The sequence below is a fragment of the Nocardia sp. NPDC051052 genome (assembly GCF_044456045.1).
Lineage (GTDB): Bacteria > Actinomycetota > Actinomycetes > Mycobacteriales > Mycobacteriaceae > Nocardia.
The window spans coordinates 1-57,671 of record NZ_JBITFL010000024.1 but is presented as its reverse complement, the minus strand read 5'-3'; the positions used below and the strand labels follow the sequence as shown (position 1 = coordinate 57,671).

48 protein-coding genes and 2 pseudogenes (1 of these 50 running past the window's edge) are annotated in these 57,671 nt (G+C 66.1%); 19 read left to right on the top strand and 31 right to left on the bottom strand.

Going from position 1 to position 57,671, the window contains the following annotated elements; translation table 11 throughout:
• The 11 genes from pgsA to ACIBCN_RS43415 all read right to left on the bottom strand — a co-directional run.
• Positions 1-251 carry the beginning of a phosphatidylinositol phosphate synthase gene (gene pgsA / locus ACIBCN_RS43465; RefSeq protein WP_396998603.1) on the bottom strand. It extends 463 nt beyond the left edge of the window, so the window shows 251 of its 714 coding nt (coding positions 1-251); the start codon lies at positions 249-251; the stop codon falls past the left edge of the window.
• Between the two features lie 2 nt (positions 252-253).
• Positions 254-847 carry an HIT family protein gene (locus ACIBCN_RS43460; protein WP_396998601.1) on the bottom strand — a complete coding sequence of 198 codons (594 nt, stop codon included), beginning with the start codon at positions 845-847 and terminating at the stop codon, positions 254-256.
• The gene (thrS, locus tag ACIBCN_RS43455) at positions 844-2,895 is read right to left on the bottom strand and encodes a threonine--tRNA ligase (RefSeq protein WP_396998599.1); all 2,052 of its coding nucleotides are present in this window, start codon (positions 2,893-2,895) and stop codon (positions 844-846) included. Before thrS ends, ACIBCN_RS43460 begins: the two co-directional genes overlap by 4 nt.
• Positions 2,896-3,297: 402 nt before the next feature.
• Entirely contained in the window at positions 3,298-3,912 is a 615-nt protein-coding gene (locus tag ACIBCN_RS43450) for a (2Fe-2S)-binding protein (protein WP_396998598.1), read from the bottom strand.
• Positions 3,909-4,334, bottom strand: coding sequence for a TIGR02611 family protein (locus ACIBCN_RS43445; RefSeq protein WP_396998596.1), 426 nt, complete (start codon positions 4,332-4,334; stop codon positions 3,909-3,911). Before ACIBCN_RS43445 ends, ACIBCN_RS43450 begins: the two co-directional genes overlap by 4 nt.
• Before the next feature lie 94 nt (positions 4,335-4,428).
• A complete protein-coding gene (locus ACIBCN_RS43440; protein ID WP_396998595.1) occupies positions 4,429-6,681 on the bottom strand; it encodes a SulP family inorganic anion transporter in 2,253 nt (750 codons plus the stop codon).
• A gap of 262 nt (positions 6,682-6,943) precedes the next feature.
• Positions 6,944-9,175 carry a SulP family inorganic anion transporter gene (locus tag ACIBCN_RS43435; RefSeq protein WP_396998593.1) on the bottom strand — a complete coding sequence of 744 codons (2,232 nt, stop codon included), beginning with the start codon at positions 9,173-9,175 and terminating at the stop codon, positions 6,944-6,946.
• 356 nt (positions 9,176-9,531) lie between these two features.
• Positions 9,532-10,605 (bottom strand): SDR family oxidoreductase, encoded by a 1,074-nt coding sequence (locus ACIBCN_RS43430; protein WP_396998592.1) that lies wholly within the window; start codon positions 10,603-10,605, stop codon positions 9,532-9,534.
• Positions 10,605-11,999 (bottom strand): condensation domain-containing protein, encoded by a 1,395-nt coding sequence (locus ACIBCN_RS43425; RefSeq protein WP_396998591.1) that lies wholly within the window; start codon positions 11,997-11,999, stop codon positions 10,605-10,607. The genes ACIBCN_RS43430 and ACIBCN_RS43425 overlap by 1 nt, the downstream gene beginning before the upstream one ends.
• Positions 11,996-13,198, bottom strand: a complete 1,203-nt coding sequence (locus ACIBCN_RS43420; protein ID WP_396998590.1) for a M20 family metallopeptidase — start codon at positions 13,196-13,198, stop codon at positions 11,996-11,998. The genes ACIBCN_RS43425 and ACIBCN_RS43420 overlap by 4 nt, the downstream gene beginning before the upstream one ends.
• A 58-nt stretch (positions 13,199-13,256) precedes the next feature.
• The gene (locus tag ACIBCN_RS43415; RefSeq protein ID WP_396998589.1) at positions 13,257-14,051 is read right to left on the bottom strand and encodes a class I SAM-dependent methyltransferase; all 795 of its coding nucleotides are present in this window, start codon (positions 14,049-14,051) and stop codon (positions 13,257-13,259) included.
• A gap of 265 nt (positions 14,052-14,316) precedes the next feature.
• Between ACIBCN_RS43415 and ACIBCN_RS43410 the strand changes: the two genes are divergently transcribed.
• From ACIBCN_RS43410 to ACIBCN_RS43380, 7 genes are read left to right on the top strand one after another with little or no spacing between them, the layout of a single operon-like run.
• The gene (locus ACIBCN_RS43410; RefSeq protein ID WP_396998587.1) at positions 14,317-15,513 is read left to right on the top strand and encodes an iron-containing alcohol dehydrogenase; all 1,197 of its coding nucleotides are present in this window, start codon (positions 14,317-14,319) and stop codon (positions 15,511-15,513) included.
• Entirely contained in the window at positions 15,503-16,819 is a 1,317-nt protein-coding gene (locus tag ACIBCN_RS43405) for a histidine kinase (protein ID WP_396998586.1), read from the top strand. The genes ACIBCN_RS43410 and ACIBCN_RS43405 overlap by 11 nt, the downstream gene beginning before the upstream one ends.
• 31 nt (positions 16,820-16,850) lie before the next feature.
• Positions 16,851-17,861: a C-terminal binding protein gene (locus tag ACIBCN_RS43400; RefSeq protein ID WP_396998585.1), complete on the top strand. Its 1,011-nt coding sequence runs from the start codon at positions 16,851-16,853 to the stop codon at positions 17,859-17,861.
• A 17-nt stretch (positions 17,862-17,878) separates the two neighbouring features.
• A complete protein-coding gene (locus ACIBCN_RS43395) occupies positions 17,879-18,808 on the top strand; it encodes an isocitrate lyase/phosphoenolpyruvate mutase family protein (protein ID WP_396998584.1) in 930 nt (309 codons plus the stop codon).
• On the top strand, positions 18,805-19,968 hold the full coding sequence (gene aepY / locus ACIBCN_RS43390) for a phosphonopyruvate decarboxylase (protein ID WP_396998582.1): 1,164 nt from the start codon (positions 18,805-18,807) through the stop codon (positions 19,966-19,968). The genes ACIBCN_RS43395 and aepY overlap by 4 nt, the downstream gene beginning before the upstream one ends.
• Complete coding sequence (locus ACIBCN_RS43385; protein WP_396998580.1) at positions 19,958-21,358, top strand: aldehyde dehydrogenase family protein; 1,401 nt, start codon at positions 19,958-19,960, stop codon at positions 21,356-21,358. Before aepY ends, ACIBCN_RS43385 begins: the two co-directional genes overlap by 11 nt.
• 8 nt (positions 21,359-21,366) lie before the next feature.
• Positions 21,367-22,155: an SDR family NAD(P)-dependent oxidoreductase gene (locus ACIBCN_RS43380; RefSeq protein ID WP_396998578.1), complete on the top strand. Its 789-nt coding sequence runs from the start codon at positions 21,367-21,369 to the stop codon at positions 22,153-22,155.
• On the opposite strand, the gene ACIBCN_RS43375 is transcribed toward ACIBCN_RS43380, so the two are convergent.
• From ACIBCN_RS43375 to ACIBCN_RS43320, 12 genes and pseudogenes are all read right to left on the bottom strand, one after another.
• On the bottom strand, positions 22,137-22,379 hold the full coding sequence (locus ACIBCN_RS43375) for an acyl carrier protein (protein ID WP_396998576.1): 243 nt from the start codon (positions 22,377-22,379) through the stop codon (positions 22,137-22,139). The two genes, ACIBCN_RS43380 and ACIBCN_RS43375, sit on opposite strands and share 19 nt — an antisense overlap.
• 2 nt (positions 22,380-22,381) lie before the next feature.
• Positions 22,382-23,812 carry a class I adenylate-forming enzyme family protein gene (locus ACIBCN_RS43370; RefSeq protein ID WP_396998575.1) on the bottom strand — a complete coding sequence of 477 codons (1,431 nt, stop codon included), beginning with the start codon at positions 23,810-23,812 and terminating at the stop codon, positions 22,382-22,384.
• 5 nt (positions 23,813-23,817) lie between these two features.
• Positions 23,818-25,137, bottom strand: a complete 1,320-nt coding sequence (locus ACIBCN_RS43365) for an aminotransferase class III-fold pyridoxal phosphate-dependent enzyme (RefSeq protein ID WP_396998573.1) — start codon at positions 25,135-25,137, stop codon at positions 23,818-23,820.
• Positions 25,138-25,180: 43 nt separating this feature from the next.
• Positions 25,181-25,933 (bottom strand): ABC transporter permease, encoded by a 753-nt coding sequence (locus ACIBCN_RS43360; protein WP_396998571.1) that lies wholly within the window; start codon positions 25,931-25,933, stop codon positions 25,181-25,183.
• A complete protein-coding gene (locus ACIBCN_RS43355) occupies positions 25,930-26,835 on the bottom strand; it encodes an ABC transporter ATP-binding protein (RefSeq protein WP_396998570.1) in 906 nt (301 codons plus the stop codon). Before ACIBCN_RS43355 ends, ACIBCN_RS43360 begins: the two co-directional genes overlap by 4 nt.
• Before the next feature lie 20 nt (positions 26,836-26,855).
• A complete protein-coding gene (locus ACIBCN_RS43350; RefSeq protein ID WP_396998569.1) occupies positions 26,856-27,995 on the bottom strand; it encodes a serine hydrolase domain-containing protein in 1,140 nt (379 codons plus the stop codon).
• A gap of 51 nt (positions 27,996-28,046) precedes the next feature.
• The gene (panC, locus tag ACIBCN_RS43345; protein ID WP_396998567.1) at positions 28,047-28,886 is read right to left on the bottom strand and encodes a pantoate--beta-alanine ligase; all 840 of its coding nucleotides are present in this window, start codon (positions 28,884-28,886) and stop codon (positions 28,047-28,049) included.
• Between the two features lie 535 nt (positions 28,887-29,421).
• Entirely contained in the window at positions 29,422-29,718 is a 297-nt protein-coding gene (locus ACIBCN_RS43340) for a hypothetical protein (RefSeq protein ID WP_396998565.1), read from the bottom strand.
• Positions 29,719-30,154: 436 nt separating this feature from the next.
• The gene (locus tag ACIBCN_RS43335) at positions 30,155-32,482 is read right to left on the bottom strand and encodes an MMPL family transporter (RefSeq protein ID WP_396998564.1); all 2,328 of its coding nucleotides are present in this window, start codon (positions 32,480-32,482) and stop codon (positions 30,155-30,157) included.
• Between the two features lie 290 nt (positions 32,483-32,772).
• The gene (locus tag ACIBCN_RS43330) at positions 32,773-33,282 is read right to left on the bottom strand and encodes a hypothetical protein (RefSeq protein ID WP_396998562.1); all 510 of its coding nucleotides are present in this window, start codon (positions 33,280-33,282) and stop codon (positions 32,773-32,775) included.
• Positions 33,283-33,510: 228 nt separating this feature from the next.
• Positions 33,511-33,951, bottom strand: coding sequence for an SRPBCC family protein (locus ACIBCN_RS43325; RefSeq protein ID WP_396998560.1), 441 nt, complete (start codon positions 33,949-33,951; stop codon positions 33,511-33,513).
• A 310-nt stretch (positions 33,952-34,261) separates the two neighbouring features.
• Positions 34,262-34,411 (bottom strand): annotated as a pseudogene (locus tag ACIBCN_RS43320) (TetR family transcriptional regulator); the annotation flags it as partial.
• 76 nt (positions 34,412-34,487) lie between these two features.
• Between ACIBCN_RS43320 and ACIBCN_RS43315 the strand changes: the two are divergent.
• From ACIBCN_RS43315 to ACIBCN_RS43300, 4 genes and pseudogenes are all read left to right on the top strand, one after another.
• Positions 34,488-34,619, top strand: a pseudogene (locus tag ACIBCN_RS43315) (antibiotic biosynthesis monooxygenase); the annotation flags it as partial.
• A 12-nt stretch (positions 34,620-34,631) separates the two neighbouring features.
• Positions 34,632-34,754, top strand: a complete 123-nt coding sequence (locus ACIBCN_RS43310) for a hypothetical protein (protein ID WP_396998558.1) — start codon at positions 34,632-34,634, stop codon at positions 34,752-34,754.
• 604 nt (positions 34,755-35,358) lie between these two features.
• On the top strand, positions 35,359-35,523 hold the full coding sequence (locus tag ACIBCN_RS43305; RefSeq protein ID WP_396998556.1) for a hypothetical protein: 165 nt from the start codon (positions 35,359-35,361) through the stop codon (positions 35,521-35,523).
• Between the two features lie 184 nt (positions 35,524-35,707).
• Positions 35,708-36,094: a hypothetical protein gene (locus ACIBCN_RS43300; RefSeq protein ID WP_396998555.1), complete on the top strand. Its 387-nt coding sequence runs from the start codon at positions 35,708-35,710 to the stop codon at positions 36,092-36,094.
• A 239-nt stretch (positions 36,095-36,333) separates the two neighbouring features.
• On the opposite strand, the gene glyS is transcribed toward ACIBCN_RS43300, so the two are convergent.
• Positions 36,334-38,223 (bottom strand): glycine--tRNA ligase subunit beta, encoded by a 1,890-nt coding sequence (gene glyS, locus ACIBCN_RS43295; RefSeq protein WP_396998609.1) that lies wholly within the window; start codon positions 38,221-38,223, stop codon positions 36,334-36,336.
• A 75-nt stretch (positions 38,224-38,298) separates the two neighbouring features.
• Positions 38,299-38,676 carry a response regulator transcription factor gene (locus tag ACIBCN_RS43290; RefSeq protein WP_396998554.1) on the bottom strand — a complete coding sequence of 126 codons (378 nt, stop codon included), beginning with the start codon at positions 38,674-38,676 and terminating at the stop codon, positions 38,299-38,301.
• 698 nt (positions 38,677-39,374) lie between these two features.
• Between ACIBCN_RS43290 and ACIBCN_RS43285 the strand changes: the two genes are divergently transcribed.
• Complete coding sequence (locus ACIBCN_RS43285) at positions 39,375-40,322, top strand: LysR family transcriptional regulator (protein ID WP_396998553.1); 948 nt, start codon at positions 39,375-39,377, stop codon at positions 40,320-40,322.
• A gap of 13 nt (positions 40,323-40,335) precedes the next feature.
• Here the strand turns inward: ACIBCN_RS43285 and ACIBCN_RS43280 are convergent, their stop codons facing one another.
• Both ACIBCN_RS43280 and ACIBCN_RS43275 read right to left on the bottom strand, forming a co-directional pair.
• A complete protein-coding gene (locus ACIBCN_RS43280; RefSeq protein WP_396998552.1) occupies positions 40,336-41,262 on the bottom strand; it encodes an SDR family NAD(P)-dependent oxidoreductase in 927 nt (308 codons plus the stop codon).
• Positions 41,263-41,287: 25 nt separating this feature from the next.
• Positions 41,288-42,085, bottom strand: coding sequence for a phytanoyl-CoA dioxygenase family protein (locus ACIBCN_RS43275; protein WP_396998550.1), 798 nt, complete (start codon positions 42,083-42,085; stop codon positions 41,288-41,290).
• Between the two features lie 232 nt (positions 42,086-42,317).
• Here ACIBCN_RS43275 and ACIBCN_RS43270 point away from each other — a divergent pair, with 232 nt between their 5' ends.
• The 3 genes from ACIBCN_RS43270 to ACIBCN_RS43260 are packed head-to-tail and all read left to right on the top strand — an operon-like array spanning position 42,318 to position 44,558.
• Complete coding sequence (locus ACIBCN_RS43270) at positions 42,318-43,490, top strand: cytochrome P450 (protein WP_396998548.1); 1,173 nt, start codon at positions 42,318-42,320, stop codon at positions 43,488-43,490.
• Positions 43,491-43,495: 5 nt separating this feature from the next.
• Complete coding sequence (locus tag ACIBCN_RS43265; RefSeq protein WP_396998547.1) at positions 43,496-43,693, top strand: ferredoxin; 198 nt, start codon at positions 43,496-43,498, stop codon at positions 43,691-43,693.
• Between the two features lie 28 nt (positions 43,694-43,721).
• Positions 43,722-44,558 (top strand): SAM-dependent methyltransferase, encoded by an 837-nt coding sequence (locus ACIBCN_RS43260; RefSeq protein WP_396998546.1) that lies wholly within the window; start codon positions 43,722-43,724, stop codon positions 44,556-44,558.
• Positions 44,559-44,673: 115 nt separating this feature from the next.
• Here ACIBCN_RS43260 and ACIBCN_RS43255 read toward each other — a convergent pair whose 3' ends face one another.
• Genes ACIBCN_RS43255 through ACIBCN_RS43240 form a run of 4 tightly spaced genes read right to left on the bottom strand, consistent with a single transcriptional unit; the run spans position 44,674 to position 49,029 of the window.
• Positions 44,674-45,516: an SDR family NAD(P)-dependent oxidoreductase gene (locus ACIBCN_RS43255; protein ID WP_396998544.1), complete on the bottom strand. Its 843-nt coding sequence runs from the start codon at positions 45,514-45,516 to the stop codon at positions 44,674-44,676.
• Positions 45,517-45,553: 37 nt separating this feature from the next.
• On the bottom strand, positions 45,554-46,489 hold the full coding sequence (locus ACIBCN_RS43250; protein WP_396998542.1) for an LLM class flavin-dependent oxidoreductase: 936 nt from the start codon (positions 46,487-46,489) through the stop codon (positions 45,554-45,556).
• Complete coding sequence (locus ACIBCN_RS43245) at positions 46,486-47,748, bottom strand: LLM class flavin-dependent oxidoreductase (protein WP_396998540.1); 1,263 nt, start codon at positions 47,746-47,748, stop codon at positions 46,486-46,488. The genes ACIBCN_RS43250 and ACIBCN_RS43245 overlap by 4 nt, the downstream gene beginning before the upstream one ends.
• Positions 47,749-47,766: 18 nt before the next feature.
• Complete coding sequence (locus ACIBCN_RS43240; protein ID WP_396998538.1) at positions 47,767-49,029, bottom strand: cytochrome P450; 1,263 nt, start codon at positions 49,027-49,029, stop codon at positions 47,767-47,769.
• A 311-nt stretch (positions 49,030-49,340) separates the two neighbouring features.
• Here ACIBCN_RS43240 and ACIBCN_RS43235 point away from each other — a divergent pair, with 311 nt between their 5' ends.
• From ACIBCN_RS43235 to ACIBCN_RS43220, 4 genes are all read left to right on the top strand, one after another.
• Positions 49,341-50,576 (top strand): cytochrome P450, encoded by a 1,236-nt coding sequence (locus tag ACIBCN_RS43235; protein WP_396998536.1) that lies wholly within the window; start codon positions 49,341-49,343, stop codon positions 50,574-50,576.
• 68 nt (positions 50,577-50,644) lie between these two features.
• On the top strand, positions 50,645-51,469 hold the full coding sequence (locus ACIBCN_RS43230; protein ID WP_396998534.1) for a methyltransferase domain-containing protein: 825 nt from the start codon (positions 50,645-50,647) through the stop codon (positions 51,467-51,469).
• 168 nt (positions 51,470-51,637) lie between these two features.
• The gene (locus tag ACIBCN_RS43225; protein ID WP_396998533.1) at positions 51,638-52,684 is read left to right on the top strand and encodes an aldo/keto reductase; all 1,047 of its coding nucleotides are present in this window, start codon (positions 51,638-51,640) and stop codon (positions 52,682-52,684) included.
• Between the two features lie 316 nt (positions 52,685-53,000).
• Positions 53,001-57,671 (top strand): beta-ketoacyl synthase N-terminal-like domain-containing protein (locus tag ACIBCN_RS43220; protein ID WP_396998532.1); only part of this gene is annotated, 4,671 nt, incomplete at its 3' end.

The following is a 57,671-nucleotide window of genomic DNA, read 5'->3' as shown; positions in this document are numbered from 1 at the left end:
GCACCGTATTTCGTGCCGCCGCCGCGCGCCCTGGCCATCGCACCATCGAGCATGTCGAACATGACGAACAACCAGATCACCATGGTCCCCCAGAACAGGTGTCCGGTCGGGAACAGAGTGACCGCGGCGGCGATCGACGCGGTGGTGCCGATGACAGTAACCGCATCCGGCGTGAGCCCCGTGCTCACCAGCGCTTTGCCCAGCGGCGCAGTCGCTTTGGCAAACGTATCGCGGCCGAAGAAGCTCAGCACTTCTAGTCGACTTCCTTCCAGGCTCCCGACAGCAGTGCCCTCGTCTCCCGTAGCAACTGCGGCATCACTTTCGCGCCACCGACCACGGTGATGAAGTTCGCGTCGCCGCCCCAGCGCGGGACGATGTGCTGGTGCAGGTGGTCGGCCAGCGAACCACCCGCCACGCCACCGAGATTCAGGCCGACGTTGAAGCCGTGCGGCCGCGACACCCGCTTCATCACCCGGATGGCCTGCTGGGTGAACGCCATCAGCTCGGCGCCCTCGGCCACCGTGAGGTCTTCGAGGTTGGCCACCCTGCGGTACGGCACCACCATCAGGTGGCCGGGGTTGTACGGGTACAGGTTGAGCACCGCGTAGACCAGTTCGCCGCGCGCGACCACCAGACCGTCCTCGTCGGACATCTTCGGAATATCGGTGAACGGATGCCCGGTCGACGTGGGGTCGGTGGACGCGGCCTCGGCGATGTAGGACATCCGGTATGGCGTCCACAGCCGTTGCAGCCGATCGGGTTCGCCCGCGCCGCGGTCGACGATGCTGCCCTGTTCCGCGGCGTCGTTCAGCTCGGTAAGTCCATCCGGCGCCGCGCGCTCAGTCATTCCGCACCCTTGATCTCGAAGCCCTCCGCGGTCGGCGAAGCGTTCTCCCGATTCGCGATCCACAGCACAATGGTGGCCACCGCCTCGGCGACCGGCACGCCGTTCACCTGCGTGCCGTCGCGGAACCGGAAGCTCACCGCGTCGGCGGCCACGTCCCGCTCGCCGGCCAGCAGCATGAACGGCACCTTCTGCGCGGTGTTGTTGAAGATCTTCTTCTGCATCCGGTCGTCGCTGCGGTCCACCTGCGCGCGCACGCCCGCGTCCCGCAGCCGCTCGATCACCTGATCCAGGTGCGGCGCAAAGGCTTCCGCGACCGGGATGCCGACCACCTGCACCGGCGACAGCCAGGCCGGGAAGGCGCCCGCGTAGTGCTCGGTGAGCACACCGAAGAACCGTTCGATGGAACCGAACAGCGCGCGGTGGATCATCACCGGCCGCTGCTTGGTGCCGTCGTTGGCGGTGTATTCCAGGTTGAACCGCTCCGGCAGGTTGAAGTCCAGCTGGATGGTCGACATCTGCCAGGTGCGCCCGAGCGCGTCCTTGACCTGCACGGAGATCTTCGGCCCGTAGAACGCGGCGCCGCCCGGATCCGGCACGAGCACGAGCCCGGAGGCCGAGGCCACCTTGGACAGGGTCTCGGTCGCCTCTTCCCAGAGTTCGTCCGAGCCGACGAATTTCACCGGGTCCTTGGTCGACAGCTCCAGGTAGAAGTCGTCGAGGCCGTAGTCCTTCAGCAACGCGAGCACGAACTGCAGGGTGCTGGTGAGCTCGGCGTGCATCTGCTCTTTGGTGCAGTAGATGTGCGCGTCGTCCTGAGTCATGCCGCGCACCCGGGTCAGGCCGTGCACCACACCGGACTTCTCGTAGCGGTACACCGAGCCGAACTCGAAGAGCCGCAACGGCAGTTCCCGGTACGACCGGCCGCGGGCGCGGAAGATCAAGTTGTGCATCGGGCAGTTCATCGGCTTGACGTAGTAGTCCTGGCCGGGCTTGCGGACGGTGCCGTCCTCGTTCAGCTCCGCGTCCAGGTGCATCGCCGGGAACATGCCGTCCTGGTACCAGTCCAGGTGGCCGGAGACCTCGAACAGGTGTCCCTTGGTGATGTGCGGGGTGTTGACGAACTCGTAGCCCGCGGACACATGCCTGCGCCGCGAGTACTCCTCCATCTCCTTGCGGATGATGCCGCCCTTGGGGTGGAACACCGGCAGGCCGGAGCCGAGCTCGTCGGGGAAGCTGAAGAGGTCCAGTTCCAGACCGAGCTTGCGGTGGTCGCGGCGTTCGGCCTCGGCGAGCAGGTGCATGTGCTCTGCCAGGGCCTCCTGGGATTCCCAGGCGGTGCCGTAGATGCGCTGCAGGTCTTCGCGGTTCTGATCGCCGCGCCAGTAGGCGGCCGAGCTGCGGGTCAGCTTGAACGCGGGGATGAACTTGGTGGTCGGGATGTGCGGGCCGCGACACAGATCGCCCCAGAGGCGTTCGCCGGTGCGGGGATCGAGGTTGTCGTAGATGGTCAGCTCCTTGCCGCCGACCTCCATCACCTCCGGATCGTCGATGCCGGACTTGTCGCTGATCAGCTCCAGCTTGAACGGCTCCTTGGCCAGTTCGACGCGGGCGTCCTCGACCTCGATCACCCTGCGCGAAAAGCGTTGCGCGCCTTTGACGATCTTCTTCATCCTGGATTCCAGCTTGGCCAGATCCTCCGGGGTGAACGGCTTGTCGACCTGGAAGTCGTAGTAGAAGCCGTCCTTGATCGGCGGGCCGATGCCGAGCTTGGCCTCCGGGAACTCCTGCTGCACCGCCTGGGCCAGCACGTGCGCGGCGGAATGCCGGATGACACTGCGGCCGTCCTCGGTGTCGGCGGCGACCGCCTCTACCTCGACGTCGGTGTCCGGGGTCCAGGACAGGTCCTTGAGGCCCTCGGCGTCACGCACGACGACGATGGTGTCCGGCCCCTTGGTCGGCAGTCCGGCCTCGCGCACCGCGGCACCCGCCGTCGTCCCGGCCGGCACCCGGACGAGGACGGCAGGGGTGGTGCGGGCTGAGGTGGTCACGGCGGTGCTCTCCTTGGAGTTTCTCGGGTGCGGGGCGTACCCGCGGATAATGGCAGAGACACGCACGTGCCCCGGCGCGACCATGCTATCGGCATGCCCACCCCAACGCGCACACGCTCTCCCGCCTCGCCGCGTATTCAGGGGTCCCCAGCGCCCAATTCGCTAAACCACCGGAGGGCGCGAGCAGACCCGCAAGCCCCAGCAGCGGGCCTTCGCGCACCTGCTCGCTCCCGCACACCACCCCTCAACCTGCGGATAGGTGTGCGAGGAAAGCAGCGGGTCAGCAAACCCGCCCATCGAGGCGAGTGAAATGGTAGTTGGCGCCATCGAGGTGAGTCACAAGGTCGCTAGCTGATCTTGAACAGCGACCATATGACTCACGTCGATGCACCAAGTTCCGGTTCAGCTGTCTGCTGCCAGGTTTTCCAGCATGGCCTCGCGTTCGGCGGCGGGGCGTTTGGGGCAGCTGGTGCACATTTCGCAGTTGGGGACCTCGTAGACGAGGCAGCAGGAGATGCGTTTGACGAAGGTGCGGCCGCCGATTTCGACGAAGCGCGGGACGGGGAGCTTGCCGCCGATCTGGGTCGCCAGTCGGGTGCCCGCGTCTGGGGAGCCCACGTCGAGGGCTCGGTTGCCGATGGCGTCGGCGACGATCGCCCACAGCGCAGGCACGCCCGCACCGGAGACCTCGGCGACCGGACCGATCACGGCCGCAAGGGTTTCCCGCAGTGCCGCGCCTGGCTCGGTGGACGCGTCGGGCTCGGCGAGCACATGGATGCGTTCCACGCCGCCGTCGGGACGGACCTCGCAGTCGAAGCGGTCGAGCACCGGCTCGACCGCCCGCTCGTCGCGCGCGTACGCCCGCGCGATCTGCTCGACCAGCGCGGAGGCGACCATGCACCACCACAGCGTGCCCGCGATGCGCGGTGTGGTGGTGCCCCACGAGTGGCCCATCTCGGCGATCCGCGCCGCCAGCCAGTCCGGCTGCGTCAACGTTCGCCCGGGAACGGTGTTCACCACTTCAGGGGACTGCGTAACCATTGCCACTCGACTCCGATCCAGCTGCCGACCATCCCGAAAGTGCCCAATATCCATAGTGTCGCGACAACCAGCGCAAAGGTAGCGCCCGCCGCGAACACGCGCATGGCGGTGCCCCGAGCGGAGTACCACGCCATACCCTGCCGGTACTTGTCCCGCAGCCAGCCGAGTGCCCGTTGTGCCCAGGCGAATTCGGTGGCCAGGATGCCCAGTCCGGTGAATACGATCGCCCAGCCGGGTCCGGGGTAGGGAATCGCGACGATTCCGACGGCGAGCACCGCGGTGCCGACCAACGCGACCCCGACCCGATAGGCGAGGTTCAGCGTAGGTCGCGCGGCAATGCGGGCCCGGAAGGCGCGCCAGCCCGTCGGCGTCGAGCTTGTCTCCAGGTCGGCCGTCATCTTTCCCAGCGTACGAGACCGACCGGTCCGGGCCAGGTCACCGACGTCGAGCCCACCAGAACTGGACAGTTCGGGTGGGCTCGGCGGTCGTTGCTCAGACGAGCTCGGGGACGACCCGATGGCCCGCCTCGTCCTCGATGTGGGCCAGTCCGTCCTCGGTGATCTCGATGACGCGCGCGCTGGCGATATCGAAGAACAGGCCCGACACCGTCACCCCGCGTTCGGCGACGGCCGCGCGCACCGCGGGGTGGCGCTGCAGGTTTTCCAGCTGCACGGCCACGTTCACCATGCTCAGCTGGTCCACCTCGCCGAAACCGACCCGTGCCGCGGCCACCGCGACCGGGTGCCCGCGCCGGATCCGGTCCAGGCTCGGCCTGGCGTGCGCGAGCCATTTGTCGATCTCCGGGCCGGCCTTGGCCCCGGAGTGCAGTGCCTTCATCGCGCCGCAGGACGAATGCCCGCAGACCACGATGGACCGGACGTTCAGCTCTTCCAGGGCGAAGACGAGCGCCGCGTCCACCGACGGGTCGCCGACCGCGGGCACCAGGTTGCCCACGTTGCGCACCGTGAACAGATCACCCGGCCCGCTGTTGGTGATCATGTTCGGCACGATCCGCGAGTCCGCACAGGTCAGGAAGAACGAATCCGGATCCTGGCTGTCGCGCAGCTCGTCCAGGTGCGGCCGGACGACGTGCGCGTGACTGCGGTGGTAGGCGGCGACGCCTGCCGCGATCGGGTCCGCGTGTTCGTCGCGGCGCCACGGGCCGAGGATGTCGGTCCACACCGCGCGCCCGAAGCTGCGCGACGGCGGGCCCGCCGTCGCGTACGCCATCCGCGCACTGCCGATTTCCACGAAATCGACACTGCCGCCGTTGCTTTCCTGCTGACGCACCCAGTCCTCGATGGCCTCGAAGGCGGCGTGGTCGAGGAAGTCGACGGTCATCTCGACGGTGACGTCGGCGTCGGCGGGCACCTTCGCGAATTCCGTGGACAGCTTCGGCAGCGCGAGGAAGGTGCAGGAGCCGTCGATGGTGATCATCCACCGCTGTGAACCCGGAATCTGCCTGGCGCTGATGGCGACTCGCACCACTCGCCACAGCAGCAGACCGAAGGCCATCGCGAGGCCGATCAGCACGCCCTCCAGCAGATTCAAGAACACCACCGACGCCACGGTAACCGCGTAGACGAGCAGATCGCCGGTGCGCCTTGCCATCCGGATGTGCGCCAGCTTGACCAGCTGGATGCCGATCACGATCAACAGCCCCGCCAGGGCCGCCTTCGGAATCTGTTGCACCACAGCGGCCAGCGCCACCGAGAACACCAGGATCCAGACGCCGTGCAGCACCGCCGATGCCCGGCTGCGGGCACCGGCCTGCACGTTGGTGGCGCTGCGCACGATCACGCCGGTGACCGGCAGCCCGCCGAGCAGGCCGGACAGCACGTTGGCCGAGCCCTGGCCGATCAGCTCGCGATCGAAATTGGTGCGCCGACCGGAGTGCATCTTGTCCACGGCCACCGCGGAGAGCAGGCTCTCCACGCTGGCGATCAACGCGATGGTGATGACCATGAGCACCACCGCCGACCAGTCACCGCGCGGCAGTTCCGGCAGGCCGATCGCGTCGAACAGCGAGCCGTTCAACACAATTCGCTCGGCACCGGTGGGCAGCACCATGGCGAGCACGGTGCCCGCGAACACCGCGACCAACGGCCCCGGGACCACCCGCAGTTTGCCGGGCGCGTACTTCCACCCCAGCATGATGGCGATCACCACCGCGCCGATGAAGACGTCGCCGCCGTGCAGCGACATCAGCTGATCGGGTAACTGAGTGAGGTTCTTCCATGCCGAGCTGTGCGACGAACCCCCGAGCAGCACGTGAATCTGTTGCAGCGCAATAGTGATACCGATGCCGGCAAGCATCGCATGCACGACCACCGGCGCGACGGCCAGCGCGGCCCGCGCAATCCTGCTCAGCCCGAACAGAATCTGCAGCACGCCGGCCGCGGCGGCGATGAAACAGGTTGTTTTCCAGCCGAATTGGTTGATGGACTCGGCAACGACGACGGTGAGGCCCGCGGCGGGGCCACTCACCTGAAGAATGGAGCCGCCCAGCAAACCGGCGACGACGCCGCCGATCACGGCGGCGATCAGGCCGGCGGCGACGGGCGCGCCGGAGGCGACGGCGATGCCGAGGGACAGCGGCAACGCGACTAGGAAAACCACGATGGAAGCGGGCACATCGTGACGAATGATCGATTGCAGACGATCGGACAGGGGCCCAGAACCGCGACCCGAGTCCGCTGGGACATCCTGTGTTATCGGTGGGGCCACATCGTTCTCGACGGCCATAACTATCTCCTTCGCCGAACCCGGCACAACGGCCGAGGTCGGTTGACGATCTACATGTCCAGCAGGGCATACGACCGCGAACCGGCATCTCGCGGTGAAGCAGTTCTCGACACACCAACGGGTCGAGAGGTAAACCGAAGCAAGGCTATTAGTAAAGGCTAAGCAAAGCCTGAGAATGATGCTAAGAGCGCGTTAACACCGCGTGCAAAGCCTCATGACTGCTGCCCAGGGGCGCCGGGCGGCGCCGGGACCGTCGCGACGATTAAACCGGCTCGGCGGCGACACGGCGGCCTTCGTCATCGAATTCCGCGATACCGTCCACGGTCACCTCGATCACCCTGGCGGTGGCGATATCGAAGAACAGCCCCGACACCACGACGCCGCGCTCCTCGATACCTCGTCGCACGGCCGGGTGCGCGTGCAGCGTCTCCAGTTGCAGCGCCACATTCACCATGCCCAGCTGATCGACCTCGCCGAACCCCGCCAGCGCGGCGGCCTCGGCGACCGGGTGCCCGAGGCGGAAGCGGTCGAGGCTGGGGCGGGCATGGGCCAGCCAGTCGCCGAGGCCCGAGCCGGTTCGCACCTCGCGATACAGCGCCTCCATCGCGCCGCAGCCGGAATGGCCGCACACGACGACCGCGCGCACGTCCAGCTTTTCCAGCGCGTAGATCAGCGCGGCCTCGACCGACACGTCGCTGCCCGCGGTGGGGACCAGATTGCCCACGTTGCGGACGGTGAACAGGTCGCCGGGGCCGCTGTTGGTGATGACGTTCGGCACGATGCGGGCGTCGGCGCAGGTGAGGAAGAACGAGTGGGCGTCGGGGCGGTGCCGCAGGCCATCCAGGTGCGGGCGCATCAGGTGCGCGTGCCCGCGGTGGTAGGCCGCGATGCCCGCCACGATCGGATCCTCGTGAATGCCGGTGCGCCGCCACGGACTGATCGCCTGGTCGATGACCTGACGCGAATTGCCGCGCTCGGGTGGGCCCGCCAGCGCGCGCGCCATCCGAGCGCTGCCGATCTCCACGAATTCGACCGTGCCGCCGTCGGATTCGTGCTGGGCGGCCCATTCGGTGATCCGCTCATACGAGGCGTGATCGAGGAAGTCGACCGTCATCTCCACGGTGACCTCCACGCCCGCAGGCACTTTGGCGAGTTCCGCGGACAGCTTCGGCAGCGCGAGGAAGGTGCAGGTGCCGTCGATGGTGACCACCCAGCGCCGCGCGCTCGCCACCGGTTCGGCGACGATGGTCACCCTGACCACCCGCCACAGCAGCAGTGCGAACGACAGCGCGAGCCCGATCAGCATGCCCACCAACAGGTTCAGGAACACCACACTCAGTACCGTCGCGACATACACATACAGATCACCGGTGCGGCGCGCGAGCCGGATGTGCGCCAGCTTCACCAGCTGCACGCCGATCAGAATGAGCAGCCCGGCCAGCGCCGCCTTCGGGATCTGCTGCACCAGACCGGCCAGCGCCACCGCGAACAGCAGCACCCAGATGCCGTGCAGCACCGTCGCCGCCCTGCTCTGCGCGCCCGCCTGCGCGTTGGTGATGCTGCGCACGATCACCGCCGCCACCGGCAGGCCGCCGAGCAGGCCGGACACCATGTTGGCCGAGCCCTGCCCGATCAATTCGCGGTCGAGGTCGGTCGAGGTTTCCGGGCGCAGCTTGTCCACCGCCACCGCCGAGAGCAGCGTCTCGACGCTGCCGATGAGCGCAATGGTCACCACGGTGATCGCGATCGCGGTCCAGCTGCCGGACGGGATGGTGGGCAGTCCGATCGCGTCGAGCAGCGAGCCGTTCAGCACCAGCCGCTCGACGTGGGTCGGCAGCACCAGCGACAACAGCGTCGCGAGCACCACGGCGACCAACGGCCCCGGCACCACCCGCACCTGGCGCGGCACGAACTTCCAGGCGATCAGGATGACGATCACCACAACGCCGATCAGCAGGTCCCCGCGATGCACCGACATCAGCTGATGTGGCAGCTGGACGAGGCTGGCGAACGACGAGCTCAGCGATGTGCCGCCGAGCAGCACGTGCACCTGCTGCAGCGCGATGATCACCCCGATGCCGGCCAGCATCGCGTGCACCACCACCGGCGCGATCGCCAGCGCACCCCGCGCGATCCGGCTCAGGCCGAACAGAATCTGCAGCGCCCCGGCCCCGGCGGTGATGAAACACGTTGCGGCCCAGCCGAATTGGTGCACGCTCGCGGCGACGACCACGGTGAGGCTCGCGGTCGGCCCGGTCACCTGCACCGCCGACCCGCCGACCAGCCCCGCGACCACCCCGCCGACCACCGCCGCGATCAACCCCGCGGCGACGGGTGCACCGGAGGCGACCGCGACGCCGAGGGAAAGCGGTAGTGCGACAAGGAAAACCACGATGGAGGCGGGTAGGTCGTGGCGACCGATACTGGCCAGACGTTCCGGAAAAGCAAGGGTGCGCAGCGACGTCCGTGGTGCGGAATCGGTGTCGGTGGACATATTTCTCCTTCGCCGGGCGGACGTGGACCGTCCCGGTTCATCGGTGGAACATGTACTGGCATCGAAAACGAGCGGCGGGCGTGACTCAACCGCTCGAGAGCGGCGACCCGGGTGACGCGAAGGTCTGGCTAATAGTAAAGACTTCGCAAAGCATTTGGAAAGGTTTCAGGTGAAATCGGCCCCATCGTCATCGAATTGTGATCCAGATCACTGCTCGATCTCCCAGGCCAGCCTGCGCAGATCGAGATGCGGCGAGGATCGAAGCCGCTCGATCAACGGCTCGGGCGGAGGACGCCCTTTCCGCTTGTCCCGGGCACAGGATGCACGAGCCGCGAATCGCGCAACAACCCGACGGTCTACTTCAGATACCAGGTGACCAATCGTTCGACGAGCCCCAGATCGCAGACCGTGTCCGGCACAGGTATCGCCGATTCGAGGTTGCGGCGGTCGAACTCGATGCGTTCCAAGAGGTACTTTCCGGTGTATGCCATGCGGGTGGCGACCGCTCGGTCTAGGACGGTGAGGGTGCCGTCGTCCCACTCCGGCGGGGAAACGGGGCGCAGGGTCATGCCGAGGCCGGTGCCGATCAGTTCGATCGTGGCCGCCGCCGAGACGCCGACGCGGTCGGTCAGGTTGACGATCTGCGGTAGGTCATCGACTGCGGCCAAGGCCAGCAGCCACTCCACGCACGTATCGATCGGGACGAGGTTGAGTGTTGCGTCGTCGCCCACTTGAACCGCGGCCTCACCGCCGGGGAAACGTCGCGCCACGCGCTTCATATTCGACATGAAGTTGTAGATGCCGAAATCCGAGGTGGTGTGCGCGGTTTTGGATGAGCCGACCACCTGACCGAGCCGGAATACCGCGCCGGTGACACCGTGCTCCCGCACGAAATCACGGAAGACGAGCTCACCGCCGCACTTGGTTGCCTCGTATACCGTCCGGAACTGGGTGTCATCGGTAACCGGCAGCCAGGTCTCCTCGGTGGGCGCGTCCGTGACGCCGCCGACGTAGGCGGTGCTGATCAGAAAGAATCGGGAACCCGGCCGGGAATGTTTAACGAATAGTCGTAGCGCCCGTTCGGTGCCGTTGGTATTCACGTCCTGGAGTAAGGCGGGCCGGTTCGGCGAGAGGTCGACCGCGGCCGCGAAATGCCAGAAATCGCAGGGCTCCGAGAAGATCGTGGCTGCTTCGAATTCATCGATGCCCAGGTACTCCTGGGTCAGTTCGCAGTCGTAGGTTTCGAGGCCGGTGATGTCGGATGGCATCTCCCCCTCGTTGACGGTGGCCGACTCGAGCGCCTCGGTAACGCGGGTCCGTGCCCCTCTGGCAAGGGCTTTCACGCGGACGCCACGTTTGAGCAGCTCGCAGATCGTGTTGCTGGCAACGTATCCGTTGGCGCCGTCGACGACGGCTACTCGCGCATCCATCAGACGCTCCACAGGGTGCTGCCGAAGCGGCGGTCGACGGTGCCGACGAGCTGCCGCAGTGGGACACCGGGATGCTGCGCGGCGTCGAGGCATAGGTCGACGATGGTCGCGCACATGGCGGCGGCTAATTCGTCGTTCCATAACCGCTGCGCCGCGTTGAAAGTCATCGCCATCGCCTCCTGGGTTGCCTTGATCGTGAGCAGGCCGTCGATCGGGAGCACGTTTCCTACCGACGTCCGGTGCAGTGCGTAATCCGCTGCGACGCAATCGGGACCGAACAGTGCCGCACCGACCTGAGTCTTCGGGACATTCAGCATCTGTACCGGGAAAAGCGCGCTGTTCGGGTCGATCATCGCGACGGACAGTTCCGGACAGACCTCGAGCACCTCGATGAAGGGGTACCACTGGAATTGGTAGGCCTTCAGGCAGCTCTGCTTGAACGTCGCGACGAGATCGGCGAACGACATCTCCGGCGACCAGCGGAATTCAAGCATGAAGGGATTGAAAAGCATGGCCACCGATTGATGGAACCGCGGATCCCGGCGGCCATGGCTGAAGGTCGGCATGAGGTATGCGTCGCACCCACCGAGGTGGCCCAGGGTAAGGCCGTAAGCCGCGGCGATCACCATGAACGGGGTCGCGCGGAGCTGGCCCGACAATCCGCGCACCGCGGCGATTTCCGGTGCCGCCAATCGATGGTCACCGCGGGAGGTGATCGCCTGATCCTCCTGCGGCTGCACCGACCCGGGTATCTGCAATATCTCCAGGGAGCCAACGTATTCCGGCCAAAAGGCGCGGGCCGCATCCGCCTCGGGCGTTTCCAGTGCGGCCAGTTCGTCGACGACGATCTGCCGATAGGGCACCTCCGGTGGCGCGGGCTGCGATTCCAGCCCCGCGGCCGCCCGATAGCACCGCCCGATATCGCGTTTCAGCACCTCCAGCGACCACGCGTCGGACACGCTGTGGTGCACCGTCACCTGGAGCAGACGACGCTTCTCCGGTTCGTTCTCTAGCAGGAGCACGCGGACCAACGGCGGACGCGTGAGGTCGAACGGCGCGTTGTTGTACTCGACCAGTAGCTCTTCGATCTCCGGCTCGTCCCAGGTCCGCGATGCGGTTGGTGTCACGGTCATCTCGGGTTCGGTGGCGGAACCGATGACCTGCTCGGCCATCCCGCGGCCGCGAACCACGGCGGTGCGCAGCGCCTCATGCCGGTCGACGCACTGAATGATGGCGCCGAACAGTCGATTCCGGTCGAGCGGCCCGTCGATGGTGAGCCGGAACGAGATATTGAACGCCGCCGCCGCCCCGCCGGGCCGGATCGATTCCAGGAAGTCCAGCAGATGCTGCCCCGGCGTCAAGGGCAGCCTGGTCTCCCCCGGCGGGCTCGTCATCGCGCACCCTCGTGCAGGAAGTCTTGTGCCGCAACGGCATACGTCAGCGCATAACGCTTCAGGTCACGCACCGCCACCCACTCGTCGGCCATGTGCGCGATCCACTTTCCGCCCGGCCCGTACACCACGCTCGGGACCTTCCCGTAATGGGTCAGGATGGTGCCGTCGGTGGTGCCCGGCACCCCGCCGAGGCTGGGCCGGACACCGTTGACCGTCTCGTGCGCCCGCATCAGCGCGGTGACAAGTGTTGTGTCCGAGCCGGTTTCGACCCACGGCCGATCATCGATCACCGTGACGGCCGAGCCGATCGCGCAGTCGCGGGCGGCGGTGTCGACGCACTCGCCGATCCGCTTCAGCAGCGTCTCGTGGTCGATTCCCGGGACGGTGCGCACATCCAGGTACAGCGCGCTCGTCCCGGTGATCGTGTTCATCTGATCCGCGGTCCCCGCCCGCACCACCGTCGGCGTGATCGAGGGCGCGCCGAGCGGCGGCCGGGAGCCCACCTCCTGTATCAACGCGCCTTCTAGGGTCTCCACGCCGAGCAGCACCCGGGCCAACGCGGGCAACGTGTTCCGGCCCTGCCACGGCATCGCCCCGTGACTCATCACGCCGGTGAAATCCACCCGGAGCCGGATCGCGCCCTTCGATATCGGGCACACCTCGTCACCTTCGGGCTCGCAGCAGATCACCCCGTCGACGTCGCGGACGAATCCGTTGGCCACCGCCGCCTTGGCCCCGGTCATCATTCCCTCTTCGTCGGCGAGCAGGAACAGCCTGACCCGGCCGGGAAACGGGCCCGCCAGCTGCAATGCCCTTGTCCCGTAAAGCATTGCCGCGACACCGGATTTCATGTCGGCGGAGCCACGTCCGTAGAGCTTCCCGTCGCGAATCTCACCGCCGAACGGGTCGACGGTCCACTGATCGAGATCGCCCTCGGCCACCACGTCCAGATGGCCCTCGAACGCCAGTGTGGGGCCGTCGCCACCGCCACCGGCAAGGGTCACCACGATATTCGGGCGGCCTCCGGCGTCGAAAACCTCGGCGCGCCAGCCCCAGTCCTTGATCTTGTTGAGCAGGAAGGCCGCGACGACGCGCTCGCCTCTGCCCTCCTCGTGCGGGGTGTGGGTCCGCACGAGCTGCTGCGTGAACTCGATGAGTTCCTGCTCGTTTAGACCGGCATCCAGTGCGGAGATGTCCACGATGTGACCCCCAGGGCGTCAAGTCTGTCCATGCTACGACGCCCGCTGATGTCCCGTGCTATATCGCGCTGCTTCGTTCCGCCCTGATCCACGACATCGCCTGCCGGAGCCCGGTGACCGCGCCCGCCTCCGTCACCACGCTCGTGCCGAACGTGCCGTTGTCGCCAATCTGCCCGAGTGCCAACAACTGTCGGCGGATCTCGACCGACTCCGCCGCGCCCGCACCGCCGTCGTCGAGCCATTCTTCCAAAGGCCGGAAGCTGGTGGTTCGGTGGCCTTCGACCACCGTCAAGGCGTTGTCGTGCAACAACTCGACGAGCTGGCGCTCGGTGAGTGTCGTGGCGTGCCCCGGATCTCGGACCCGCTGGATCGCCTCGAGTCGATCGTGCGCCGCACCGGAAAGCCCGGTGACGTTGTCCGCGACGATGACCTGACCGCCGGGTCGGACCACCCGCGCCATTTCGGCGACGACGATGTCCGGGCGTTGGACATGATGCAGCGCACGCGTGCACATGACGAGATCGAAGGCACCGTCCGGGAACGGCAGCTCCTCGATCATGGCGACGACCAGATTCGGCTGGCTCCCACCGTCATCGGCGCGTGCCTGTCGAAGCATCTGTACCGAGGAGTCGACGCCGACGATCGTCGCGCGCACACCGGCTTTCGCGGCCACGGCGGCCGCGGCTCCCGTTCCGGTGGCCACGTCGAGGACGCGCTCGAAGGCCAACGGGCGGATCATCCCGGCCAGCAGTTCCACATCGAGGCGGCGCGCCTGCCCGCCCGCGTACGACTGCGCAATTGTCGCGAACCTCAACTGGTTTCGGGAAACCTGCGCGCGGTAGCCATCAGTCATCTGTTACACCTTCGGCGCCGTGCGGGTACCTGCGACCCCAGGCAACCGGGGAGATGACGAACTCTGATATTCGCCGATATTCACCGGGCCTACGGTACCGTGTATTCACGCAAAACACCGCGTCCGAGCTCCGGGGGGAGATCATCGGGACCGCCTGTTTCGTGGTCGGCACGTCGGCCAGCGCAGGGTGCCCGACGTGCTGCCGGCGTCCGTATCGAGGTGCCTAGCGGTAGTCACTGAGATCTCGATGGAGGCAGGTGGTTCGATGGACGCCGCCGATGTTCGGTGCGGCACCGTGCTGCTGGACTCGCCTCACACGATGGTCGGGGTGCGGGCCGCCGACGTCGCCGAAGAGGTGGTGACCGCCGCGGCGGGGACCATGGCGCCACGCGTAATCGTGATAGCGGGCAGTGGTTTCGCACTCCGTAGCTGGTCCGAACCGCTGCTAGCGGCACTGCGGGCGTTTCCGCTGTGCCTGACGATCCAATCAGGTTTGCCGACACCGGAATCCGTGGCGTTGCTGGCCCGCCAGGTGCGAGCGCATCGAGCCGACGTGGTCGTCACGGTCGGCGGTGGCAGCGTCATGGACGCGGGCAAAGCCGCTGCGGCGCTGTCGATCACCCATGATCCCACGCCAGAGTCGGTGGTGCGCGCGTGCGAAGAAGGCGCACGCGCCGAGGGTGTTCCGCCGGTCATCGCGCTGCCGACCACCCCGGGCACCGGTGCCGAGGCGACACCGTTCGCCACCATCTGGCACCGGGACCAGGGCCGCAAGCTGTCGCTGCGTGGATCCGCCCTGCTACCGGTGACGGCGGTGCTCGACCCGGATCTCCTCATCGGCCTTCCCCCAGCGCATTTCGTCAGTTGCCTGCTGGACACCCTTGCGCAGGGCTTGGAGGGCGCGTGGTCGATTCGCGCCGACAAGCAATCCGAATGGCTGGGAGCCACCGCGTGGGAGCTGTCGGCCGATCTGCTCGACCGGCCGCACGACCGCCTGGGATCGGCACAGCGCCAGGCCGCGCTGCTCGCCGGACACCTCGCCGGACGAGCGATCGCTATCGCGGGAACCACTGTGTGCCACGCGATGTCGTACTCATTGACGCTGCGCCACGGGCTCAGCCACGGCCACGCGTGCGGGCTCACGCTCGGGTCGGTGCTGCGGTACAACGCGCTCGTCGACGACGACTGCACCGACCCGCGCGGCGCTGCGCGAGTCCGCGGCGCTATCACCGGGGTCGTGCGGGCGGCGGGTCTGGACAGCGTCGAGGCATTGGCCCGAAAGGTCGAGGAGCTGGTGCGATCACCCGCGCTGCCACCCGCCCCCGACATTCGCCACGACGCGACTCGGATCGCCACCGAAGCACTCGCCTACGACCGCGCGGGCAATAACCCCCGCCGCGTGGATGTGGCGGCACTGACGTGTTTATTGGCCGCGACCGCGGAGAGGGATTATGCGCGTTGACAATTACAAGGTCGTGCACTGGCTGAACACCAGGAAAGTAACGACCGGCCAGATAGCGGAAACCATCGGCATGGACCACGCGCAATTGGAGAAGTTGCTGGCCAGCGACGACGAGTGGCCCGACGAGGTCGCCGCCGCGCTGGCCCGCGCGCTACAGATCACGCCCGAGCAGTTCGTGGCCAGCGGCCGCTCCGACGCGACTGTGCTGGTCCGCACCGCCCAGGAACTGCGCGACACCCGCCGTGCCATTCAGCGCGACGGCATTCATTTCTACAACTACTACACAATGGCAGCACCCCAAGGCGCGGTCGCGCCGGTCATTCTCGACATTCTGTGCCCCGCCGACCGTGTGCCCCAGCTGAACAATGGACATCTGGAACCCGCGATCACCATCAACCTCGGCCCCGGCGATATTTACGGACGATGGGGCGAGGAGCTCGGCGAGGCGACCTGGCAGGTGATCAAGGCCAACGCCGAGGCCGACGATTGGATCGTCGGCGACTCCTACGTCGAGCCATCGTACTGTCCGCACAGCTACTCGCTCGCCTCGGATGCTCCGGCCCGAATCGTCTCCTACACAGGCCAATCCGCGCTTGCCGGGCTCATGGAAGCCGTCAACGAATGGTCGGATCCCGCCGCGCACGCGATGCTCGGCCTGCTCGACGAAAGCCTGACCCCGCAGCAGGTCGCCGTCCTGCTACTGGCCCGCCGCGGGCACACGCTCGAGTCGGCCGCGGCACAGCTCGGCGTCCGCGAAACCGATCTCGTCGCGGCGCTCGACCAGGGCACTGTCGAACTGTTGCGTGAGCTGGGGACGACGCTCGGGTTCGACTACCGGCTGCTGATCCGCCCCGCGACCAGGCACGACGCGGTGGGCAAGACATTCAAGGACATCGCGGAATGTCGTGCGGAGACGCGGGACTTCCAGGGCTACCAGGTCACTTCGATGGCCTCCGCCCCACACCTGCCCGACCTCACCGGATTGTTCCTGCGGGTAGCCGGAGACAGCGGTGCCAATCTGTGTGAACCGGCCGAGTCCCACTACCTCGTGTCCGCCGGGTCACTCACGCTGCACTGGACCGGTGCCGACGGAAGCGACGAACAGGCGGAGCTGGGTGTCGACGCGTCAGCCTGGGTGGCCCCCTTCGTGACGCATCGATGGTCCGGCGACGGTGCGCTGATCAAGCTGGGTTCCGGCCGCCATCTCGGCTACCTCGACCTGTACGAACTGACCAATACCTATGCCGCGGTGTCGACTTTGCGGCGCGGCCGCCGGGACAACCGCGGCTGGGGTTACGACTCTTGAGATCCATTGCGCCGCACCAGGGGAGAGAATATTGCGCGTCGTCTACACCGATCCCGCCTGGGCCCTGGATGATTCGGGACAGCCGGACCTCGCCAGGGCCGACATCGAACGCACGGCATTCGGCAGCGACATCGAACTGCGCCTAGGGCTGTTCGACGGCCGATACCTGGTGGCGGGCCAGGACTTTCACGATCATGTGCGCGGCGCCGACGCACTGGTGATCTATCGCTGCCAGGTCACCCCCGAGCTGCTCGCGGCGGTCGAGCCGACCTGCCGGGTCATCGCCCGCAGCGGCGTCGGCATCGACAACCTGAACGCGCCGCTGCTGGCCGGCACCGGCATCGTGTCGTTCAACGTTCCCGACTACTGCGTGGACGAGGTCAGCACCCATACCCTCGCCCTGCTGCTGGCGCTGGAACGCGGCGTTTGTACGCAGAACCGCCTCGTCAAGTCCGGCCAGTGGAACATCCACGCGGGCGGCGTACCACGGCGGGCGGGGACGCGGACCGCGGGCATCATCGGATTCGGCCGCATCGGCCGGGCGACCGCTAGAAAACTACAGGCGTTCTACACCACGATCATCGCCTACGACCCCTACGTGTCGGCCGACCTGATGGCCGGATACGGCGTCACCGCCGCCCCCGATCTGGCCGAATTGTTCACTGCCGCAGACGCTGTCGTGATCCACGCGGCATTGACCGACGAGACCGATCGGCTCGTCGATGCCGCGGCACTGGCCGACGTCCGGCCGGGAGCCTTCCTCGTCAACACCGCCAGGGGTCGCCTGGTCGACCCGGCCGCCGTGCTCGACGCACTCGACGCGGGGCGGCTCGGCGGTTTCGCCTCGGACGTTTTCACGCCCGAGGACCCCAATGACGATCCGACCGCGCGCAAGCTGCTCACCCGGGATGACGTGGTGGTGTCGTCGCACCGCGCGTTTCTGTCGGTGGAATCCGAGCGCAGCTGCCGACGCCGGATCGCCGAGGGAGTCGCCAACGTTCTGGCAGGCGGGCCACCACCAGCCGCAGGCAGAGTGACCTGATCCGAGAGGCAGTGCGCGTGATAGAGAACTTCCCTGTTCAGACAGGATCACCACCGGCCGAGTTCGCGGCCGGTCTGCGGTTGCGCAAGCTTCTTGCCGAACCCCAGCCGTGTTACCTCATGGGAGCGCACGACGGGCTGAGTGCCCGCATCGCGGCCGAGGCCGGGTTCACCGGGATATGGGCGTCCGGCCTGTGCATGTCGACCGCGCTGGGCGCTCGGGACAGCGACGAGGTGTCCTGGGGCGAACTCCTCGATCTCACCGCGCGGGTGGTCGAGGGCGGCGGTTTACCGGTGCTCGTCGATGCCGACACCGGCTACGGCAATTTCAACACCGCACGGCGGGTCGCCGCCCGCGCCCAGCGGCTCGGCGCGGCGGGAATCTGCATGGAGGACAAGGTCTTTCCCAAGATGACCTCCTACTTCGGGGACAGCCATCCGCTGGCACCGATCGGCGAGATGTGCACCAAGATCGCGGCCTGCCGGGACAGGGTGGACGCCGAATTCGTGCTCGTGGCACGGACTGAGGCATTGATCGCGGGCGCCGGTTTGGCCGAGGCGCTACGGCGTGCCGAGGCATATCGGCAGGCCGGTGCCGACGCCATCTTCATTCACTCGCGGCAACGCACCATCGACGAGATCGCCGAGTTCACCAAGGAGTGGGCGGGGCGGCTGCCATTGGTGATCGCGCCGACCACCTATCACACGGTCGCCAAGGCGACGTTCGCCGAACTCGGGATCGCCGCGGTGATCTGGGCCAACCAGGCCATGCGGGCGTCGGTGGCCGCGATGCGACAGGTGTGCCGGACGCTGCTCACCGACGGGGCGTCGGCCGTGGAACCCAGCATCGCCTCGCTGTCGGAAGTGTTCGCGCTCATGGGCTATCAGGATCTGGCAGTCGACGAGGCGCACTACAGCGCATTGGCGAAGAAGTGGGTGGACTCGTGATCGACGCCGGCGAACTGGTCGGCGGGCTCGTCAGCCGCGGGGTGGTCGATGTTGTCGGCGTGCCGTGCTCCTATCTGACCCCGCTGATCAACAGGGTGGCGTCCGGATCGGCCGCGGGCTATCTGCCGGTGACGCAGGAGGGTGAGGCGGTGGCGATCGCCGCGGGCTGCTGGCTGGCCGGTGCCACCGCGGGTGTCATCGCGCAGAATTCGGGCCTCGGCAATATGGTCAACCCGCTGACCTCGCTCACCTACCCCAGCCGCATTCCGGTTCCGCTGATCGTCAGCTGGCGCGGGGAGCCGGGGCGCCCGGACGAGCCGCAGCACGAGCTGATGGGGGCGATCACGCCTGGGCTGTTGGATCTCATGCGCGTCGGCCATGCGGTGGTGCCCGCCGACACCGCGGGACTCGATGCGTGCCTGGATGCCGGTTGGGCCGAAATGCACCGGGAGCAACAGCCTTTCGCGTTCGTTCTGCGCGACGGCGTGCTGAGTTCCGAGCAGCTCGCGGAGCCGCCGCTTGCTGGGCCGGTGATTCCGGCAGTCACCCGGTCGCACAAGGCCCGGGATGCGCCCGCGCGAATGGCGGCGCTGGAGTGCCTGATCGGCTCCCTCGACGATTCGGCGGCCGTGCTGTCCACCACCGGTAAGACCAGCCGTGAGCTGTACGTGTTGGCCGACCGGCCGCAGCACTTCTATCTGGTCGGCGCGATGGGATCGGCGAGCGCGGTAGGGCTCGGCGTAGCGCGCCATACGCCACGGCCGGTCGTCGTGATCGACGGAGACGGCGCGGCGCTCATGCGGCTCGGCACGCTGGCAACCGTCGGTGCGCACGGTGCCGCCAACCTGGTACATGTCTTGCTGGACAACAGGGTTCACGACTCCACGGGCGGGCAGCAGAGCCTGGCCGGACAGGTCGACTTCCCGGCTGTGGCGCGGGCGTGCGGATATGCCCGCGTGTACGACTGCGCCGACCTTGCCGAATTCGCCGACGCCGTCAAAGCCGCGCAGGTCGAGCGTGGGCCGACGTTCATCTATCTGATGATCCGGCCGGGCTCGATCGCCGGGCTGGGTCGGCCGACGGTTGGTCCGTCGGAGGTAGCAAGGCGGTTCCGGGATTTCGTGAGCACGAAGGTCGAGGACGTGAATCATGTTTCGTGACGGCGCATTACAGCCTTCGTTCGATCAACTCGCCGTGCGCAATCCCTGGACCGGGGAGAGCGTCGGCGAGGTGGCCCGCGACACCGTTACCCAAATGGACGAGGCGGTGCGAGGATTGCGCGCCGCGTGGCGACCGCTGCGGCCGGACCGGCGGGCGACGATCCTGAATGCGGCCGCCACCCTGATCCGGGAACGCTCCGGGGAGCTGGCCGAATTGATCTCCCGCGAGTCCGGCGTGTGTATTGCCGAGACGCGCAAGGAGACCGAACGGGCCGCGGCGAATCTCGTTGTCGCCGCGACGGAGACCGAGCGACTGCGGGGTGAGAGCATTCCGGTGCCCGGCCAGGATCGGTTGGCGCTCACCCTCTTCGAGCCGATCGGGATCGTCGCGGCGATCACGCCGTTCAATCGGCCGCTCAACCAGGTGGTCGTGAAGGTGGCACCGGCCGTGGCCGCCGGTTGCGCGGTCGTGCTGAAACCGTCGGAGAAGACACCGCTCACCGCGCTGGCCTTCGCCGAGATCCTGCTCGAGGCAGGGTTTCCGCCCGAAAACCTGGTTGTCACCACGGGTGAGCCCGGCGTCATCGGTTCGGCGCTCGCCAGCCACCCGGACGTCGACATGGTCACCTTCACCGGTTCGGCGAGCACGGGGGTGGCGGTCTCGAGGGCGGCCGCCGGCAAGAAGGTCCTGCTGGAGTTGGGCGGAAACGATCCCCTGATCGTCCTGCCCGATGCCGATCTCGGGCTCGCGGTGCAGTTGGCGAGCCAGGGCGCCTTCGCCACCGCCGGGCAGTCCTGCCGAGGGATCAAGCGGGTGATCGTCGTGGGCGAGGTGGCCGACGATCTCGTTGCCGGGCTGGTCGAGCAGGCCCGTCGCAAACAGGCGGGAGATCCACTGGATCCGGCGACCGACGTCGGGCCGCTCATCAGCGAGGAGGCGGCGGTCACCGTGCAGCGGCGAATCGCCGACGCGGTCGCCGCGAACGCGAAACTGCTGCACGGCGGGGATCGGCACGGTTCGCTCATCACGCCCGCTGTGCTCGATCACGTGCCCGCCGACGCCGAGTTGGTGGTCGAGGAGACATTCGGCCCGGTGGCGCCGGTGATCCGGGTCGCCGACACGGCCGAGGCGATCAGGGTCGCCAACGGGACGCGGTACGGGTTGCAGGCCGGTGTGGTCACCTCCGACGTCGCCGCGTTCACCGAGATCGCGCACGCATTGCGGGTCGGTGCCGTAAACCTCAATGCCGGACCGCATTTCGATTCGCCGCACATCCCGTTCGGCGGCGTGAAGTCCAGCGGTATCGGCCGCGAGGGCATCCCGTATTCGATCCGGGAGATGTGCACCATCAAGACCGTCACGCTCCCCTACCCACTCCAGCAAGGTTAGGACGACCGATGACTGCGGAACCCGCTTCTCCCGACTATCAGACACTCTTTCGGCTCGATGGGAAACGCGCCCTCGTGATCGGCGCCGGTAGCGGCATCGGACGCGAATCGGCGCTCGCGCTCGGCGCGCTCGGCGCGGAGGTGGTGTGCGCCGATATCGACCTCGAGCGGGCCGAGGAGACCGCGAAGCTGGGCGGTCTTGCCACTGCCATCCAGTTGGATGTGCGGGATGCGGACGCCGTCGAGGCGGCGGCTGCCGCATCGCCGGAGCTGGATGTTCTGGTGTTCACCACCGGACGCAATGTCCGCAAGCGTCTGCTCGACTACACGGTGGCGGAATTCGACACCGTCGTCGATCTGAATCTTCGCGGCGCCTTCCACATTCTTCGTGCGTTCGGTCGGGGAATGGTCGCGCGCGGGGGCGGTTCGATCATCGGCATGTCATCGATCCGGGCGATCACCGTGGAACCCGGGCAGGCGGTTTACGCGGCGACGAAAGCGGCGCTGCTCCAACTGATTCGCGGGGCTGCCGCGGAGTTCGGTCCGGCAGGCGTTCGGGTGAACGCGGTCGCGCCCGGGGTGGTGCGGACTCCGCTGACCGATCCGATCTTCGCGGTGCCGGAGTGGCAGGAGGCGTACGCGTCGAAGAGTGCGCTCGGCCGGTGGGCTCAGCCCAGCGAAATCGCCGGGGCCGTCGCATTTTTGGCCGCTGATGCGTCCAGCTTCGTCACCGGGACGATGTTGTATGTCGACGGCGGATGGACGGCCATCGACGGCCGCTACGATCCGCCGCGCTGAGTTGACGAATCGACGAGCGCTACCGCGTCTTTGACGAAAGTGCCCATGTCGGGTGCCTCGAAGAGGAGGTTCATCGGCAGCTCGGTGCCGAATTCGGCTCGCAGAGCCGACATCAGCTCGCCGGCGAGGAGCGAGTCGCCGCCGAGTTCGTAGAAGTTCGCGGTGGGCTCGGTATAGCCGGTACCGCATACCCGGTCGACGACGGCCCATAGTCGTTCCCGCACGATCAGTCCTTTCGCCGCAGCTTGCCGGAAGGGGTCCGGTGCACGTCGTCGACGATCTCGATCGCCCTGGGTGTCTGGGCTCTGGTCAGTTCGGCTCGGCAGCTGTGCCACAGCTCGGCCGAGACCTGCTCTGTGTCACCACCGTTCAAGCTGACCTCGGCGTGCACCACCTCGCCCAGCGCGGGATCGGGTATTGCTCGGACACGGACATCGCGCACCGCGGCGTTGCGTTCCAGGACTCGCTCGATGTCACGAGGAAAGACCTTGACGCCGCCGACATTGATGGCGTCGTCCTTGCGTCCCACCAAGGTGACGTAGCCTTCGGCATCCATCCAGGCGAGGTCGCCGACACTGAAATGGCCCGCCACCTCCGCCAGTTTCGGTCCGGTGCCGAGATAGGTTGGCTGTCCGGCATTCTCGTCGGTCATGAACAGCTCACCGGTCGTGCCTACTGGGACCTCATGTTGGAACTCGTCGAGGATCCGAATCGAACAGTGCATCGGACGTCCGACGGAGCCGGGATGCTGGAGCCATTCGTCGCCGCGGATGCTGAGGACGCCGATCCGTTCCACGCTGCCGTATTCCTCGTGCACCTTGGTCGGCTCGATCAATTCCAGCCAGCGACGTTTCACCGACTCGGGACACCGGGCGGCGGTGTGCACGACCAGCCTGAGCGAAGAGAACCAGCCACCGTCCATGCCGGACGCCTCGATAAGCGTGCCCATCTGCGCCGGCACGGTCCGAAAAACCGCTACGCGTTCGGATTTGAGCAGTTCCAGGAACAGCTTGGGCGAGGCATTGCCGGGGATGACGATGCGATGGCCCAGGGCGAGGCCGTGGTAGAGCGCGCCGAAACCCGCGTGGTACAGCGGAAGTCCGACGATTTGGGTCTGTCCGTACGCCATCCCCCGCTCGCTTTCCTTGCTACTGAGCGGTTTCGAGTCGGCGTACGCCCACGGGCGGTTTCTGATGATGAGCTTGGGAACGCCGGTCGTGCCGCCGGAGAGCGACACCGATCTCGGTAATCCGTCGGCCGGTAGGCCCGAAATCGGCTCCGCCCGTTGATGATGGGAAATCAAGTCGAGGTCGTTTCCTTCGACAACCCAGCCTCGCGGATACCGGTCGACGATGTCACGCTTAGCCGCATCCGACCATCGATGATCCACCGGGAGAACGGTCGCGCCGACCTCCCAGAGCGCCAGGGTCGCCACGACGTGGCCGATACCCGGTGGAAGTGCCACCGCGGCAACGTCTCCCGCGCGTAGGCCGCTCTGCCGGTATTTGTCGGCCCGGTCGAGCATTCTGGTGACGAGTGCGCGCCAAGTGATCTCGTCGCTGGTGGCGTCGGTGAAGCCGCGGACCTTCACCGCGCATGCCCGCGGCCGGTCCGTCGCTGTTTTCGCGACGAGCTCACAGATCGAGACGTTGTCCATCCGGATCATCCGTTGCTGACGACGTATTCGTCGGCGATGCGCAAGGTTTCGTCCAGCAAGGTCATGCCCTCCCGGATCTCCGCCTCGTCGATGATCAGCGGCGGGCACACCAGGATCATGTTCCAGTGGGTGAGCAGGTACAGGCCCTTACGGAAGGCTTCGGCGGTCAGCCTCGTCATCGGCTCGGCGGCCGCGCTGTCCGGATTGAACGGGACGAGTGGTTCCTTGGTCTCGCGGTTGATGACCAGTTCGAGGCCCCAGAAACACCCGATGCCTCGGATGTCACCGATGGATGGATGCCGTTCGGCCAGCCGGTGCAGTTCTGCTTCGATCAGCGGACCCAGACGGTCCGCGCGTTCGATGAGCCGTTCCTTCTGATAAACGCCCAACGCGGCTACGGCCGCCGCGCAGGCGACGGGGTGGGCGCTGTAGGTCAATCCGTAGGGGAATACCGAGTCTTGCAGCCAGCTGGACAACCGGTCACTCACGGCGACGGCCGCCAGGGGCAGATATCCGGCGGTCAGGCCCTTCGCGCAGGTGATCAGATCGGGGACGACGCCCCAGCGGTCGCAGGCGAACCAGCTTCCGGTGCGGCCGAATCCGGTCATCACCTCATCGAAGATCAGCAGGATGCCGTGTTCGGTGCAGACCTCGCGGATCGCCTCCAGGTAACCGTCGGGTGGGACGATCACCCCGTTGATGCCGGTGATGGGCTCGATGAACACCGCGGCCACGTTCTCGGCCCCCTCGTACTGGAGCAGTTCCCGGAGATGGGGCGCGCCCGAGCAGACCGGGCATGGCGTGGGATGACCGGCCGGGCAGCGGTAGGTGTACGGGTCGAGCATCCGTACCACGCCCGGCATTCCGGGTTCACCGACCCACCGGCGTGGCTCACCGGTCAGCGTGAGGGCACCTGCGGTGCTGCCGTGGTACGAGCGATAGCGGGCGATGATTTTGCTTCGGCCGGTGTATGCCCGGGCTAGCCGGATCGCGGCCTCGTTCGCCTCGGTTCCGCTGCAGGCGAAGAAGAATGAGTTCAGGTCGCCCGGCGTGATCTCGGCGAGTCGATCCGCCAACTCGTCGACGACCTCGATGTCCCACGGCCGGCCCAGCGTCGCTGCGGTGGCGACCTGCTTCTGCACCGCCTCCTGGACCTCGGTGCGGCTGTGTCCCAGGTTGGCATTGACGAGTTGGGAGCTGAAGTCGAGATAGGACCGTCCGGCGGCGTCGAAGAACCGGCATCCGTCGCCGCCGACGATTCTCGGTGGCGGTTCCACCCCCTGTCTCGACCATGACTGGATGACCCGTCCCCTTGACTCTCCCATGTGAGACACCTCCGATTACGTTGGCACTGCGGCGATTCCGGCCTCAGCGAATGGCGACGCGACGCTGGCTTCCCGGATCGAAGGCGAACGTCGCGATGATCGATAGGACGCTGGCCCAGCCGGTGAGCACGAGCAGGTTCGGCACGATGCTCACAAAGCCGCCATGCTGCGAGAGCACACTTTTCATCCCGTCCACCGCCCAGTACTGCGGGGTCAGCGGGGCAAGCGGACGATTCCAGGCGGGCATCAGCCGCACCGGTACGACAGCACCGCCCACCGCGCCCATGCCGAGTACCACCAGCTGGCACAGGTTTTGCATCGCCGAGACATTGCGAGTGAGCGAGATCAGCACCAACCCAAGGGCAATGGCGGTCCAGGCGATGGTCAGGATGAGCACCACCAGAGCGAGCAGTGATCCATTGACGCTGCCGCCGAACAGCACCCGTCCGGTGACGATCAACAGCGCCATCTGCGCCGACGAGAGAAGGAAGTACGGGATCGCGAGCTGGATCGCCATCATCCCCCTGGACAGGCCGCTGGTTTTCACCAAACTCCATGCCCCCGAGGCGTGTTCGCGGTAGTGCGAGGTACCCATGAACATCATCACGTAGAAGCCGAACATGATGGTGAAGCCTGGGACGGTCTGGTTTGCCCCAGCGCCGCCGGTGATTCCGGAGAAGGCGTCGCTGAGCAGGGCCTGCATCAGTAGTGGGGCGGCGAAGAGGAAGACGAACAGGGTGGGGTCCTGGCGCCAGGTTGCCAGTTCTTTTCGGATGAAGGCCCAGGTGATCGTCATAGCGCCTGCCCGATCACCTGTAGGAACGCGTTTTCCAGGGAGACCGGAACCGCTCGCACGTCCTTGATGGGGAGGTTGCTCTCATCGAGTAGCCGGACGATCGTGGGGAGGAGTTCCGCGTTGTGGGTGCCCACCCTAATTCGCCTGCCGTGCACGGTAATACCGTTCTCGGGCAGTGCGTCCTGCAGTAACGCCGCCACGGCCGCCGCTTCGTCGCTGACGATCTCGCAGTAGGGGCTGGCATGTTCCGCGACAAAGCTTTTCACGTCGGCGGTGACCAGGATCGAACCCGCGTCGAGTACACCGATTCGGTCGCAAAGGATTTCGGCTTCGTCCAGGTGATGGGTCGTGTAGAGAATCGTCGAGCCTTCGCCGCGTAGTTCTCTGAGTAGGTGGTGGATGGCGTGGCGGGAGTCGATGTCGACGCCGGTGCTCGGTTCATCGAGGACCATCAGCGGCGGCGAATGCACGATTCCCATGCCGATCGTCAGCCGGCGACGCTCACCGCCGGACAGGTTCGCGCCGCCGCGGTTCGCGATCCCGCTGAGACCCAGGCGCTCCATCACCTCAGCTGCCCTGCGTTGCGCGATGGCGCGAGGCATCCCGCGCACGATCGCGGCGAAGTGCAGGTTCTGCCATACCGTCATCGCCAGGTAGACCGTATTGTCTTGCGGCACATAGCCGATGCGGCGACGCAGGCGGCGGCCGTGCCTGCGCACGTCGGTGGCGAATACCTCCACCCGGCCCGCGGTCGGCTTGACGAGCCCGCAGATGATGTCGAGAGCCGTGGATTTTCCCGCGCCGTTGCGGCCGAGCAGACCGAAGATCTCGCCGCGACCGATCGCCAGGTCTACCCCGTTCAGGGCGATGACCGAGCCGTACGTCTTTCGTAAGCTCGCCACTCGGACAACCGGCTCATCGGCTAGATCCATGACGTGGCCTGGTGTCGCGCCACTATCGAGCGAACCTGATCTCGATAGTGGACCGCTCGCCCGTAGCACTGGGTCATCAGGATTACGCCCACGCCGCTGGGAATGTGGTGGAGGAAGCTGGTCGCGGCGCGTCCCAGCCACCCCACGGTCTGCGCGTGCGGATCCAACGCCGCCCAGGTCGGATCGCTACTCGGTACGTGGAGGCCGTAGGAGAAGCCGTAGCCAGGCCCGGGAATATAGTCGGGGCCGCCGCCGGCCAGCGGTCCGATCTGGTCGATGAAGAGTTGCCGAGTGATGGGGCCCAGCGCCGGGATGGCCAGTTGACCGTCGGGGTCGGGAGCTATCGCGCACAACAGCTTTGCGAAGTCGACGGCGGTGGAGTAGCCGCCTGATCCGGCCGACAACCAGGGCGGCCGCTGCCGGTGTGTCACCAGTCCGGGTGGGGTGACGAACGGTTCCGCGACACGATCCAGATCCGCGGTCCGAACACTGAATCCGGTGTCGCGCAAGCCAAGTGGGTGGCAGACCCGCTGATCGATGATCTCGTCGAGTGGCCGGTTGTCCGCTAGTTCGAGGATGCGGCCGAGGACGTCCATGGCCATGCCGTATTCCCACACGGTCCCCGGATCGATGGCGAGGGGCTGCCTCGCCATTTTCCGCACGACGTCGTCGAGGGTCGGCAGCTCGGCTTTGTGGTCGTACTTCTGCAGCTCAGCTCGCTCGTAGTACGGCTTGATGTTCCCCGAGGTGTGGTAGCCGCCGCCGATGCCCGCGGTCTGTCGCATCAAGTCCTCGACCAGAAGCGGACGGGTCGGTGGTCGCAGCGCGCCGCTGTCCTCGACACGGGTGTCGGTGAAGTACGGCAGCCAGCTGGTGACGGGATCCGCCAGTCGAAGCCGATTGTCGGCCACCATCAGCAACGTTGCCAGCGCGGTGAAGACCTTCGTCATGGAGTAGACGCGGAAGATGGCGTCGCCGGGCATCGGACGCGCGCTGTGCGGGTCGAGGGTGCCGACGGCCTGGAAGTCGATCAGCGACCCGTTGTCCGTGATCGCGAGGACCGCTCCCGGTATTCGGCGCGCTGCTACGTCGGCCGAGACCGCCTCCAGCAGTTCGGTCATCATGTCCATCGTCGCCTCCCGCGCCCCCCGACGCTGCACTTACCATCCAGCTCCCTGGAGCTAGACCTCCACGTTGTCGATCAGACGGGTACTCCCGACCCGGATGGCGGCCACCAGCCGGTTGCCCGCGGTAACTGCGGCGACCGGGTCCAGCGACTCGCTGTCGACCAGTGCCAAGTAATCGATCCGCTGCACACCTGCCTGGGTCAACGCCGCACGGCCCGCGTCGAGCACAGTGGCGACCGACCCGGTTTCCGCCCGCAGCTTCGTGGCGAGCTCCGACAAGATGCGGAACAGCGCTGCCGCGATCGGCCGCTCAGCCACGGCAAGGTAGGCATTTCTGGACGAGAGAGCCAGGCCGTCCACCTCCCGCACCGTCGGCACCGACCGGACCTCGAGCGGCAACCCGAGGTCGCGGACGACGGCCCGCAGCACCACCAACTGCTGAAAGTCCTTCTCCCCGAGATACACCGCGGTCGGCGCCAGCAGAATCAAGATCTTCGACATCTCGGTGGTGACTCCGGCGAAGTGAGTAGGCCTTCCCTCCCCACACAGCACGGCCGAAAGCCGCGGCACCGCTACGGTCAGCCCGAAACTCGGCGGGAACAACTCCGCCGCCGTCGGCAACCACGCGATATCCGCCTCCGCTTTCTCGCACAGGCCCAGATCGCGCTCCTCGTCCCGCGGGTAGGTGTCGAAGTCCTCATCCGGCCCGAACTGCAACGGATTCACAAAGATCGACGCCACCACCACGTCATCGCGCACCTTCGCCTCGCGAACCAGCGCAAGGTGCCCTTCATGCAGGGCACCCATCGTCGGCACATAGCCGATGCTCTTACCCTCCGCACGAGGTTCCGCCAGCGCGCGCTGTAACTCCGCGGTACTTCTGACAACGATCATCGCGTCGATTCCCTCAGCAGTACGACTCGCGGAAGCCGCCGTGGACGCAGGAAACCCGCCACGCTCGATTCATCCGCCGATCCTAACAAGGAGACTCGACCCGCATTCTCGAATTCGACCTACTCCGAACGGTTTTCGGGAAATTTCAGCAGTCACTACCCGGCCGATACCCGCCTCTATTGCGCACCCGTCGCCCACACCGCACGACCCGCGATCAGCCCTCCGTCACGACCGCGCCTAATCGCCCAACCTTCGCCGGGCGGTCGGCGGTCCCTCACTCCCCTATGCTCCCACGGAAGACACGCCGAAAAATCCCCCCGACCGGGTGTTACATCGAGAAGATTTCCATGGTCAGTGGTCGAATCGGTCCTAGGCGGCGCCGTCCCGACAGCACTACGTTGCCCACGTACTCCTGCACTATCCGACTCCGCTGGGCAAGCCGCTCCGCGATGTCGGATCCAAGCTGCCCGCCGAGCCAGCCGCGGATCCACGCTGGCGCTTCACTATTGGGCCGATTCGCCTTGTCGCTGCGGGGTTACCGTGCGCGAGTGCCATTCGGTGGAGCCGTGTGCAGGTCGCAGGCGCGGCAGCCCCAGCGTTTCCACTCGCCGAGCAGCAGATCGCGCGCCGCGGAATCCGTCGATATCCCGAAATACCAGAGCTGTTGTGGCACAGGAAAATCAGCCGATGCAGACAACCGAGTGGCGACCCGATTGCCGACACCCAGACAATCAGCCACCAGGTTGTTCAGATAGTCCGCAAACCCGCTGTGGCCCTTCGTACCCGCGCATCCGCCGATCCTCAGCAATCCGGCATCCACGAAGGTCCCCACGCACCCGACGCCTCCCAGCACTGCCGCGAACCGAAAACGCCGCACCGCCACCCTTACCGTTTGTCATGACGCTCCGGCCAGTCGACATCACTACGGCTCCGCTGTGGTCCATCACCGCGGTCGAGTTGCGACCCACATCGAGGAGCACCCGACAACCGGCGGCGTGACATCTTCTCTTCCGTCATACCAACTTCGACGCCACCAACCACGCGGCGGTTCCCACCGAACCGGTGACACCCCCGGACACTCCCCCCGCCTCCTCATCGCCGAAGGCTCATTGCGCAAGGCCGCACACCCACCGTCTAAGCCGGACACTGCGTGTACTGGATGTGCGGCTTAAACGATGGGTGTGCGGCTAGGTTCCGCCCCGATGCTCGGGCTTCGGCTGCCTTCGGGCGCACCGTGAAACCTGGTGGTATACGGGCGTATTCACAGATCAGCGATACCTCTCAAAGGCGCCTGGGGCCTTGTGTGAGGTATGGGGAGTTTGTGAGATCGGTGTATTCGTTGTTGATCGGGCGTCGCTGACCGCGGTGAGCTGTTCGGTGACCGGGTCGGTGATGGGGGTGGTTTTCACCAGGTCGACGACCTCGCCGCCGGGATGTTCGTGTTCGAGGATGGGTTCGCCGAGGCCGATCTTCTGCTGGATCTTGGTCATCCAGGCCGGTGCCCACCAGCAGTCGTCGCCGAGCAGTTTCATCGTGGCCGGCACGAGCAGCATGCGCAGAACGGTGGCGTCGATGAACAGTGCGGCGATCATGCCGTAAGCCATGTACTGCATCATCACCAGATCCGAGAACGCGAACGCGCCGGTCACCACGAGCAGGATCAGCGCGGCCGCGGTGATGATGCGTCCGGTGTGCGCGGTACCGACGCGCACCGCCTCGGTGGTCGAGGCGCCTTGGGCTCGTGCCTCGACAATCCTCGACAGCAGCAAGACCTCGTAGTCGATGGACAGGCCGTAGATGATCGCGATGATCAGCACCAATACCGGTGCCATAATCGGTTGCGGGGTGAAGTTGAGCAGGTCCGCGCCGTGCCCGTCGATGAAGATCCAGGTCAAAATCCCTAGCGTCGAACCCAATCCGAGCGCGCTCATCAAGGCAGCCTTGACCGGCAAGACCACGGAGCCGAAGGTCAGGAACATCAGCACGGCGGTGACGAACAGGACCAGGACAACCATCAACGGGATACGCACCAGCAGTGCGTCGATGCTGTCTTTCTGCATCGCGGGCAGCCCACCGACCAGCATGCTCACCCCCGCCGGCAACTCCAGGGACCGCAGGTAGTCGATCGTCTTGCCCGCGTCGTTGATGTCGACCACGCTCGCCTTGGTTCGGTAGACCTCTGGGCGATCGCTGGCGCGCGAGGGCACTTCGAAAGCAGTGGTCAGCCCGGGAGCCTGGTTGGCCTGTTTCCACACCGCCCCGACCGCGGTGCTGTCGCCTGCGACGAAAACCAGCTCGAGCGGGTCGGATCTGCGCAGCGGGAAGTAGGTGTCGATCTGTTCCTTGGCCTGGCGGACCTCGTCGCCCGGGGGCAAGTACTTCTCGCTGAGTCCACCGAAGAGCAGATGCTGCATCGGCAGGATCAGCACGACCAACCCGAGACAGAGAGAGACAGCGATCTTTATCGGGTGCTTCATTACCCAGACCGTCGTCCGGCCCCAGAACCCGTTCTCGATCTCCTGGGCGGTCTTGGTTTTGCGGAACCGTTTGAGCCCCAACGCATCCACTCGTTTACCGAGGACGGCCAGCAGCGCGGGCAGCACGGTGATCGAGGTGAGCGCGGCCAGCGCCGCCGTGGTGATCGCGCCGTAGGCCATGGTTTTGAGGAAGCCCTGCGGGAACAGCAGCATGCCGCCGAGGCTGGCGATGATCATCGTCGCGGAGAACACCACGGTGCGGCCCGCGGTCATCACCGAGCGACGGACCGCGGCGCGCGTGTCATAACCTTCGGCGATCTCTTCGCGGAACCTGCTCACGATGAACAGCCCGTAGTCGATCGCCAGACCCAGGCCGATCATCGTCACCACCGGGGAAACGAACGAGTTCACCTCGGTGAAGTTGGTAAAGATCCGCATGATGCCCAACGAACCGATCATCGTCAGGCCACCGACAGCCAAGGGCAATGCCGCGGCGACTACCCCACCGAAGATGAAGAACAGCAACAAACCCACCGCGGGCAGCGCGATGACTTCCATCCGGCGGATGTCGTCAGACATCCGATCGTTCAAAGTGCCCGCGATCGCTTGCACCCCGCTGACCTGCACATCCACCCCGGGAATGGCGAAAACATCTTTCACCTTGCGGTAATTGCGCACCATCTCGGTGTCGCTGTCACCACGAATGGCGACCAACGCGATCGCATGCTTGCGGTCCTTGGTCGCCGCGACCGAGCCGCTGGCCTTGCCGGTCTCGGTCCGCCAATACGCGGCGTTGATCCCGGCGATCTGGTCGGGATAGTCGCGCGGCAGGCTGTTGAGGTGATCGGTGACCTTGCGGGAGAACTCCGGATCATCGACGGTCTGGCCTTCTGGCGCGGTATAGAGCAGTGCTACGTCGACGTCATGGTTGCGGCCGAACGCCTCATCCGCCAGGCGCCCGGCTTGGGACGACTCCGATCCCGGATCGAACAGGCCACCGGAGCTGAGATGATCCTCCAACCCGAATCCATAAGCGCCCAAAGCCAACAGGCCGGCCACCGCGACACCGATGACCCCGAATCGCAGTCGATAAACTAGGTCGCCCCACCACGTAAACATCTAGGCCACCTCTGATCTGGACTCGCCCTCAGTCACCGGAGTGTGGAACACGCACGCACGCAACAGAAGTGAATCGGCGAGCAGTGTGGACGGGTCTGCCGTGCGCCGGACCGATCCCTTCGCTTGTCCAGCACCCGGTGCCATCATGGACCCTCCCGCTCGATGTGACTACGAATCAAACGTACCGACTCGTAACGACCTGCCTCCCCAGACAGTTCTTCAGGGCTAGCCGAGCCCTCGACGCGTACTTCCGCGCTAACGATCATCTCGAGCTAGGTTGTCTGCCAGCATCAGACGGACATCACCCGGCGACGGCGAAAACAGTAGGGGGAGAAGACCACAATGACGGCACCGCCTACACCTCCAGCGGACGACGACGAGCGTCGCATCTTCGGACACACCCGAGCGGAATTCTGGACGGTCGTCGGCAGCATCGCCGGTGTCCTGGGAGTGCTGGTCACCTTGATCTTCGGAATCGCGCAATGCTCGCCGGGTTCGAACACGACGGGCCAGACAACGCCGCCGCTGACGACGATCCCGAACGCGACACCGGCCGCTACCCAGTCCAGCACCGCCTCCTCGACCACCACGTCCGCGCCCACAACGCCGCCCGCGGAGAACGAACCGCCACCATATAGCGGCGGCAGCGTCGTGATACCCGACCTGAGCAGCCCGTGGGGCGTCTCGATTTTCGACTGGGGCGGGGGTTGGATCGACAACCCCGTGAGCGCAGCCACGATCGTCATCGATCCCGACGTCGGAATCTCCGCATCGAAAGGCGCGATCTTCGCGACGGTCACGACCCCGGGCTATTCAGCATGCGCCGCCGCGAACTACAACATCACGTCGCGAGCATGGACAGAGCTACCGACCGGGACAACCCTGTGCATCAGAACGGAGGACACGCGCGTTGGCCGAGTGCAGTTCTTCTGGAAGAAGGGCCGCGACACCGCCGCCGCCGCGATCCGCGTGATCGGCGTCATCTGGGAGCCCAAGCATCCGTAGCTCGGGTGGGTAAATTCGATCCGCTATTCCTCGATCCTTGCCTTCAACGCGCGGGCCATTCCGTCGCAGGCTTCTTTGACATCCTCGACAACCTGGCCGGAGAGAGGCACGAGCAATCCGCTGAAGGTTTCGTGCTGTGTCAGGAGAGTGCCGCCGTTCTCGTCCTCGGTCAGGAGGAAGCTGTGCGTGGCGTCCATCAGTCGCGGAAGACCGAACGACGAGATCCAGGCCAGTTCTCGTTCAGTCTGCACCGACGTCACGGTGCACCTGCTCGTCGCGGATCGACCACTGGGCAGACTCGCTTTGAGGACAACCTTGCTACCGAGTTCCACGGTGCCGTCCGCCTCGCGGTAATAGGGGTTCCAATCGCGGTAGCCGCGCAGATCGGTCAGTTCGTCCCACACCCGCCGGGCGGGACTGTTGATGACGACGGAAGTCGATAAAGACACGGTGAACACGCTCACGCCTGCAGATTACCTAGGTAGCCGTTGCGAAGCCTGGCCGTCAAACGCAAGCAGTTCCCGTCAGCCCGAGTTACCGCCACGACGAGTTCACCCCATCGACGAGCAACCACGCGGCACCGAGCCGACGACCAGCGCGTTTACGAGCCATTTCGGTACCAAGCTTCACCGGCTCAGCGGAGCACCACTGGAGGCGGGGCCGTCTGTGTCAGCAGGGGCATCGTGATGTCGTCGACGATCTGTTCGATGGTCTTGCCGGACACGGTTTCAGCGTCATCAGAACTTCATGACGAAACAGGTCGAAGGGCAGCGAGATCAGGTGGGGTTTCAGCATGGAGGCGTCGATTTCGCCTCGATCGCCGACCCGTTCGATGATGGATTCGGCGGCCGAGCGACGGCCGGCAAGTAGCCGCGCACGGAGCTGTTCGGGGTTCGACCCCCGTTCGGCGAAGCATCCGTCCAAAGTTGAGGCGGAGCACCGCCGAGCCAACCCGGCAGGAGAGAGCTAGGACCAGCCAGGACACCGTGGCCGTCCCCTCATCGAGATTCATGCGAACCCCGGACAGGAGCAGCAAGCCCGCGATTCGCTGCTGCACGCGATCCAGACCTCCGAGAAGCTGGGCCTCGTCAGCTCCACAGAGTACGAGGATCTCAACGACTCGGGTGCGTTCTACGCTGTCCAGGTGTGGCAGAACGAAGACGCTTTTCACGCCCACATGAAGGACGCCGCCGCAAGCGGGATGAACGAGGCGATCGACGTGCTGCGTGAGCACCCCAAGACCACGGTGCTGCGCACCATCGGCTGATCCGAGAATCGGACCTGACCTCAGCCTGCGCCGCACCGACGTATCCGTTGTCTCGCGTAGGCCGGCCCCCGACCGAATCCCTCCCCGCCCGACCGCCCCGCTGAGTATGAGCAAGTTGCTGACGCTTCGGTCCAACCTCGGCCCAGCAGGCGCCGCGGACCTGGAGGAAGCAGGGAGAGGAGTAGACGGCCGTGCGACATACGTGCAATAGATACCGGGCAACGAGGTCAATCATGAACCCATGCCCGTAGGAGGTACGAACGGAAAAATCCCCCCGACCAGTCGATATGTCGAGGGGCATTCTGTGGACCTGGCTGGACGGTATTCGAAACGGGCTGACCTGCGGAAACTCGAAGCTGCGCGTGCCAAGATCAACGCCGAACGGCTACCGGGAGCGTCAGGAGGACGGAAACGATCACGCAAGCCCCGGCCTCACACGCCACGGAACGTCGAGCGGCGACTCACCAGCACGACAATCGCAGAACTGATCGAGGCCTACCGCGACGGCGCCTCCACCGCACAACTCGCCACCCGATACCAGATATCCAAAACCGCGGTCCTCGCACTTCTCACCAAACGCAGCATCCCCCGACGACACCAGTCCATGACCACAACCGACACCGACCACGCCGAACGCCTCTACCTCGCCGGCCACTCACTCACCAGCTGCGCCACGCATACCGGCTTCCCCGCCAGCACCATCAAAGACGCCTTCCACAAGCGCGGCACACCCATGCGACCGGCAGGAGGACGCCACCACGGCCCGTGATGTCGCCTACTCCGGCGTGTCGACACGCCGGAGGATCAGCGAGTTACGCCGCGCAAGCAATCGGGCAGCAATCAGCGTGCCGTTGCTCCGCCCCGGGACAGGTTCAGTAGTGCGCTGTGGTGCACTGCGAACCTGCGTGTGTTCCACCGTCAGAGCAGCGGCAACGGCGATTCGGGGTATCCCCATGCTGCGGTTGCTGGCGGTGGTGGCTTGCGGCACCCGCACTGTGATCGACGCGATGTTCGGCACCTACGGTATCTCCGAACTTGCTTATACCCCAAAGCTTCTGGAGTGCTTGGGCGAGGGCATGCTGTTGTTGGCCGACCATAACTTCGCCGCCGCGGCGCTGATCGGGCAAATCGCCGAAACCAAGACCGAGCTGCTGATCCGCGACAAATCCAACCGGGTGATGCCGATGATCGAAGACTTGCCCGACGGGTCGTGGCTGGCGCTGAAGGGCCCGGTGGTGATACGGGTGATCGACGCCGAGATCGAAATCGCTCCAGCAGGCGGGCCTGCCCGCCGCGAACGTTACCCCGGTGATGGCCGCATCCCCTCTGGATCGTACTGATCGAGCGTATCGACGGGGCGGGGATCGGACGTGCGCCATGCGATCTCGAATTCGCCGACAACTTTGTACCACCGCTACGAATCTCCACGCGCGCGGGGAGCACCGCCGTTGATCTGGGGTTTGGGTCATGTCTAGCCGGATCATCCCCGCACAAACGGGAGCACGCTTCTTGACCTTGCTGTTCTCGTCGCACTCCGTGATTTTCGTTCGGTTTGCTTCCTCGAAGCCGTCGAACATGCTCAGGGCTTCGACGCCGTCGTGCCCAACAGGATATCGGTGCGGTCGGACCGCATGAGGTGCAAGGCTTTCCAATCAATTCTCGATGGTGCCACAGCCAGCACGGTCGCGAGCAGGCCAAGCCTGGGGGAGCGTATATCTGGCTCGTCGACCATGACGAGTACGTCGTCGAAGAAGACTCGCAGGGCTTCTGCCAGCGGTGTGGCAGTTTCGACCCATTCCGGCAGTGGTTGGTCTTGGGCCTGGTCGAGGCGGGCGATCACCTCGGTCAGCTGCTGCTCGGGTAGTTCGCTGAGTCGGGTCGTGTCGTAGTCGGCTGGTGTGTCTGATGGCAGGATCCGCACGATGCGCTGCAGCCTTCTACGAGCTCGGCGAACTGCGGGCCGTGGATGCTGCGAGCTTTGCTCGATCTCGTCTCTCAATCGGTCGGCATGCCGGGGGTTGTCCGCAGCGAGCCGGACTGCGTCGATGAGGGGGCTGGGTGTGTTCTCGTCGCGGAGACGCTGCTGGTAGCGGGTGGTCAGAAGTTCCTCGGCGGTGTCGAGGACTCTGTCGGGGACCTCGATTCCCTGATCTCGCAGTGCCTGGGCTGCGGCATTCAATCCGTCTCGGTAGGTGATTGTTTCGAGTTCGGGGTGTGCACGCAGGATTCGAACGATGCCGAGGGCGGCGCGACGCAGGCCGTAGGGATCTGAGGTTCCGGTGAGTTTGGCGCCGACGGCGAGCATTGCCACGAGGAGGTCGAACCGGTCGGCCAGTGCAAGCAGCGCCCCCGGCAGCGTCACCGGAATTTGGTCGGTGTGGTGTCGAGGCAGCTCGGTTTCGAGGAGTGCTTCGGCGACCGGGGTGGGCTCGCCTGCCTTGCGGGCGTATTCGCGTGCCATGGTGCCGGCGAGTGAGGTCATCTCGACGACCATTTGGGTGGCCAGGTCGAATTTCACCAACTCCCCCGCCCGTGCCAGCGTCGCGGAGTCTTTGGCGGACAAAGTGATTCGGTCCGTCAACTCACGACTACCGGTGGCGATACGGTTGGCGCGGTCGGCCATGGAGCCCAGGCGTTGCTCGAAGGTGAGTGTGGTGAGGCGTGCTCGGAATTCTTCGGGTGCGGTGTTTAGGTCGGTGTTCCAGAAGAAGGCGGCGTCTTCGAAGCGAGCGCGCAGCACCTTTTCGTTGCCGTCACGGACCACGTCGGGGTCGCAGGCACCGTTGGCGACCGTGGCGAACAGCGGCAGCAGTGTGCCGGTGTTGGTGCGGACGGGCAGGTAGCGCTGGTGCTTGCGCATGACGGTGGTGAGGATCTGTTCGGGCAGGTCGAGGTATTTCTGGTCGAACCGGCCCAGGATCGCGAACGGTATCTCGACCAGGTTGGTGATCTCGTCGATTAGTCCGGACTCGTTTTCGACGTCGATCACGCCTGCGTCCTCGCGCGCCAGTTCGGCCACGGCTTGGACAACTGTCTCGCGGCGCTCCGTGTGGTCGATGAGGATCCCTTCTACACGCAATTCCCGGTTGTAGTCGGCAGCGTGATCGATGGTGATCTCGGGGCGGTCGGATTGGCGATGGTTTCGGGTGATGCGTCCGGCTGTCAACGCTCCGGCGGTGACGGGCAGGACTGTGTCCTCGAGCAGGGCGAGCAACCATCGGATGGGTCGACTGAAGCTGAGACTCGGGTCGTTCCAGCGCATGTCCTTGTCCGAGCGCAGCCCGGCTACCAATTGCGAGAGCACGGCAGTCAGGATTTCCGGGGCATCCTCAACTCGGTGAACACGATGGAGCAGATCAGCTTCATCCGTACCGAATTCGGCTGCATCGTACTGCAATCCAGCGTCAATGTGTGAAACTTCCGCAACGCGAACTGTATTGCCGCGCTGATCGCCGAAATCAGCGAACAGTCGGCGTGAGGTTGCGCTGGCGGCGCGATGCCGGACCCGGTCGACGGGCCACCATCGTGCCGCGGCATCTCGCGTTCAGCAGACAGCTGATTCGAGGTGGCTCGCCATAGTCGACGGGTAAGTGCACCCACATCGCCTCCCCACGGTGTGGGTCGCGCCTCGCGCTTGTTGCGCGAGCTGATAGGCGTAGGAGACCAGGCCCGCCTGCAGTCTCGATTCGACGCCCACCTTTGCCATGATGCGCGCTACATGCGCCTTCACCGTGCGTTCGGTGATCTGTAGCTGACCGGCGATAGCTCGGTTGGAGCTACCATTTCCCAACAGCCGGAATACTTGAATTTCCCGAGATGACAGCAATGCCGCACGCGCGGTCTCATCGTCCCATGTCGGAGGAGCGATCTCGATCGAGCAATCGTCTCGATCCGGCTTCCCCTGCTCGAGCTGTTCAGACATCAAATTTCTCCCCTGGCTGCCGCGGGTTCAACTACCCGCCCCGACTTCCGCGTTATCCAAGAGAAACGCGCTATCATTTCTCCTGCGGCAGCTGCCGCCACATAGGCGCTTCGATTTGCTCGAAGGCAGCGGAAAATCATTGTGCCCGCAGAAATATACAATTACGCCTTCTCAGCTCCCGAGTCGTGAACCCCCTTGCCCTCTGCCGATCAACCAGAAACATCCTACCTATCTGCGATAGTAATCGAGCCGGGGAGTTTGTTCCAACTGGAAGTGCGGATCGCCGACAACTCTTCTGCCACAATGAGTTTCACGTTCATCGCCCATCTTCCTTGATGTCTACGACCTGGATACGTTGCGCCACAGGATCATTGCCCCCCCCGGGGAACTAGCGGCATCCATGACTCCGAAGTTGTTATCCACCAACGCCCCTCGCGCACAAGCGACCTCCAAGCAGGACGAACCGCGTCCGATCGAAGGTGACCACCCAGGCGGCGATTGCCGACCGCAGTGGCACTCCTTTGAAGCTGAATGTAGGATTCGCACCTCCTAGGAATGACCGGCCACGACCAGGTTTCGGCCACGACCACGCCTTCTTGTACTGTCGTCCAGGTTCAAACCATTTGACCCGATTGGACGGCCCAAGTCCAACAACCGACAAGTCCGGCCGACACCAGGCTGTTGTGAAAGGAGCGGGGTTGGAACTAGACCTCGGCGCGGTCCGAGCCTTCGTCGTCATCGCCGACCATCAACACTTCGGTGCGGCCGCAGACCAACTGGGACTCACACAGCAGGCGGTCTCCAAACGAATCGCGAAACTGGAAGCCGCGCTTGGCACGACACTGTTCCACCGCTCCCGGCACGGCAGCGGCCTGACCGAGGACGGCGCCGCCTTCCTCCTGTCTGCCCGGTCCCTCATCGCACTAGCCGATCAGGCCACCGCGTCGCTGCGGGGACGCAGCAGGCCGCTGCGGGTCGACGTGCTCGGCACCCGCCTCGCGGCCACCGAGCTGGTCCGGACGTTCCACGAGACCCATCACGACGTGGAGATCGACATCGTGACGTCCCGTGGGCTACGCAGCGGTCGCTCCGCCCTCACCGACGGCACGATCGACGTCGCCTTCGCGCGGATGGTCGGCGCGCTGGACCCCGTCATCGACCACATGCCCGCCTATCTCGAACCCCTGCACATCTTGGTCGGCCCCAAGCACCGCCTCGCCGAGCGGCGCCAGGTCCGCCTCGTCGATCTCGTGGATTCGATCGCCCGGATGCCGGGCAACGAGCCGGGCAGCGAATGGGCGCAGTACTACGACGATCTCACTACGGACTTCGGGCTGACGATCGATACCGGAGGCCCGAACTTCGGCCTGGATCACATGCTCGACGAAATCGCCGAATCATCGGACCGCTACATGTTCTCCGGCGAACGATTGCGCGTGCCTTGGCATCCCGACATCTGCCGGATCCCGATCGTCGAGCCGACACCCGGCTATCCGCACTCCATGCTGTGGCACCGCCGCAATCGGCACCCGGCCCTGCCGCGTCTCATCGAGCACATCACCGCCGACTTCGAACCGTTCGACCCCGATCGGCACTGGCTCCCCCCGGCCGAGATCCGCGCGGGGCGGTGGTCCCGATCCGCTTGACGAACGGCCTGTTTCACGGGGCGAGACCGACCAGTGCCGCGCTCTCCCGCCACAGTCGCTCACAGCGTTCAAGATCGGTTGTATGCAATGCGGTCTCGACTGGGGTGCGGTCCACGTAGAAGCGGCCGGACACGCCTGCCAGCTCGGTCGAGGTGGCCAGCCATACCGGGGTCCGCGCACCGACGTCGGGGCCGGGCAAGGCCGCAGGATCGGACCGGCCGTGCTCCCACTGCCCGACACCGGGTTGCGGGCCGGGCTGGGGCAGAATTCCGGCGCTGTAGGCCTGCATGATGATCGGGCCGAGCCCGGGTGCTTCGCCGCCGAGCCCCGTACCGGCGATCGTGCCGGGGTGACAGACGTTGACGGTGACGTCGGTCCCGGCCAAGCGCCGGGCCAGCGCGTAGGCGAACATCGTGTTCATATTTTTGCTGCGCGCATAGACGTAGTACGGCCACAGACCGGTGTGCGCGCCGAGGCGCTCGGTGTCGAGGCAGGCTATGTCGTCCAGATCGACCGGCTCGTGCGCGAGCAGGACCGGGTCGGAACCGACGACGATCATCCTGGTGCGCTCGACCGCAGCGGCCAACGTGCGCAACAGCAGATACGGTGCCAGATAGTTGATGGTCAGCATCCTCGGCAGACCGCCGGAGGTCATTCGGTCCACGGGCGCCACCACGGCGGCGTTGCTGACCACGACATCCGGCGGCGGCCCGGCCGACAACCGGTCCGCGAGATCGCGTACCTGGTCGAGCTCCGCCAGATCGGCTCGCTCCAGCACGAGTTCGGCGCCGGGAACGGCCGCGCGGATCCGTTGCCGCGCCGCCACGAGCCGAGAAGCGCTGCGACCAACCAGCGTTACCCTCCGATCCGGACCGGCGAGCAGACGCGCGATCGCCTCGCCGATCCCATTCGTCGCCCCGGTCACGACCGCGTGCTGCACTGTGCTCCCTCGAAAATCGATGTGCTCAAGCGAAGTCGGCGACCCGCGGATAGATCTCGTCGGGCGGCAGCTGGCCTGCCTCCAGATCCGCCCACTGGTGCCCCGGGTGCGGCCGGTAGGTCGCCTCGGCATCGGTGTAGGTGGTGATGAATGCGACGCGGTCCGCCGCGGAGGTGTTGCCGCCTGCGGTGTGCCCGGTCCGCCACTGGTGGAACGTGGCGTCGCCCGCGCGCAGCGGGACGGTGACTCGCCGGTCCCAATTCAGCTCGGGATACGTATCGAACAAGTAGGTTTCGGGATTCTCCTGCGCCGCGGTCAGCGGGGCACGGAACGGTTCCGGGCGCCGGTGCGAGCCGGGGATGAACGTCATGCAGCCGCGCTCGACCGGGACGTCGACCAGCGCGATCCAGGCGTTCAGCAACAGTCGTCCCGCCAACGGTGCGAGCGTCAGATCGTCGTGCCAGGTGGTCGGCGCCGCGTCGCCTGGAGACTTGACCAGTGTCTCACCACCCCATACCCGCAACGAGATGCCGGACAGTTGCTCGGCGATCGCGCCGATTCGGGGGTGGCGGGACAGGCCGCGGAGTTCCTCGTTGTTGCGGAACGCGTCCTTGGTGATCCGGACCGCCGTCACCCCGACCTTCATGCCCATGCCAGCCACTACGCCGCTGCGCTCGATTTCCGCCAGCGCCGCCTCCCGGTACCGTGCTACTTCCGCCGGACTGAGCACATTCGGGATATGCGTGAAACCGTCTTCCCGGAACTGCGTGACGTATCGCTCGTCCACCACGCTCGGTCGCGCCTGGCTACTCGTCTCGGTCACGCTAATTCTCCCGTCAATCCTGGGTATCAACAGAATATTTCTAAACGCTCCCGAGGCCCGACGTAAAGTGAACCTTCGTGCATCGCACAAAGGTTTAATGTACGAAGGTTCACTTCAAACGCAGGATCGATGTGCGCGAGACTGCGAATATGTCGACAGCGGTTGCAGAGTTACCAGAGACAGCGCAGTGACGACGCTCGGCGAGAATCAGGCTGCGGTACGCGGCTTTCCGATGCGACGTCAATGTCCGTTCGCCCCGGCAGCGGAATACGCCGAGCTGCGGGACGCGGGGCCACTCGCCCGCGTGCGGCTGCCCAACGGGCGACCGGCCTGGGTGGTGACGCGATACTCCGAGGTGCAGCAGGTACTGGCCAGTCCACACATCAGTACGGACATCACCCGACCCGGGTTTCCCGAGCTGACCTCGGACCCGGATGCCGAGCGCTATCAATTGTTCGAGGGCGAGTTCTTCAACATGGATTCGCCCGAGCACGACATCTACCGGCGAATGCTGATCCCCGAGTTCAGCTTCAAGCGCATCAAGGCGCTGCGTACGGGTGTGCAAACGATGATCGACGAGCTGCTGGACGTCATGCTCGCGAGCGGTCCCCCGGCCGACCTGGCCGAGGCGTTCGCGCTGCCGGTCGCGTCGCTCGGCATCTGCCAACTCCTCGGCGTGCCCTACGAGGACCACAGTTTCTTCCAGTCTCGGGTGCGGACCCGCAAGATCGAGGCGTCCGAGGACATGTTGGCCCCGGTCGCGGAGCTGCGCGCCTACGTCGACGCCGCGATCACCCGGGCCGAGCGCGAGCCAGGGGACAACCTCATCGGCCGACTGGTCGCCCAGCGGGTCGCGACGGGTGAGATCACCCACAACGCGGCCGTCGGCATGGTCCTGCAACTACTGATCGCCGCACACGAGACGACGTCGAACATGATCATGCTCGGCACCCTCACCCTGCTCCGGCACCCCGCGCAGCTCGCCGAGCTGCGCGCCGACCCCACGCTGTGGCCCGCCGCGGTGGACGAACTGCTGCGATACCACTCGGTCGCGGACGGGCCGACCTTCGGCCGTATCGCCGTCGGCGACATTGCGGTCGGTGACCAGGTCATCCGGGCGGGTGACGCCGTCTTCGCGCTGTGCGCCTCGGCCAACCACGACGAGCGGGCCTTCGACCGGGCCGGCGAGTTCGACATCCACCGCGGCTCCGGCCATCACCTGGCTTTCGGGTACGGCGTCCACCAGTGCATCGGCCAGAATCTGGCCAGAGCCTGGCTGGAGACCGCCTACGAGACGCTGTTCCGACGAGTCGGCGCGCTGCGGCTGAACGCGGAGGTCGACGACCTCTCGTTCAAATACGACGCCGCGATCTTCGGCCTAGACGAGTTCCCGGTGACCTGGTAGCACGCATGCGCATCATCGCGGACCAGGACCGCTGCATCGGCGCGGGGCACTGCCTGCGCGCGGCCCCCGACATCTTCGACTCCGGCGACGACGGCCGCGTCGTCGTCGCGAATCCCGAGCCCGATTCCGCGCGCATCGAAACTGTGCGCAGGGTCGTCCGGCTCTGCCCCAACGCCGCCTTGGCACTCCGAGAAGACCTCTGAAAATCCGCAACCGAACGGGAAGACATAAATGACAGTCAGCACCGACGATGTGGCCAGCTTCTACGACGGAACCGACAAGTTCAGTCTGGAAGGCAAGATCGACGAGCTGTGGGGCGCCAATCTGCACTACGGCTACTGGGACAGTCCCAGCGACGAGGACGGCCCCCTCGAGGCGGCAACGGATCGGCTCACCGACCTGATGATCGCGGGCCTGAATGCGCAGCCTGGTCAGCGCGTGCTCGATATCGGTTGCGGCAACGGCAATCCGACGCTGCGCCTGGCACGCGTCCGGGACGTGTCCGTCGTCGGCATCACGATCAGCCGGGTGCAGGCCGAGCAGGGACAGGCTCGGGTCGCCGAGCTCGGCCTCGCCGACCACGCCGAATTCCGATTGGCCGACGCGATGGACATGCCGTTCCCCGACGGCTCCTTCGACGCCGCATGGGCGCTGGAATCGATGCTGCACATGCCCGACCGCGGTCGGGTGCTTGCCGAGGCCGCCCGCGTATTGCGTCCCGGCGGACGACTGGCGATCGCCGACGTTGCCGAGCGCGGACCCGTCAGCCCGGAGGGAGAGGTCGTCCTCGACCACATCCGCACCACCTATAAGATCCACTCGCTCGGCACCGCCGAGGAATACCGCGAGCAGCTGGCTGCGAACAATTTCGTCGATGTCGAGATCACCGATATCACTGACAAGGTCAATCGCACGGGAATCGTGCTCGCAGACGCCGTCGAAAAGAAGCGTGCCGAATTCTTGGTGCATGCGACGGAGCAGGAACTCGACGAGTTCACCGGTTTCATGCGGCGCGCGGCGGCCACACCGGAGAACGGTTATCTGTTCATCACCGCCACTCGCCGCTGACGGTCTACGATCACCGGGTCGCGATATCGACTGCGACCCGGTGATTTCGGTTCGAAACAGTAGGAGGGCGCGGCTTCCGATGGAAGCCGCGCCCTCCTGCTATCTATTCAGCTATCTATTCAGCCGAGTCGACCTTCGGGCCGTACGCGGCGGCTTGAGCGAAGGCGGCGGCGATATCCCGGTGCCGTTGCTCGATCGGGGTGTACCACTCCGAGTGGGTGACGGCGTACAGGTCACCACGCTTTACCGCGCCGACCACGATCGCGCCGACCTCCTCGGGGTCGAGCCAGCGCTGCGACCGGTACTCCTCCTCGGTCATCTCGAAGTCACTCAATCCCCCGCCGGAGTACCGCTCCGGCCGGTTGCGGGTGCTCGAAGCGACGTTCGTTTGCACGGTGGCCGAACACAATACGGTCGTCCCGACCTTCGATCCGTCCTGCTCGAGCTCGCCGGCCAGCGCCTCGGTGAGCGCGACCACCCCGTACTTGCTGACGGCGTACGCCGCCAACGGCGGCTGGGCGAACAGACCGAATATCGACGCGGTGTTCACGATGTGCCCGCCGTCCTCGTTGGCCCGCAAGATCGGCAGAAAAGTCTGCACGCCGTGGATGACGCCGAAGAGATTGACTCCGAGCATCCACTGCCAATCCTCGATCGTGAGGTCAGCGATCCGCCCGATCGGTCCGACCCCGGCGTTGTTGCAGACGACGTGCACGGTGCCGAACCGATCGGTCGCGGCCTTGGCGAGCGCCTGCACGCTGGCCAGATCACTGACGTCGGTAGGGATGCCGACCGCACCGATCTCGGCCGCGGTCCGCGCCAGCACGTCGCGCTCGATATCGGCGATGATCACTTCCATCCCCTCGGCGATGAGTTGCCTGGCGATGCCCTTGCCGATACCGGAGGCGCCGCCGGTGACCACGGCGACCTTCCCGCGGAGATTCGGATATGCGCTCACTGCTGATTCACTCCTGTCCGAGGTGGTCGAGCGGTCGTCATGCCGCGGTCCAGCCGCCGAGGGGACGGCGCAGACCGAGCCGCGCCCGCAAGGTCCCATCCGACGCCCCCGGTGACCGGCGGCGAACGGCGATGGCGATCTCCAACATGTCCGAATACGCCTTCCCCCCCGAATCATGCTGCGCCGCAACCAAACTGAACCCGTTGACGACACCGGACCCGGCCAACCGGATCAGGTGCTCGACGGGTGTTGCCGTGGACCGTTCCAGCAGGATCAGGACGTCGCCGCGCCGTCGACCGGCCGCATGCGCCGATTCGGTCACCGCGTCGGCGATCTCGCGCACCTCGTCGGCCCGGTCGATCGGCACGATGGCGACGTCGGCGACCCGGCCCGCGAGTGCGGCGGCCTCGGCGCTGTCGGCGCGGCGCACCAGCACCGGATGTCCCTGCGGCGGGCGGGCGATGTTGAGTGGCCCCGCCACGTCGAAGTGCTCGCCCTTGTGATCGAGCGTGTGCAGCCGCTCCGGCCGGAAGTAGACACCGGATTCGCGGTCGCGCAGGAACGCGTCGTCGGCGAAGCTGTCCCACAGCCCGCAGACGACCTCGGCGAATTCCTCGGCGCGGGCGAACTGTGCGCCGGACGCGTTCATTTCCCACCCCGCGCGGCCGCCGCTGAGGTAGTCGATCGTCGCCAGCAGCCTGGCCACGTGATAGGGCGCGAGATGGTCGGTCGAGATCGACGGCACCAGGCCGATGCCGTCGGTCGCGGCAGCCAGTGCGGCCGCGAGAGTGCCTGCCTCGAACGCCCCGGGCCCCGCGGGCTGGACGTCTTGGCTGTCATCGAACAACAAGGCATCGATGCCCGCGCGCTGCGCGGCACGAGCCCACTCACCGACGTGGACGAAGGTCGCCCGGCCGTCGCCGCCGCCGCCGCTGCCCGCGGTGGTCAACTGCGCGAAGAGCACCAGGGTCATCGCGCACCGGCCAGCGCCGACTCGGTGAGGCCGAGATTGTCTCGCAGCGTGCCCTCGACATAGGACGTGCGCAGCAGGTTCCGCCGTCGCAGCTCCGGCACGACGTGCTCGACGAAATCGTCCAATGATCCTGGCAGCGAAGGAAAGTCGACCAGGAATCCGTCCGCGGCGCCCTGGGTGAACATGATCTCCATATGATCGGCAAGTTGTTCGGGGGTACCCGCGACGATGTCTCCGGCCGTGCGCACGGACAACTCACGCAGGGTCAGGTTCTCTCTGCGGGCGAGGTCGATCCAACGCTGGGCGGTGCTGCGGGAGTTGTTCGTGACGGGCAGATCCGGCACGGGACCGTCCAGCGGGTACTCGGTCAGGTCCACCTCACCCAATTGGGCCTGCAGCGCACGCAGTGCGACGATGTCCGGCATCAGTTCCTGCAGCTGCCGAAGCCGATCCTTCGCCTCGGCCTCGGTGCTCGCCACGATCGGCTGCAATCCGGGCCAGATCTGGATCGTGTTGGGGCCGCGGCCGTTTCCGGCAGCGCGCGCCTTCAGGTCGGCGTAGAACTCCTGGGCGTCGGACAGTTGGGTATGTCGAGTGAAGATCACCTCGCCGTGCCGGGCCGCGAACGCGCGGCCGACCGGGGACGCGCCTGCCTGAAAGATCACCGGCCGCCCCTGCGGCGAGGGCGCCACGTTGAGCGGACCGGGGACGTCGAAGAACTGTCCGCTATGCCCGATCGGCTGACCGCCCGAGGTCCACAGCAGGTTCGTCACCGAGATGAATTCGTCGGCGCGCGCGTAGCGCAGGTCGTGCTCCATGTGCTCCGGGAAGCCGAAGTTGCGGGATTCCCACGGCGCGGCGGAGGTCACCACGTTCCAGCCCACCCGGCCACCGCTGAGGTGATCGAGGGAAGCGAATTTCCTTGCGAGATCGTAAGGTTCGTTGTAGGTGGTGGTCGCGGTCGCGACGAGCCCGATGTGGTCGGTCGTCGCGGCGTAGGCCGAGAGCAGGGCCAGCGGCTCGAAGTGCTCGTTGCGGGCGGTCCTGCTCAGGTGCTGCACATCGGTGCCCCACAGCGCGACGACATCCGCGACGAAGATGGCGTCGAACACCGCGCGTTCGAGCGCCTGGGCGTTGCGCCGATGGAACGCGAAATCGAGTTGCGCGGCGGCGGGGGTCTGCGGATGGCGCCAAGCCGCGATGTGGCCGCCTGGGCCATCGATACACGCGCCGAGGCGCAGCGTTCTTTGCTGTTTCATGGTTCTCCTCGTCTCGGGTCAGTGCGACAGGATCGGCAGTGCGGCGACGGAGGCCGCTTCCGCGCCGATCCGGGGTCCGGGGGTGAAACGTGCCGGCATCCGCACGAATCCGTTGATCTGTCCGACGGTCGGATACTTCTCGGCCGTGGTGATCCGGTAGTCGGGCATGCGCCGCAACACCTCGCCGATGACGACCTCGAAATCCATTCGGGCGATGTGCCTTCCGATACACCGGTGGATGCCGATGCCGAACGCGGCCTGTTTGCGTGCGTCTCGATCGAGGTCGACGACCTCGGGGTTCGGGAAGACCTGTTCGTCGAGATTCGCTGCGGCCCAGGACAACAGGACTCGCTCGCCCTTGCCGACTGGGCAGCCGCCGATCTCGGTGTCCGCCGTCGCGGTGCGACCGACGCCCATGACCGGGGTGTAGTACCGCAGAAACTCGTCGCAGGCCGCCGGAATCAGCTCCGGCGCATCGATCAGCCGCTGCCGCGCTCTCGGGTTGTGCTCCAGATAGTCCAGGGTGGAGGCGAGCAGCGCCGTCGTGGTGTCGACCCCGCCGGGAATGACCGCGTTGCACACCGCGACGATGTCCTCGTCGGAGATCTTGGCGCCGCCGATCTCGAGCTGGGTCAGGAAGCTGAGCAGATCGTCGGCGGGCTCGGCACGCCGTTGCGGAATCAGCTCCCGCACAGTCTCGATGAGCTGCGCGAAACCGGCCTCGACCCGCGCGAATTCCGGTGTGCCGGGCAGCGTATAGACCAGCGCGTGTACGACGTCGGCGTACAACCGCCAGTCGTCCATCGGCAACCCGACGAGATCGAGCGTAATCAGCGCGGGCACCGGGTTCGACAGATCCATCACGAGATCGATCTCGCCGCGCTCGATATGTTGATCAACACACCACGTGGTGAACTGCTCGATGCGGGGACGCAACCGCCGTGCCGCCTGCGGCGAGAAGTAGGCGGCCAACGCCTTGCGCCACTCCAGAAATTCGGGCGGGTCGATCTCGAGCGGCAGCCCGCGGAACGAGGAAGCGGGCACGACGGTCCCCTGCGGCCTGCCCGGAGTGTTGGGCAGCTCGTGCGCCGAGGAGAACAGCTGCGGCTGGTGCGCGACCTGCGACACCTGCTGGTAGCCGGTCATCAGCCAGAAACCACCGTAGTTCCTGCTGTACGCCACCGGCGTATGGCGATTCAACGCAATGTTTGCGGCCCATGGATCACGGGCGTACTCGGCCGAATGGTGATCGTAGTCGACTTCCGGCACTTTATCGGACATTCTCATCCTCAGATCCGCTGCAGTATCGTGCGTTAATCCGTTCATACCGCACTGAAACCCCAGTGTGAATTGAACCTTGGTACGTACGGTGATCTGCCCAGATCACGATTGATGTCGCATACTGCGTCATCACCGACTGACGGCATCTCCGACGCATGTACCAAAGCACAATTCAAACCAAGGCTTCCGGTATGTAACGATGAGCACCACCAGGTTGGCGTGCCGACGCAAGCGGATGAAATACGCACGATAGGCGAGAGAAAAGAAAGCCGGAAACCCGCTCACCAGATACGAAAAGGACAGCAAGCAATATGGCCATCGATGCGAAAATACACCGATTGGTCGAGAATTTCGACCCGTGGAGCATTGAGCTCGCAAATGACGCTGAGCTGTTCTGGGCAGTAATCAACGGCATCAGAGAGCACGGTCCGGTGCTGTACAGCGAGCGACATGGCGGTTTCTGGGTAATAGCTGGTTACGACGAGGTGTTACGCGCGACAAAAGATTGGAAGACCTTCAGCTCCGCGCAGGGAGCTGCGGTACCCGCCAACCCTGACTTGCCGAAACTGGCACCGATCGAGGTCGACCCGCCCGACCACTCCGATTGGCGCAGGATACTCAACCCGCTCATGTCACATGCCGCGGTTAGTAGGCACGAGTCCGCGATGCGGCGTATCGCGAGTGCACTGATGGACGAGTTCATCGAAGTCGGAGAGTGCGATCTGGTGAAGGACTTCGCTGAGCGTTTCGTGCCGGGCGCGCTCTTCGAGCTCATGCTTGGTGTGCCCGGCGACCAACTGCCGACGACGCACGCCCTGGTTCAGTCGTTCATCTCTTCGGCGGGTCGCAGTAGTCAGCAGGAAGCGTTCACGCAACTCACGATGTGGGCCGAACAATTCCTATTGTGGCGTAAAGAACAACCCGAGCGGGGTGACGTTACCGACGCACTGCTACGAGGAGATGTTCGCGGCGTGCCGCTGACGATGGATCAGATGGTCAGCACGCTGGTAATGTTGGTACTAGCAGGAATGGAAACGACAGCCAGCGGCATCAGCCACATCGCCCAACACCTCGCCTTCGACCCCGAGCTATGCCGAGATCTCGCGTCATCGAAGGCTCAGACCGACCTGGTGATCGATGAAATCATGCGGCGCGAGTCGGTATCGTTCGGACTGGCGCGAGTCACCACCCGCGACGTCGAAATAGGCGGACAACTCATCCCTGAAGGAAGCCGTGTCTTTCTTTTGTGGGCTGCCGCGAATTGGGACCCCAACGTGTTTCCGACGCCAGAAAGAATCGATATCAGGCGACCGCGGAACAAGCACCTAGCGTTCGGCACCGGTCCACACAAATGTATGGGGCAGCACTTCGCGAAACTCTTACTGAAGGTCGCAACTACCGAAATCGCGACACGAATGCCGGACCTTCAACTTCGACCGGGTGCCGCCGCCGAGCACCAGCCGGGCCTGACCCGCGTCACACGTTCATTGCCGGTTCTTTTCCGACCGACGCGGCGACTCGGACACCCGAAGGTGCTGACCAAATAGACGCACGTAACGAATGCCGTAACCGAGCAAATCGAGAGGATCTACCTATGCTCCGGGGAGACAACAGCGTGACTACCGCGAAGGTAGCGCAGTTCTACAACGAGGCGTCCGAGCTGATCAACGCGGACTTGGGTGACGGTCTGCATTTTGGCTATTGGAGGGACCTCCCACCAGACAGTTCCATGGCGGATGCTTCGCTACGTATGACCCAGCTGATGATCGACAAAGTGGGAGTCACCCACGGACAGCGGGTGCTCGACCTCGGCAGCGGGGTCGGAGGTCCTGCCGTAGAGCTCGCCCGTGTCACGGGGGCGGAGGTAGTCGGCGTAGATCTGAGCGAGCGGCATGTGCGCCTCGCTACTGAGCGAGTTCGGTCAGCGCACCTCGCGGATCGGGTAACCTTCCGCCTCGGCGACGCGAGCGACCTACCATTCGAGCCGAACTCGTTCGACGGTGCCTGGATGCTCGAGTCATTCTTCCATATGCCGGATCAAGCAAAGGTTCTTCGGCAGCTCGCTGAGGTATTGCGCCCCGGAGGACGGCTCGTGATCGGCAATCTTGTGCAACGCACGCCACTCAGCGATGACCAGGACGCGGCGCTGGCGGAGCTGTGGAGAGTTGGGCATGTCGCGGCGCTACATCCGCTGTCCAGCTACTCCACACTACTCGGGGACGCCGGACTAGCGCTGGAGGAACTGCTCGACATCTCCGATGACACCATGAAACAAACATTCGACGCGATAAGGGAGATCCACGCGGCGAGGCGGCGCGGCGAGGCACCGCTGCCCAACGCTTCGGCGGAAGTCCAAAATGACCTCGGCTTGGACGGAATGGAGTTATTCGCCGCCAATCCAGAAGTGGGATTTGCCATCATCGTAGCAACAAAACCATGAATATATCGCCAGACCAGGAGAGGGACTATCACCAGTCGTGCTGGTCCTCCAGCCCGTAATGGCGCGAAATTCGGCACCACGTCCAGTCTGTGTGCAGGCTGGGCATTCACACATAGCGTCTGCACATAAAATTGGGATATTGACCACAGGCCAACGAGGAGGCGCTAGATGAGGCACGTTCTACTCGGGGCCAGTGGCGTCGGCACATCGATGTTCGCACTCGGCACCGCGACATTCGGCGATTCCACGGACGAGGCCGAAGCGGGCCGCGCGCTGGATGTGTTCGTGGACTCCGGCGGCCTGCTGATCGACACCGCGGACGGCTATACCGGTGGGCGGGCCGAGGAGATCGTCGGCCGCTGGTTCAGCAGGCAACCCGCCGAGATCCGCGGGCGCGTCCTGATCGCGACCAAGGGCGGCGGGTACACCACCAGCGCCGCGATGAACGGGTGGGGCAACACCCGGCATAACCTCACCCACGCGCTCGACACCTCACTCAGCAAGCTCGGGGTCGACTCCATACCGCTCTACCAGGTGCACGCGTGGGACCCGCTGACTCCCCTGGAGGAGACGCTGTCCTTCCTGGACAACGCTGTGCGCCAAGGCAAGATCCAGTACATCGGGGTGTCCAACTTCACCGGGTGGCAGCTGCAGCAGGCGGTAGACCTGGCGAAGGCGCTCAACCTGATCGGACCGGTGGTGTACCAGGCGCAGTACAGCCTGCTGTGCCGCGAGGTCGAATGGGAAATCATCGCGGCGGGCCTGGCCAACGACCTCGGCCTGCTGGCCTGGTCGCCGCTCTCCGGCGGGTTGCTCACCGGCAAGTACTCCGCACACACCCGCCCCGAGAACTCCCGCTTCGGTGAGCACCTCGACCGCGGGATGATGCACGACAACTATGTCGCGGCCCTCTACAGCGCACACGTCGCCCGGGACCGCACTTGGCAAGTGCTGAAGATCCTGCACGAGATCGCCGACGCGCGGCACGTCACCCCCGCCGGCGTCGCTCTGGCCTGGGTCGCCGCCCGGCCCGGCGTCAGCTGCGTGGTGCTCGGTGCCCGCAACGCCGACCAGGTGGCGAGCAATCTGGCGGCCCGCGATCTCACCCTCGACGACGACGAGGTCGTGCGGTTGACCGAGGCCAGCGATCCGTGCCCGAGCGGCTACCCCTACGGCGACTTCGGCGCCGCCCTTCGGTCCCGGCTGCTGCGGTGACGCACCCGTCGGAATTCTTGGTGTATTGAACCTTCAGACAATGTAATTGGACCTTTGTACACAGCCCATTTTGCGTGTACAAAGGTCCAATTTACCGACGGGTCCGTTTTCAGTAGAAATTATTAGAACGAGATAACTCTCACCGGTCCGCCGGCACCGGTCAATTGACCACGGGCATTCGATACGAAACATCGTGTCGAATCTCCGTTTTCGTCTCCGGCACGGGTAATTCGTCGTTGATTACACCGCCGCGCCGCTGACCGCGAGACGACCCGATCGGTCTCCAGTGAACACGAACCCACGAAGGGGGAAGTAGATGCCGCTGCGTATCGACGGTGACATCGCGGTGGTCGGCATCGCCTGCCGGTTTCCCGGCGCGGCGAACCCGGCGGCGTTGTGGTCGCTGCTGACGTCCGGAACCGCTGTCGACGCACCGGTCCCGGACGGGCGCTGGGCATCCGACGCGCTGGCGGGCGTGTCCGAGAGCGAGACCGCCATCATCCGGCGCGGCGCCTTCCTCGACGATGTCGCGGGGTTCGATGCCGAGTTCTTCCGCGTGCCGCCCGCGGAGGCCGCGATGATGGACCCGCAGCAGCGGCTGATGTTGGAGCTGAGCTGGGAAGCGCTGGAGAACGCCGGGATCACGGATCGATCGGTGTCGGGCACCCGCGCCGGAGTGTTCATCGGCGTCGCCGGGGACGACTACACCACACTCGTGCGCGGCCGAGGCGCCGACGCGATCACCCCGTACACCTTCACCGGGTCCCAGCGCTCCATCGTTGCCAATCGCGTGTCGTACTTCTTGAAGGCGAAGGGCCCCAGCCTCATCGTCGACGCCGGACAGGCCTCATCGCTGGTCGCCGTGCACCTCGCAGCCGAGAGCCTGCGCCGCGGCGAGTGTCCCATCGCCATCGCCGGTGGCGTCAACCTGCGGCTCACCCCGCATCACGCCCTCGCCGCGCACCGGATCGGGGCGTTGTCCCCGGACGGGCGGTGCCACGTATTCGACGCGCGCGCCAATGGTTTCGCCCAGGGTGAGGGCGGCGGTGCCGTCGTGCTGAAGCCGCTGGCCGCGGCACTCGCCGACGGCGACGACATCTACTGCGTCATCCGCGGCAGCGCCGTGACCAATGACGGTGGTGGCGATCACCTTTCGACGCCGACCGTCGAGGGTCAGGCCGAGGCGATCCGGGCCGCCTACAGGCTGGCGGACATCGCCCCTGCCACGGTCGCCCACCTGGAGCTGCACGGAACCGGCACCGCGGCCGGTGATCCGGTCGAGGCCGCCGCGCTCGGCGCGGTGATCGGCGCGGCGCGCGCGGCGGGCGATCCGCTGCGGGTCGGGTCGATCAAATCGAACATCGGTCACCTCGAGGCCGCGGCGGGCATCGCCGGTTTCATCAAGGCCGCGCTGTGTGTGCGCGCGGGAACACTCGTCCCTACCGCGGACTTCCGCACACCCAACCCGGCGATCCCGCTCGATGAGCTGAATCTGCGGGTCCAGACGGCCGCCGAGCCCATGCCGGATGCCGCGGCGGTGTTCGGGGTGAGTTCCTTCGGCATCGGTGGAACCAATTGCCACGTCGCGGTTTCCGCGCCGCCGTCGGTGTCGGCGCGCCGGGCGGACAGCTCGGTCGCCGCGCCGACACCGGTGCCACTGGTGCTGTCCGCCGCCAGCGCGGCGGCCCTGCGGGCGCAGGCGGCCCGGCTCGCCGCCGCGCTAGCGGACGGTTCGGACCTGCTCGACGCCGGCTGGTCGCTGATCACTACCCGCTCGCGGTTCGAGCACCGCGCCGTGGTGCTCGCGCCAGCGCGCGATGCCGTCGGCGCGGCGCTCGATGGACTCACCGCCGTAGCGTCGAGCGAGCCTGCGGCGTCGGTGTCGGTCGGACGGGCGGTCGGTGCGGCCGATCCGGTATTCGTCTTTCCCGGCCAAGGCTCGCAGTGGGTCGGCATGGCGGCCGAATTGCTGGACTCCACAGCGGTATTCGCCGAATCGATCGACCGGTGCGCGAACGCACTTGCGCCGTTCGTGGACTGGTCGCTCACCGATGTGCTGCGCGGCGCGGGGCCCGCCGCGTCGCTGGACCGGGTCGACGTGGTGCAGCCCGCGCTGTGGGCGGTGATGATCGCGCTGTCGGACGTGTGGCGATCGCTCGGCGTGCGCCCGGCGGCCGTCATCGGTCACTCGCAGGGTGAGATCGCCGCCGCGTGCGTGGCGGGCATCCTCTCCCTCGCCGATGGGGCCCGGGTAGTCGCATTGCGCAGCCGGATCATCGCCGCGCACCTCGCGGGCCGGGGTGGCATGGCGACGGTCGCGCTGCCCGCCGACGAGCTGCGCGAGCTCCTCGCCGAATTCCCCGAGGTCGGTCTCGCCGCGCTCAACGGGCCGCGGTCGGTCGTGGTCAGCGGCCCGTCCGAGCCGCTGGAACGACTGCTCGAACTGCTGGAGAGCCGCGCGGTCCGGGTGCGACGAGTGCCTGTCGACTACGCCTCGCATTCGGCCTACGTCGACGCCGTCACCGACGAATTGCTCGATGCCCTCGGGCCGATCATGCCGCGGGCCGGAGATATCCCCTTCCACTCCACCGTCACTGGCGGCGAGCTCGACGGCACCGAGCTGACCGCGGCGTACTGGTCCCGCAACCTGCGCGAGACGGTCCTGTTCGAACCCGTCGTCGCGGCGTTGCTGCGGCGGCACGCGGCGTTCATCGAGCCGAGCCCGCATCCGGTGCTCACGGTCCGCGTGCAGGAGACGGCCGCGGCGGCCGCGGTGCCCGCCGTGGCGATCGGGACACTGCGGCGCAACGAGGGCACCCGCACACAGATGTTGAGCTCGGCCGCCGAGGCCTGGACCGCCGGGGTCGCGGTCGACTGGACCGCGGTGCTCGACGGCGCCGGCATGCGCCGAGTTCCGTTGCCTGTTTACCCATTCCAGCGCAGGCGCCACTGGTTCGACACCGTCGACGCGGCGGTGGCGGCGGATATGTCGGCACTGACGCTGCGCCTGCGGGAGGCGGGAACCGACAAGCTGCACGATGTCCTGCTCGATATGGTGCGCAGGCACACTGCGGTCGCGCTCGGCCTCGGTGCGCCCGGTGCGGTCGAGGACACAACGCCGTTCCGGTCGCAGGGGTTGACCTCCATCGTCGGTGCCACGCTGTGCGCCGACCTGGCCAGGGCGACCGGGGTCGACCTGCCACCGACAGCGGTCTTCGACTATCCGACACCACTCGCCCTGGCCGTCAATCTGGAAGAGCGCGTGCAGGGCACCGCCGCGGCGATCCCGGCGGTGCCGGCCAGGCCGGCTGCCCACGACGACGATCCGGTGGTCATAGTCGGCATGGCCTGCCGCTATCCGGGCGGGGTGTCCTCGCCGGAGGAGCTGTGGCGGCTGGTCGCCACCGAGCGTGACGTGATCGGCGACTTCCCCGCGGACCGTGGCTGGGATCTCGGCGGCGTCGGCGCCTCGGTGACCTCCCGCGGCGGATTCCTCTATGACGCGGCCGAATTCGACGCGGCGTTCTTCGGCATCTCCCCGCGCGAGGCGCTCGCCATGGACCCGCAGCAGCGGCTACTGCTCGAAACCGCCTGGGAGGCACTCGAACGCACCGGCATCAACCCACAGACGTTGCGCGGCAGCGACACCGGTGTGTTCATCGGTGCGATGGCGCAGGATTACGGTCCGCGCCTGCACGAGCCGTCGGGCGGCACCGACGGCTACCGGCTGACGGGCAGCACCGGCAGCGTGGCCTCGGGCCGGGTGGCCTACGCGCTCGGTCTGGAAGGGCCTGCCGTCACCGTCGACACGGCATGCTCGTCGTCGCTGGTCGCCCTGCACCTCGCCGCAGCGGCGGTGCGGCGCGGTGACTGCTCGATGGCCCTGGCCGGTGGCGTGACCGTCATGTCCTCGCCCGGCGTGTTCGTCGAGTTCAGCACGCAGGGCGGATTGGCGCCGGATGGTCGCTGTAAAGCGTTCTCCGACAGCGCCGACGGCACCGGCTGGGCCGAGGGCGTCGGGCTGCTTCTCGTCGAACGCCTTTCCGCTGCCCGGCGCAACAACCACCAGGTCCTCGCGGTCGTGCGCGGCTCGGCGATCAATCAAGACGGTGCCTCCAACGGGCTCACCGCACCCAATGGCCCGTCGCAGCAACGGGTTATCCGGCAGGCACTCGCCGATGCCGGGCTGCGAGCCGCCGACGTGGACGCCGTCGAAGCGCACGGCACCGGCACGCGACTCGGCGACCCGATCGAGGCCCAAGCGTTGCTCGCCGCCTACGGCACCGACCGCGATCAGCCGCTGTGGCTCGGCTCGATCAAGTCCAATATCGGTCACAGCCAGGCCGCGGCCGGTGTCGCCGGTGTCATCAAGATGGTCATGGCCATGCGGCACGGCGTGTTGCCCCGCACCCTGCACATCGACGGGCCGACCACCCACGTCGACTGGTCCGCGGGCGCGGTCCGGCTGCTGACCGAGCAGCAGCCATGGCCCGAACGCCATCGGCCGCGGCGCGCCGGAGTCTCGTCCTTCGGCATCAGCGGCACCAATGCCCATGTGGTGCTGGAAGAGTCGCCCGCCGACGCCGAGGTCCCCATGGCCGATCCACGGGACGGCACAAGAGACTGCGAGTTCGACGGGCCGTGGCTGCTATCGGCTGTCGACGATGCCGCGGTGCGCGCCCAGGCACGGCGGCTCGGCGAATTTCTGCAGGAGGCGGCACCTGATCCGCTCGCGGTCGGTGCCACGCTCGCCACCGCGCGTCCCGCCTTCAATGTGCGCGCCGCCGTTTTCGGCGCGAACGTCACCGAGCGCGCCGAGGCGTTAGCCGCGCTGAGCGCGGGTCGACCGCACCCGGGGCTCGTGCACGGTGCGGCGGCGGCTGCCGGTGACGTCGTTTTCGTCTTCCCGGGCCAGGGTTCACAGTGGGCGGGCATGGGTGCCGAACTACTCGACAGCTCACCGGTATTCGCCGAATCCATCGAACGC

Coding starts and splice junctions, on each gene's coding strand:
- ACIBCN_RS43460 (WP_396998601.1), bottom strand. CDS start 847: ATGACTGAGCGCGCGGCGCCGGATGGACTTACCGAGCTGAACGACGCC.
- ACIBCN_RS43445 (WP_396998596.1), bottom strand. CDS start 4,334: ATGACGGCCGACCTGGAGACAAGCTCGACGCCGACGGGCTGGCGCGCC.
- ACIBCN_RS43440 (WP_396998595.1), bottom strand. CDS start 6,681: ATGGCCGTCGAGAACGATGTGGCCCCACCGATAACACAGGATGTCCCA.
- ACIBCN_RS43435 (WP_396998593.1), bottom strand. CDS start 9,175: ATGTCCACCGACACCGATTCCGCACCACGGACGTCGCTGCGCACCCTT.
- ACIBCN_RS43430 (WP_396998592.1), bottom strand. CDS start 10,605: ATGGATGCGCGAGTAGCCGTCGTCGACGGCGCCAACGGATACGTTGCC.
- ACIBCN_RS43425 (WP_396998591.1), bottom strand. CDS start 11,999: ATGACGAGCCCGCCGGGGGAGACCAGGCTGCCCTTGACGCCGGGGCAG.
- ACIBCN_RS43415 (WP_396998589.1), bottom strand. CDS start 14,051: ATGACTGATGGCTACCGCGCGCAGGTTTCCCGAAACCAGTTGAGGTTC.
- ACIBCN_RS43410 (WP_396998587.1), top strand. CDS start 14,317: ATGGACGCCGCCGATGTTCGGTGCGGCACCGTGCTGCTGGACTCGCCT.
- ACIBCN_RS43405 (WP_396998586.1), top strand. CDS start 15,503: ATGCGCGTTGACAATTACAAGGTCGTGCACTGGCTGAACACCAGGAAA.
- ACIBCN_RS43385 (WP_396998580.1), top strand. CDS start 19,958: ATGTTTCGTGACGGCGCATTACAGCCTTCGTTCGATCAACTCGCCGTG.
- ACIBCN_RS43380 (WP_396998578.1), top strand. CDS start 21,367: ATGACTGCGGAACCCGCTTCTCCCGACTATCAGACACTCTTTCGGCTC.
- ACIBCN_RS43370 (WP_396998575.1), bottom strand. CDS start 23,812: ATGGACAACGTCTCGATCTGTGAGCTCGTCGCGAAAACAGCGACGGAC.
- ACIBCN_RS43365 (WP_396998573.1), bottom strand. CDS start 25,137: ATGGGAGAGTCAAGGGGACGGGTCATCCAGTCATGGTCGAGACAGGGG.
- ACIBCN_RS43360 (WP_396998571.1), bottom strand. CDS start 25,933: ATGACGATCACCTGGGCCTTCATCCGAAAAGAACTGGCAACCTGGCGC.
- ACIBCN_RS43350 (WP_396998569.1), bottom strand. CDS start 27,995: ATGGACATGATGACCGAACTGCTGGAGGCGGTCTCGGCCGACGTAGCA.
- panC (WP_396998567.1), bottom strand. CDS start 28,886: ATGATCGTTGTCAGAAGTACCGCGGAGTTACAGCGCGCGCTGGCGGAA.
- ACIBCN_RS43335 (WP_396998564.1), bottom strand. CDS start 32,482: ATGTTTACGTGGTGGGGCGACCTAGTTTATCGACTGCGATTCGGGGTC.
- ACIBCN_RS43305 (WP_396998556.1), top strand. CDS start 35,359: ATGACCACAACCGACACCGACCACGCCGAACGCCTCTACCTCGCCGGC.
- ACIBCN_RS43300 (WP_396998555.1), top strand. CDS start 35,708: ATGCTGCGGTTGCTGGCGGTGGTGGCTTGCGGCACCCGCACTGTGATC.
- ACIBCN_RS43290 (WP_396998554.1), bottom strand. CDS start 38,676: ATGTCTGAACAGCTCGAGCAGGGGAAGCCGGATCGAGACGATTGCTCG.
- ACIBCN_RS43270 (WP_396998548.1), top strand. CDS start 42,318: ATGCGACGTCAATGTCCGTTCGCCCCGGCAGCGGAATACGCCGAGCTG.
- ACIBCN_RS43265 (WP_396998547.1), top strand. CDS start 43,496: ATGCGCATCATCGCGGACCAGGACCGCTGCATCGGCGCGGGGCACTGC.
- ACIBCN_RS43260 (WP_396998546.1), top strand. CDS start 43,722: ATGACAGTCAGCACCGACGATGTGGCCAGCTTCTACGACGGAACCGAC.
- ACIBCN_RS43250 (WP_396998542.1), bottom strand. CDS start 46,489: ATGACCCTGGTGCTCTTCGCGCAGTTGACCACCGCGGGCAGCGGCGGC.
- ACIBCN_RS43245 (WP_396998540.1), bottom strand. CDS start 47,748: ATGAAACAGCAAAGAACGCTGCGCCTCGGCGCGTGTATCGATGGCCCA.
- ACIBCN_RS43240 (WP_396998538.1), bottom strand. CDS start 49,029: ATGTCCGATAAAGTGCCGGAAGTCGACTACGATCACCATTCGGCCGAG.
- ACIBCN_RS43235 (WP_396998536.1), top strand. CDS start 49,341: ATGGCCATCGATGCGAAAATACACCGATTGGTCGAGAATTTCGACCCG.
- ACIBCN_RS43225 (WP_396998533.1), top strand. CDS start 51,638: ATGAGGCACGTTCTACTCGGGGCCAGTGGCGTCGGCACATCGATGTTC.